Below are 57,671 nucleotides of genomic sequence, written 5' to 3' on the forward strand. Positions count from 1 at the left end.
GACCAGGAACCGCTTCCCCAGATCCAGGCCGGCCGCCCGCAGGTAGATGACCTCGTCCTTGACGTCCTGCCGGCCCAACGCCGCCCCCTTCGACCCGATGACCATCGGTGGACATCGGGTCGCCTGGAGAGACCAGGGAACGGGCGAATCTGACACACGTGCTCCCGGCAGCCGCCAGGGGCGGCTGCCATGGCACAAACCGTAGTCCCGGAACCGGCCTCCATCGCCAGCCTTGCTTCACGAGCTCACCGGCATCACAGAATCACCGGCTTACCAGGCGACCCGGCCCTATTTTTCCCTGCATCCGTGGAGGCCAGCGCAGCGGCCTGGCGACCCTTGCTCGGTAGCAGCGCCTACGGCTGCGACAGCCGGCAGCGGCAGCGGCAGGCGACAGCAGCTGCCTGAAGCCACGGCTCGAAGCGTGGAGGATTTCGGCCGGTCCGCCAACAGGATCCTCAGGCCTTGCCCGGCAGCAGCGCCAGCCACGGCGGCAACGGCCCTGGCGGCGGTCGGTGGAGGAGGCTCAGCGACCCTGTTTCCTGGTTCGCTCGACCTGGGCGACGAAGGCGGCTGTTGCACGCCGGTTCCGGAGCACGTGCAGCGTCGCGTCAACCGCCTGATCCGTGACTGCCTTCAGCAGGAGCGGTCGGCTCCGGTGCCGCCACGACCAGAGCCAGAGCCAGAAGTCGAGCCGCTCCCGGGAACGGCGCAGAGCTCGCCAGGCGCAGAGCCAGAAGGAGTAGTCAAGCAGGATGATGGTGTCTGCTCGGCGGAGGCGGACACCGAGGACATCGTAGGGGCCGAGGTCGCCATCCATGATCCACTGTTCGGCCCGGGCGAGCCCGGCCTGGACGGTGGCCCACTCCTCGGGTGAGGTCGCTTCAAGGCCCGGACCCCAGAAGTGCTTGTCCAGCTCGATGACGGGAAGTCCGGTGACCGTGCCGAGGGTGATTGCCAGGGTTGACTTCCCCGCGCCGCCACGGCCGAGGATGGCGACACGTTCCATGGTCGTCATGGTGGCAGAGCAGATCGGCCGCACCGGTCACGCGCCGGCCGACAGGCGATGGAGGCGGTGACGGGCTGCATGTTCGTCACCTTCGACCTCTGGCATGTCCCGAGGCGCCGGGCAGCTCAGGCGGCGGCCCGCATGGCGCTCGACCGTCCACGGCTGCGGCAGGCGTCCGGCCTGACCTTCAGCAGGCTGCTGGGTACCGGCGGCGGCCGCCGTTTCACCCCTCTCGACGCCGACCCGTCCCGGTGGGCTCTGCTGGCCGTGTGGGACACACCCGCGGCGGCGCGGGCGTTCGAGCGTTCGAGCACGATCCGCGCCTGGGCGCGGCTGGCCGACGAGCGCTGGCGGGTCGACCTGCGTCCGCTGCACTCCCGAGGGCTGTGGTCAGGGCAGGCACCGTTCGGGCCACATCCCGGCGCCGGCTCGGGTCGCCCACCGGTACACGACCGCCACGACGCACCGGTGGCCGCGCCGGCAGGCGACGCACCAGCGGGCGACACGCCGGCGCGTGACACGCCTGTGGTGGCCCTCACCCGGGCCCGGCTCGCGCCGCGGCGGGCCGCGCTCTTCTGGCGCGCCGTACCGCCGGTGGCGGCGGAACTCCGCGACGCCGACGGGCTGCTGTTCACCGCCGGTATCGGCGAGGCCCCGATCGGCTACCAGGGCACCTTCAGCGTGTGGCGGGACAGCGCCGCCCTGCGCGCCTTCGCCTACCAGGGGCGGGCCCACGCGGCGGTCGTCCAACGAACTCCCCGGGAGCGCTGGTACGCGGAGGAGCTGTTCGCCCGTTTTGCCGTGCTCGGCTCACACGGGACGGTCCGGGGCACGGACCCCTGCGCAGACCGCCCCTGCGCAGACCACCTCGGGGCGACGGCACGACTGCCGACGGCACATGTGACCGATGACGCGACGGAGCGCGGCGGGGAGCACACAGACGAGCATGGGGCGGATGCTCCGCGCACACCCGACGCCGCTGATGGCGGGTCGCAATAGCACTGTTCGCCAGACCGGTCCCCGCCGACGGGCAACGAGTGTCCGCGGCGCGTTATCGTCGGATGGCCCGGTGCGACAGGAGGCGAGGCTCGTGACCGACGTCCGGATCGTGCGGTGGTCACCGGCTCGGATGCGGGCTCGGCTTGACGACGTGATCGGCGTCTACAAGGCGGCTTTTCTCGACGAGCACGAGGACGACCCGGTGCGGGCCGCGCGGGACCGCGCGACCCACGCCCGACGCCACTTCGACCGCGGTGACCTGCGCGCCGTCGTCGCGCTCACGCCGGACGACCAGGTCGTCGGCATGACCTACGGGCTGCCCGGCAAGGTCGGCCAGTGGTGGCACGACGTGGTCGCCGCAGCACTCCCGCCCGACGACGCCGTCCGTTGGCTCGCGGACTGCATGGAGGTGGTCGAGCTCCACGTGCTGCCCGGCTACCAGGGTCGCCGGATCGGCCGTGACCTGCTACAGGAGCTGCTGCGCGACGTCCCGCAGCGCACGGCGGCGCTGTCCGCGCTCGAACTGCCCGGCAGTCGCGCCCGCCGCCTGTACGCCAGCGAGGGCTTCGTGCCCTTGCTGTCGCACTTCCGCTTTCCCGGCAGCTACACCGAGTACGCCGTGCTCGGTAAGGATCTGTCCGGGCCGGCTGTCCGTACCTCGTCCGCGCAGACCACAACCGGGCAACCGGCCCAGGTGCCTTGAGCCGGTCGGCACCAACCGGCTCCGACCCGCACCGTCCCGGCCCACAGCACACCGGCCCCAGGCTTCGTCGTGGGGTGGTGTGGCGTTCCCGCGTCTCCCGCCCAGCCTGGCCGGGCGGCAGCACCGCGCTGCCCTGGCTGGCGGCAGCGGCGACCATCGGGCTCCAGATCTGCTATCCCCTGATGTCAGGGGATCAACGCGCAACCGTCACCGTGCTCTCCGTGTTGGCCTTCTGCACCGCGTCGGTAGGCGCCGCCGCAGCCGCGCACGGCCTCGGCCGGGCGGCAGCAGCGGCGTCCGTGGCGAGCGCGACCGGCCTGATCGCCGAGTCGGTCGGTGTCCACACCGGCTGGCCGTTCGGGGACTACACCTACGGCGGAGCGCTCGGCCCGAAGCTGCTCGCAGTCCCGGTCGTGGTCCCGCTCGCGTGGACGATGATGGGCCTGCCGGCACTGGCCCTCGGCCACCGTTGCGCCGCCCGCCTGCGTGCCGGAGCAGGCGCCGGCACGCGATGGGCCGTGACGGCGCTGGTCGGCGGCGCCACCCTCACCGCCTGGGACTTCTTCCTCGACCCTCAGATGGTGGCCGAAGGCTACTGGTCGTGGTCGTCCGGTGGTCCCGCGATCAACGGCATCCCGGTGAGCAACGCCGCCGGATGGATGCTGGTGGGAACCGTCCTCACCGGCGCACTCGCCGCGCTGCCCGACCGCGCGACCGCCAGCCGCACAGCCGCCGGTGGCACAGGCACCGGTGGCACAGGCACCGACCGGTTGCCTATGACGCTGCTGGGCTGGACCTACCTCTCCTCGGTGCTGGCCAACCTGGCCTTCTTCGGGCGTCCCGGGGTCGCCCTGGTCGGCGGGGTGGCGATGGGCGTCCTCCTCGGGCTCGGCGTGCTGCCAGGCCGCCGTGGCGCCGCCCATGGCGGGAACCTGGCACGCTCCGATGCGTGAGCACAGGCCGGACCAGGAGACGACAGGCAGAGCACCACATCACGCCTTCCCCACCACGGGCGGTGGCCCGGGCTGTGGCACGTTCCGGCGCCGTCGGCGCGCTGGTCGTCGCAGCCCACACGGCGGTGAACGCGTGGCTGCTGCGCGACCCGGCGGCCAGTGTCCCCGTCCGGGAGCGCGTCAGCGTGGTGCTGCCGGTGCGGGACGAGGCCGACCGGGTGCACACCTGTCTGACGGCCCTGCTCGCCTCCCGGGACGTCTCCGACCTCGAGGTGCTCGTCTACGACGACCAGTCGTCCGACGGGACGGACACGATCGTGCGCAAGCTGGCCGCCGAGGACCCACGCCTGCGGGTCCTGACCGGGCCCGAACCGGGACCCGGCTGGCTGGGAAAGCCGCACGCCTGCGCCCGAGCCGCCCGCGAGGCCACCGGCACCGTGATCGTCTTCGTCGACGCGGACGTCACGGTGGCACCGCACGGGGTGGCCCGCGCCGTCGGCCTCCTGCGCGGCACCGGACTCGACCTCGTCTCGCCCTACCCCCGCCAGCTCGCCGTCTCGGTGCCCGAACGGCTCGTCCAGCCGCTCCTGCAGTGGTCGTGGCTGGCGCTGCTGCCACTGCGCGCCGCGGAACGCTCCGCGCGGCCGTCGCTGACCGCGGCCAACGGCCAGTTCCTGTGCGTGGACGCGGCGGCCTACACCCGGGCCGGCGGGCATGCGGCCGTGCGTGGCGCGGTCCTCGACGACCTGGCACTGCTGCGTGCGGTCAAACGCTCCGGCGGGCGGGGGGTGGTGGCCGACGGCACCGATCTCGCGACCACCTGGATGTACGACGGCTGGGCGCCGCTGCGTGACGGCTACGCCAAATCGCTGTGGGCGGCGGGCGGGAGCCCCGCCGCCAGTCTGGGGCAGCTGGCCGGCCTGGGCTGGCTGTTCGTCGTTCCGGCCGTGGCCGCCCTGCGCGGCTCCCGGCTCGGTCTGGCCGGCTATCTGGCCGGGGTGGCGGGCCGGGTCGTCGCGGCCCGGCGCACCGGCAGCCGCAGCTGGCCGGACGCACTGGCCCACCCGGTGTCCGTGGGTCTGCTGGGCCAGCTCACCGCGCTGTCGTGGTGGCGGCGCTGGCGGGGCACCGCCCGCTGGAAGGGACGCCTCCTCGACGGGCCCGTCCACCGGACGTCCGCTGGACGGACCTTCGACCGACCTTGAGGCGGTGAGGTTCGCACTCCACGAACGCGGGCGGAGCTCCGAGGACCCGTGTGCCTGCCAGCCCGGTTTGACGAGTCGCAAGAGTGAACGGTTTTGGTCGTGCCAACGGCCAAAACCGTTCACTCTTACTGGTCGCCAGGCGAATCCATGCCCCCTCTTGAGGCGAATTGTCGGCGCTGCGCGGCGGCGCGGAATCCGCGATGCGTGGCCGGGTGGGTGGAGTTCGGATTCCGTCGGACAGAGCGACCAGAACAGAGGGGACGGGGCCCGCGCATAGGGTCGACCACGTGGCAACGGTGGTCGTGGTCGGAGCGGGTGTCGGCGGGCTCGCCGCAGCCGCCCGGCTGGCCGCCGCCGGCCACTGGGTCACCGTGTGCGAGGCCGCCGACCAGATCGGCGGCAAGCTCGGCTGGTACGAACGCGACGGCTACGGATTCGACACCGGCCCCTCCCTGCTGACCATGCCCGAGGTCTTCGAGGACCTGTTCGCCGCCACCGGCGGCCCGTTCGGCGACGTCCTCACCCTGCGCCGTCTGGACCCGATCGCCTCCTACCGTTTCGCCGACGGCACCGTGCTGGACGCACACGCCGACGAAGCCGCGTTCCTCGCCGCTCTGGACGAGCGTCTCTCCCCCGGGGCCGGCGACGAATGGCGCCGTCTGGACGATCGGGCCCGACGTGTCTGGGGGGTGTCGGAGCAGCCGTTCCTGCGCAGCCCGGTGTCCCTGCGGGCGCTGGCCTGGATGGCCGTGCGCAGGCCGGGCGCGCTGGCGACCGTCGCGCCCGCCTCCACGTTGCGCGGGCTCGGTCGCCGCCACCTCACCGACCCACGGCTGCGCATGATGCTGGAGCGCTACGCGACCTACACCGGATCGGATCCGCGGCGCGCTCCCGCGGCCCTGGTCACGGTGCCGCACGTCGAGCGCCGGTTCGGTGGCTGGTACATCCCGGGTGGGCTGCGTCTGCTCGGGCACGCGATCGCCGCGCGGGCGACCGAGCGAGGGGCGGTGATCCGCACCGGAACCCCGGTCGCGCGGATCTCGCTGACCCCCGGCGGGCGGGTGGACGGCGTCCGTCTCACCGACGGTGTCGTGCTGCCGGCCGACGTCGTCGTCTCCAATGTCGACGCGACGCGTCTCTACGACGGTGCGCCTCCGTCCGCGGAACATCCGGGGCGGCGGGGCACCCGACCGCTCGTCGAGCATCCGCCCAGCCGCCGACGGGTGCGCCGGCTCGCGCCCTCGTTGTCGGGCTTCGTCCTGCTGTTGGCGCTGCGGGGCCGGACGCCCGGGCTGGCCCATCACAACGTGCTGTTCCCCGCCGACTACGACGCCGAGTTCGACGCCGTCTTCGGTGGCAGGCTGCCGTGGGACCCCACCATCTACATAGCGTCACCGGACGACCCCGCCACCGCCCCTCCCGGTGACGAGGCCTGGTTCGTGCTGGTCAACGCCAGCCCCCACAGCGCCTCGGGTAGCTCGGGCAGCCCAGGCGGTGGGGCAGAGGTGCGCGCTGGCCTGGACTGGGACCGACCTGGCCTCGTCGACGCCTACGCCCGCCGGATCCTCGACGTTCTCGCCGCCCGCGGCCTCGATGTCCGCGCGCGGGTGCGCTGGTACCAGACGATCTCCCCGGCCGATCTGGCCCGCCGGACGGGTGCTCCGGGCGGCTCGATCTACGGTGTCTCCTCCAACGGACCTCGGTCGGCCTTCCTGCGGCCTCGCAACCAGTCCCCGGTTCCGGGGCTGTTCCTGGTCGGTGGCTCCGCCCACCCCGGCGGGGGCCTGCCACTCGTCACCCTCTCCGCGAAAATCGTCACCGATCTGGTCGGGCCGGCCTGACACACCCCGCTGGCAGGCCTCATCCGCCGGTCTCACCTGGCGCGGGTGCGCTCGGCCCCGGCACGTCCGGGGCAGCGGCTGTCAACGCCCCGTGCACCGACAGGAGGTACTGGACCAGCCCGACCGCGCACACCGTGAGAGTCGCGGCGGCGCCCGCCGATGCGGCCGCTCCCGCGTGCGCCGGCAGCAGCCCCGCCGCCGCCAGGCCGACAGCCGCGAGAATGATCCTGGTCGGACGCTCCCCGACCGTGACGACACCGATCTCGCCATGACCGGCCCCGGCCGCACGGGCGCGCAGATACTCGAGCATCAGGGCAGCGGCACCCGCCGCGGCCACCAGCTCGCCCGGCGCGCCGACCAGCCAGAACGCGACCAGGTAGCCGATGTCGCAGACCCGGTCCGTGGCCGAGTCGAGCAGATAGCCCCAGGCCGTCACCCTGCGCCGCAGGATGGCAACCGCACCGTCGAGGTTGTCCAGAAGCCCGCTGAGGATCACCACCACCGGGCAGACCAGCACCCAACGGGCCCCCGCCCATGCGGCGGGAATCACCGGCGCGGCGGCGACCACCGTCGCCGCCGTCACCGCTCCCGGCGCCACGCCCGCCGCGGCCAGTGGCCTGGCCAGGAGATATGTCAGCCCAAGCCAGAAACGGACCATCCCAGAGCCTGTCCGGGGGTCGTACCCACCGTGCAACGCGGCCCATTCGACCAGGTAGGTCTCTCGATCAGGAACTCGGGTACGCACGTCATCCATCGTGCCCGCGCCGTAGAGTTCCGTCGTGGTATCCGACCAGCCGACCGGTGTCGTCGAGTCCATTGAGGATTTGGACCCGGATCACGCTTTCAGCGCCCATCGCGACCAGGTGGTCCTCGCCGTGCGAATCACCCAGGTGTTCAACACTCTCGATCTCGGTCTGGTTACCGCCGTGGTCGACGCGGCGAACCACGCCGGATTCGCTCTCGTGCGGGAGCAGACGTTCCGCGACGAATGGCTACTCTGCGTTTTTGACGCCTACGAGGACCAGGACTGAGCCGAATCGACACCCGGAGCTCGGTACCGCCGCGCTGGCAGACCCGGCCGGCGCGCCCACTTCGCCCGCTCCGGGCGCGCCGGACCGGGCCGAGGCTCGGCCGGATCGGGCCGAGGCTCGGCCGGATCGGGCTGGCAGCGGATGGGGTCGGCGGCGGATCGGGCGGAGCCAGGCCGGGTGGCTGGCGCGCCTGACCGCCGACGCCCCTGGGCGGCCGGCGGCCGGCCGCTCCGTCGTTGCGCTGTCGGCCGGTTTCAGCCGTTGAGCGCCCGGTAGATCTCCCGCGTCGCACCGGAGCGGTTCAGCGTGATGAAGTGAAGCCCCGGTGCTCCGCCGGCCAGCAACCGTTCGGAGAGCTCGGTGGCCACCTCGATCCCGATGGCGCGAACAGCGGCCGGATCATCGGCCACAGCCTGCAGCCGGGCAGCAAGATCGGCCGGAAATTCAGCCCCGGACAGCTGCGCCATACGCACGATCTGCGCAACGTTGGTCACCGGCATGACACCGGGAATAATCGGTGCGTCACAACCCAGCCGACGAACGCGCTCGACCAGCCGGAAATAGTCGTCGGCACCGAAGAAGAACTGGGTGATCGCGAAGTCCGCGCCGGCGTCCAGTTTCTGGACCAGAAAACGCGCGTCCGTCTCCAGGTCAGGAGACCGGGGATGTTTGTCCGGGAAGGCCGCGACGCCGACGCAGAAGTCCCCCAGTGAACGGACCAGCCGGACGAGATCCTCGGCATACGCGACACCGTCGGGATGACGCACCCACTCCGCCTGAGGATCACCCGGAGGATCACCGCGCAGCGCCAGAACGTTACGTACACCGGCACCGGCGTAGCCCCCGATGACCTGCCGCAGCTCGGCCACGGAGTGGTTCACCGCGGTGAGGTGGCCGATCGGCGTCAGGTTGGTCTCGGTGGCGATCCGCTCGGTGACCCGAATGGTTCCGTCCCGCGTCGAACCACCGGCGCCGTAGGTGACGGAGACGAAGCTCGGCTGCAGCGCCTCGACCTCACGCAGGGCCGTCCACAGCTGCCGCTCGCCCTCGGCCGTCTTCGGCGGAAAGAACTCGAAGGAGAACGACGTCCGCCCCGAGGCCAGACACTCCGCCACCGTCCTGGCCGTCGTCCTCGCCGCGTTCCCGACTGCTGTCATGCGTGGAACCCCGTCATGGGATACGAGCGTAGTCCCGCAGTGACGCAGACCCGGACCGGGTCCGCCCCACCGGAGGCCATCGTTGGCGAGGCCCTGTCGTCAGTTATGGCCTTCCACAGTCATGGCCTCCCCTGGAGAGGCGAGACGGGTCATGTTGCACCGCGCGAGTCACGTTGTGTGGCTGTCGCGGGGCGCGGGCGGGTGGCAGCGCGGGTTCGGTGGGCGGGTGGCCGGGGGGGCTCGTGTGGTTCTTCTGGCGCCTGGCGACTGCAGGATGACCACCCGGCGCCGGGCCGTCAAGGCGGCCTGGGTGATGAGGGAACTCGTTGTGGCCTCACCTCTCCGGCACGGCCTGGCGGGCTGGTTCACGGCCTAACATCACCGATGCGGTCGAACGCTCGTTCGACCACGGGGGACGTGTGAGCCGGCGGAGGGCAGACCCATGACCACCACCATCAACCACCCGGCCCGTCTCCCCCTCGCCGAGGCCGACGGGAACATCTCCGCCGAGCACACGGCGTTCGAACACCACCTCCACCAGGAACTCGAAGGCCTACGCGCCGCCGCAGCCGCCCGCGCCGCAGCCGACGCGGACCTCCTGCGCCGTCACGCCCGCCTCGCCGCCCTCCAACCCCCCGACGGCTACGACACCACCGGACTGTTCGACACCGTCGTCGCCGGCAAGGTCGCCGGGGTGCTACGGGTCTCCACCACGATCGCGGCCCGCACCCTCGGGTTCGCCGCCCGGGTGACCCACCGCCTACCCGCCGCCCTCGACGCGCTCGCGGCCGGAATCCTGGACCTGCCCCGGCTACACGCGTTGGACCGTGCGACCGGCCCACTCGACGACGACCTCGCCGCCCAGGTCGTCGACCATGTCCTGGCCCAGGGCCCACGCGCCCATCAGATCCAGTTCACCGCCGCCTGCCGCCGAGCCGTCGTGGCCCTCGACCCCGACGGCGCCGCCACCCGATCGGCACGCCAGACCCGGCGCCGCCGGGTCTGGCTGACCCCGAAAGGCGACGGCATGGCCCAACTCGGAGCGTTCCTCCCCGCCCCCGACGCACTCGCCTGCCGCCAGCGGATCGAACAGATCACCGACCAGACCCAGGCCCGGCGGGACCCCAACGACACCCGCAGCCGCGACGAGATCCGCGCCGACACCCTCACCAACCTCATCCTCAACCCCCACCACACCACCGCCGGCCCGGCCGGCGTAGAGGTACAGGTCATCGTCCCGATTGCCACCCTGCTCGACCTCGACACAACCCCCGGCGAGCTTCCCGGCTACGGGCCGCCACCCGCCGACATCGCCCGCGAGATCGCCTACCGGCCCGGATCAACCTGGCGGCGGATACTCGTCGACCCCGAAGGCCACCTCGTCGAACTCGGTGCCCGGCGTTACCCCAGCCCCGCCCAGCACCGCCACATCCAGACCCGGAACCGGCACTGCGTGTTCCCGCACTGCACCCGCCCCGCCCGACGCTGCGACACCGACCACACCCACCCCTACACCCACGGCGGCAAGACAGTCGTCACCAACCTGGGACCGATGTGCCGACGGCACCACCGGGTCCGCCACCACACCCGCTGGCGCGTCACCCAGCCCCGCCCCGGAGTATTCAGCTGGACCAGCCCCACCGGCCGCCACTACGAGGTCCGCCCCCACTCCTACCGCGACGGCGAGAACACCACCCACGGCCACGGCACCACCAGCGGGCACGAGCCGTGGTGAGCAAAATGATCGGCCGCCGAGATATCGGCCCACGAGCAGTGGGCTCAGATGCGGACTGGCCCTTGCTCAGAGGCACGCTTGATCCAGATCTTGCCGGCGACACTGCGCGCGAACACCCGCCGCCGCGCCGCGGGCACGTTGGGCAGCTCGACCGACGCCAGCTGCGGGTTGCCGGTCTCCACCTCCACCTCGTAGTCGCCGTCGGGAAGGACGAGGATCACCATGCCCTCGTCGCTCACCGCGGACAGGTTGTCCGGAGGCGCATCGAAGTGCAGGTTGACGTCACCGGTGCGGCTACGGGCATTGATCCGGCCACCGGTGAGCTCACGACCGGTGATCCCGCCGCTCTCGGTGACCAGAAGCAGGTCGCCGGCCGAACCCCAGAGCGTGATCTCTCCGGATCTGACCTCCGCCCGGCCCTTCGTCCCTCTCGGCAGCTTCAGCCGGACGACCGCGTCGCTGGAGGTACCGTCCAGGCGCAGCACGTCGCCCGCGCGGGTCAGCACCGGCCGGGTCCGACCCGGCCGGCGGCGCGCGAGGATCTCGACCCGGACGTTCGAACGGTCGTACTCACCGATCTCCACTCGGCCGGCGGCGAGCCGGGCCTCGACGGCCGCCACCCCGTCGACCGTGCTCTCCAGCCGCTCCGGCGGCATGCGCAGCAGGACGAACGCGCTGCCGGCGACCAGGAGCAGCATGATGCCGAGCGCAACGACCACCAGATCGGACACGACACCTCCGGGCGTGGGAGCCGCGAACCACGAACCCGGACAGACAGCCCGCAGTTCACAGATCACAGATCGGGACGGTCGAACGCTACCGGTTTCCCAGCCGGTCGGACCGTGCCGGACGGCCCGGCGGGTGGTGAGATGCGCGGCTCCCCCGGCGTCGCCATGGCCTGGCGGCAGATCAGCAGGTCGGCGGACCGGCACGGGTCGAAACGACGATTCCCCGCCACGGTCGTCTCAGGGCAGGCTCCGCCCGGAACCCACCGAGGTGGTCCCGGCCGCACCGCCGTCCGTCCTGGTGAAACGCTGGACCTGCGGCAGAGGCGCGGCGGAGAGGACGTCCCATGCGAACAGTGACCGGACCGGCGGAGCACGTCGTGATCGTCGGGGCGGGGTTGGGTGGGCTGTCGGCCGCGCTGCGGCTGACCGGTGCCGGCAGGCGGGTGACCGTGCTCGAGCGGGAGGACTTCCCTGGCGGTCGCGCGGGGTCGTTGCGGCTGGGCGGCTACCGCTTCGACACCGGTCCGACCGTGCTGACCATGCCGGAGCTGATCGCCGACGCGTTCGGCTCCGTGGGCGAGGACCTGGACAAGTGGCTGACCCTGCGCCGGCTCGACCCGATGTACCGGGCACGGTTCGCCGACGGCTCCGTCCTGGACGTCCGGGCCGACCCGGCGGACACCGAACAGGGGGTGCGGGACCTGTGCGGACCCGCGGAGGCCGCGGGCTTCCGCCGCTTCACCGACTTCGCCACCCGGATGTTCCGGGCCGAGATGCGGGACTTCATCGACGCCCAGGTCGACTCGCCGCTGGCACTGCTGCGCCCGTCCCTGGCCCGGGTCGCCGCGCTCGGTGGCTTCCGGCGCCTCGACACCGTGGTCGGGCGGTACCTGCGCGACCCGCGGACCCGACGGCTGTTCACCTTCCAGGCGATGTACGCCGGTCTCGATCCGCACCGGGCGCTGGCGCTTTACGCGGTGATCTCCTACATGGACTCGGTGGCCGGGGTCTACCACGTCGACGGCGGCCCCCATGCCGTTGCCACGGCCATGGCGGACGCGGCGGCGCGGCACGGGGCGGTCTTCCGTTACGGGTCCGAGGTGAGCCGGGTCGAGGTGCGTGGCGGGCGGGCGGTGGCCGTGCACACGGCCGACGGTGAGCGGGTGCCGGCGGACGTGGTGATCCTCAATCCCGATCTGCCGGTCGCCTACCGTGATCTGCTTCCCCCGTCGGTCGCGCCGGCCCGGCTGGGCCGGCTGCGCTTCTCGCCGTCCTGCTTCCTGCTGCTCGCCGGCGCCCGGGTCGCCCATCCCGAGGCGACTCATCACACGATCCACTTCGGGCAGGCCTGGCGGCGCACCTTCGAGGAGATCATCAGTCGGGGCGAGCTGATGAGCGACCCGTCGTTCCTGGTGAGCACGCCGTCGGTGACCGAGCCCGCGGCGGCACCGGCCGGCGCGCACAGCTACTACGTCCTGTTCCCCACCCCGAACCTCACCGCGCCGCTGGACTGGTCCGTCCTCGGTCCGCGCTATCGCGACGAGGTCGTCGCCGTCCTCGAACGCGCCGGCTACGCCGACTTCGGCTCGGCGGTCGAGGTGGAGCAGATCACCACCCCGGCGGACTGGCGCAGCCGCGGCATGGCCGCGGGAGCTCCGTTCGCCGCGGCGCACACGTTCTCCCAGACGGGGCCGTTCCGGCCCGGCAACCTGGCACCCGGCCTCGACAACGTGATCTTCACCGGAAGCGGCACCCGGCCCGGGGTGGGGGTGCCCATGGTGTTGATTTCAGGCCGACTTGCGGCGGAGCGGGTCCTCGGCCGTGATCGCGGTTACCGCACCCGAGCGCTGGTCGACATTCCGTGATTCCACCGTGTGTTCACCAGGATTGCCCGCCGCCATCAGATGACGGAGTTCCTGAAGAGCGCCTTAGAAGAGGCTTCCGACCACACTGTCCCGAGTCCTCGGGCCCTCGATTCCGTCCGTTGTCTGGGAGGATGGACTCATGAACGAGTGGACGACCGATCCCGGCGTGGCGGCATCCGACGTCGAGGCCCGGACGCCCGCCGATCCGCCGGCCCATGACGTGGCCACCGACGCCGCGCTGCTGGAACGAGCGCTCTTCGAGGTCAAGAAGGTCATCGTCGGTCAGGACCACATGGTCGAGCGCATGCTGGTCGCGCTGCTCGCCCGCGGGCACTGCCTGCTGGAGGGTGTGCCCGGCGTCGCGAAGACGCTGGCAGTGCAGACGCTGGCAACGGTCGTCGGTGGCTCCTTCGTGCGGATCCAGTTCACCAGCGATCTGGTCCCCTCCGACATCATCGGCACGCGGATCTTCCGCGGCAGCCGGGAGACGTTCGATATAGAGCTCGGCCCGGTGTTCGCCAACTTCGTTCTCGCGGACGAAATCAACCGTGCACCGGCCAAGGTCCAGTCGGCGTTGTTGGAGGTCATGTCGGAACGGCAGGTATCCCTGGGCGGGGTCACCCATCCGCTGCCGCTGCCCTTCCTCGTTCTCGCTACACAGAACCCGATCGAGTCCGAAGGCGTGTATCCGCTGCCGGAGGCGCAGCGTGACCGTTTCCTCATGAAGGTGACGGTTCCCTATCCGAACGCGGCCGAGGAGCTGGAGATCGTCCGGCGGATGGGGGTGCGTCCACCCACCGCGGAGACCGTCCTCGACCCGGACGCGCTCGTCCGCCTGCAGAACCGAGCGGACGACGTGTTCGTCCACCACGCGATCACCGAGTACGCCGTCCGCCTGGTGCTCGCCACCCGTTCGCCGGCCGAGGTCAACCTGCCCGAGCTCGGCGGGCACCTGGCCTACGGTGCCTCACCACGCGCGTCACTCGGGCTCGTCTCCGCCGCGCGGGCGCTGGCGCTGCTGCGCGGGCGTGACTACGTCGTCCCCGACGACGTAGCGGCGGTGGCCCTCGACGTGCTGCCGCACCGCCTGGTGCTCTCCTACGAGGCTCTTGCCGAAGGACTCACCGCCGAGGAGATCGCCCGGCGCATCCTCGGCGCGCTGCCGCCTCCCCAGATCGCCCCCCGCCAGCAGAACGCGGCCGAGCACGGCCTGCACAACGGGCACCGCTCACCGCCGCCGACCCATTCCGGGCGCTGGCAAACCGATCCGCGGACCGGCTTCCCCGAGTACTTCGACGGCGGGCCGGCGCGGTGAGACGGTCCGATCGGCCCGGCGCGACCACGCCGCGGGTGATCTCCCAGCCACCGGCGACCTCACCGTCGGTGGAGCGGACGCTGCGCGGCCTCGAACTCGCCGTCAACCGCCGCCTGGACGGCATGCTCCTCGGCGACCACCTCGGGCTCCTGCCGGGTCAGGGGACCGAGAAGGCCGAAAGCCGCGAGTACCACGTCGGCGACGACGTCCGGCGGATGGACTGGGCCGTGACCGCGCGGACGACGGTCCCGCATGTACACGACCTGGTCGCCGACCGGGAGCTGGAGACCTGGGCGCTGGTGGATCTCACCGCCAGCCAGGAGTTCGGCACCACCTCGATCCGCAAGCGGGAGCTGGCGATCGCGGCCACGGCCGCGATCGGCTTCCTCACCGCCCGCACCGGCAACCGGATGGGCGCCCTCGCCCTGACCCCGACCGGGCCGCAGCTGATTCCAGCCCGGCCGGGCCGCCAGGGGCTGCGGACCCTGCTGCGGGCGCTCCTGTCCGTTCCCGAGGCGGCTCACGACCGTCCCGTGCGGCGGCCTGACCATTCCGCGGCCACCGACCTCGCCGCCGCGGTCGCCGCGATGGACCGGCCGCGCCGCCGCCGTGGCCTCGCCGTGGTCATAAGCGACTTCCTCCCCACCGACCTGGGCTGGGAGCGGCCGATGCGGGCACTCGCGGCACGCCATCAGCTGCTCGCCGTGGAGGTCCTCGATCCCGCCGAGCTGGCCCTGCCGGCCGTCGGGCTGCTCTCCGTCGTGGACGCGGAGACCGGCGCGGTGCTGGAGGTGCCCACCTCGTCACGGCGGGTCCGCGAGCGCTACAGCCGGGCCGCGGCCGAGCACCGTGCCCAGGTTGCGCTGGCGCTGCGCAGGGTGGGCGCCGGGCACCTGGTGCTGCGCACGGACTCGGACTGGCTGGTCGACATCGTCCGGTACGTGTCGGCGTCGCGGGTGACCCGTGGCGCGGCCCGGCGGCCACCGGTGGGTGCGGGCGCGTGAGCTTCCTCGCGGGCCACTGGCTGTGGCTCTTCGTCGCGGTGGCCGCGCTGGCGGCGGCGTACATCGTGGTGTCGATGCGCCGGCGGGTCTACGCGGCGCGGCTGTCCTCGACGGCGCTGCTGTCCAGCGTGCTGCCGCGGCGGCCGCAGTGGTGGCGCCGCCATGTGCCGGCGGCACTGCTGCTGCTCACCCTGGCCGGGCTGGTGATCTCGCTGGCGCGGCCGGCGCGGGCCGAGCGGGTTCCCCGCGAGCGCGCCACCATCATCCTGGCGATCGACGTGTCGAACTCGATGGCGGCCACCGACATCCAGCCGACCCGCCTCGAGGCCGCGAAGCAGGGCGCCCAGGCGTTCGTCGACCAGCTGCCACCCCGCATCAACCTCGGACTGGTCTCGTTCGCCGGGTCGGCGGCCGTTCTGGTCCCGGCCTCCACCGACCGGGAGTCGGTCCGGTCCGGCATCCGCGGCCTGCAGCTCGGCCCCGCGACCGCGGTCGGTGAGGGCATCTTCGCCTCACTGCAGGCGATCACCACCGCCGGCGAGCGGATGTCGGACGAGGGCCAGCCACCACCGCCCGCCGCGATCGTCCTGCTCTCCGACGGCGAGACGACCCGCGGCCGGCCGAACACCCAGGCCGCCACCGCCGCGCGGGACGCCGAGGTTCCGGTCGACACCATCGCCTACGGCACCTCGGACGGAACCCTCGACGTCGGCGGGCAGCAGATTCCCGTCCCCGTGAACGAGGACGCGCTGCGCGAGCTGGCCGAGCAGACCGGCGGCTCCTACCACCGGGCGACCACCGGGGACGAGCTGCAGTCCGTCTACCGCGGCCTGGGCAGCTCCATCGGGTACCGCACCGAATACCGTGAGATAACGTCCTGGTTCATCGGGCTTTCCCTCGGTCTCGGTCTGGCCGCGGCGGCGCTCTCCCTGGCCTTCTCCTCACGGCTGCCCTGAACCTGCTGCTCAGGCGACTTCGACTACTCTGGCTGATGTGGGTGGTCTGCGCGGCGAACTGGACGCCGCCGGTGTCACTGATGAGCGGCTACGTGCCTCCTACCGCCGGGCGCGGGAACTCAACGCGGCGCACGGGCGCACCTATTACCTGGCCACTCTCCTGCTGCCGAAGTGGAAACGGCCGCATGTCCACGCCCTCTACGGCTTCGCACGGTATGCCGACGAGATCGTCGACGATCTCGACTCCACGCTGACCGACGAGGCGAAGGCCCAGTGGCTGCGGCGGTGGGGCGACACCTTGCTCGCCTCGCTGGCTTCCGGAGCTGAGGCTGACGCTGACGCGACGGTGCTGCCCGCCGTGCTGCACACGATTCGGCGGTTCGATCTGCCGGTCGGCTATTTCGAGACCTTCCTGGCCTCCATGGCCATGGATCTGACGATCACCAGCTACGCCACCTGGGATGACCTCATGGTCTACATCCACGGCTCGGCGGTGGTCATCGGTCTGCAGATGCTGCCCATTCTCGAGCCGGTGAACCCCGCGGCGGAACCCTATGCCCGCGATCTCGGTATCGCCTTCCAGCTCGCGAACTTCATCCGGGACATCGGTGAGGACCTGCGGCGCGGGCGCGTGTACCTGCCGCAGAGCTCGCTGGACCTGTTCGGGGTGACCTGGGATCACCTCGCCACGGGGGTGGCCGACGGCCCGGTGCGCCGCCTGCTGGCGTTCGAGATCGCCCGTGCGCGGGAGCTGTTTCGTTCCGCCCGCCCAGGCATCCGGCTGCTGCATCCGACGTCCCGGGACTGCGTGTCGACCGCGTTCCAGCTTTACAGCGGAATCCTGGACGAGGTCGAACGCGCCGACTACCAGATCCTCGACCGGCGGGTGTCAGTCGGGCTGGGCCGGCGCCTCAGTGTCGCGGCACCCGGTCTCGTCCGGGCCGCGTACTCCCGGCGCGACCGGGCAGCCGGTGAGAACCGGGCGCCCGACCAGCACAGGGCGCCCGGTCAGAGCAGGGCGCGTCCGCCCAGGTAGGGCCGCAGCACCTCCGGTACGCGAACCTGCTGGTCGGCGGTCTGGAAGTTCTCCAGAATGGCGGCCAGCAGCCGGGGTGTCGCCACCGCGGTGTTGTTCAGCGTGTGCGCGAAGTGGATGTTCCCACCGGAATCGCGGTAACGGAGGTTCGCCCGCCGGGCCTGCCAGTCATGCAGCGTCGAACAGCTGTGGGTCTCCCGGAAACGGTCGAGCGTGGGAAACCAGGTGTTGATGTCGTTCATGCGGAACTTGCCCAGGCCCATGTCCCCGGTCGCGCATTCGACCACCTCGTAGTGCAGGCCGAGATCGGTCAGGATGCGCTCCGCGGTGGCGAGGAGCTCGGCGTGCCAGCGGGCGGACTCGGCCGGGTCGTTCACGCACAGGACGAACTGCTCGACCTTCTCGAACTGGTGGACCCGCAGCAGCCCGCGGACGTCGCGGCTGGCGCTGCCGATCTCCCGGCGGAAGCAGGGCGAGATACCGGCGTACCGGATCGGCAGCTGGCCTGCGTCGAGGATCTCCCCGGAATGCAGCCCGACCAGGGCGACCTCGGCGGTGCCGGCGAGAAACGCGTCGTCGGCGGGAATCTCGTAGATCTCGTCCCGGCCCTTGGGGAACATGCCGGTGCCGACGAGCGGTGCCTCCTTGACCAGCGCGGGCACCGCGACCGGGGTGAAGTCCCGCTCGCGCAGCAGGTCCAGCGCATAGGAGTGCACCGCCCGCTCCAGCATGACCATGTCACCGACCAGCGCGTACGCCCGCTCGCCGGCGACCCTGCGGGCGCGGGCGAACTCGGCCCAGCCCCGCTTCTCCGCGAGCTCGGTGTGATCGAGCGGCGGGAAGTCGAACTCGGGGCGCGTCCCGACGGTGCGGATGACCACGTTCGCGGACTCGTCCGGCCCGACCGGCGCGCCCTCCCAGGGAATGCCCGGCGCGAGCAGCATCAGCTCGGACAGCCGGGCGCTCGTCTGGGCCAGCCGCTCGCGCAGGTCCTGCAGCTGCCGGTCGAACTCGACGTGCTCCACGCGCAGCTCGGCGCGACGGGCCTCGTCCGCCTTGGCGAACTGCTTGGCGAAGGACTTGCGGCGCGCCTGTGCCTCGTCGACCTCGAACTGCAGCTTGCGGTTCTCCTGGTCGAGCGCAAGCAGCTCGTCCACGTCGAGATCGACACCCTTGAGCCGTACGGCGTCCTTAACGGCGTCGGGATTGTCCCGGATGAAGCGCTTGTCGAGCATGAATTCGTGTCAGCCTTCGCGTCGGGTCTTCAGCCAAGACGCTATCAGCCGCACCCGAGGGGCCCTCTTCCTTCAGGCGCCATGTCCACCTCCACGGCGCGGCCCGGCCGGGCCCCCGCACAGCGCCGTACCCGCAGCACACCGACGCCCGCGGCCCCACGCCCGCATCTCGCACGACACGTCACGCGACACCGCGACCGAATCCTGCGCACCGGATTCCGCCACGATCCCGGCGAGTACCCTGTGTGACGAAAGTGGCCAGGTCAGATCCTCGAAGGCCGCGTCCTGCCAGGCCTCGCCGCGGCCGAGATCGACGGCACGCGTCCGGCCCACTGGTCGCCCGCCTTCTCACAGGTCGTCCACAGGCCACCTGGACAGACTCGTCCGCGACGGGAACGTGGACGGCACAGCGACCGCCTGAGGACCATCCGGTGGTCACGGGACAACAGAAGCGGGAGGCCGGCGACGGTGTCGAGCACGAGGGAACGGCGGCAGCGGGAGCTCGCCGCCGCGCGGGCGGCGCGCCAGGCACAGCGGCGGCGTGAGGCCCACCTGCGGCAGCGCAAGCGCGTCACCGTCATCGCGGCGGTGGTCGTGGTCGCGATCGTGGGGTCGGTGATCGCGAGCGTTCTGCTCAGTGGTGGCTCCGACGACAACAACGAGATCACCTCGACCTCACCCTCGGCCACCCAGACGGCCACCACCCCGACCACCTCGGCACTGCCAGCCGGCCAGACCAGCAAGGTCGGCGACTGCGTCTACACGTCGAGCGGCGAGGCGCCCTCGCGCCAGGTCTCGCTGCCCACCGCCGCCGCGACGGTGAACAAGAACCCGGCCACGATGGTCATCACCACCGACCAGGGCACGATCACCGCCGCGCTGGACGCCGACAAGGCTCCGTGCACCGTCAACGCGCTGCGCTCCCTCGCCGAGGCGGGCTTCTACACCGACACCGCCTGCCACCGCCAGACCGGCGGCGCCGACGCCGGCATCAGCGTCCTGCAGTGCGGCGACCCCACCGCCACCGGCACCGGCGGCCCCGGCTTCGGATACGCCAACGAGAACACCGAGGGCGTGAACTACAACCGCGGCGTGCTGGCGATGGCGCACAGCAGCCAGCCGGACAGCAACGGCAGCCAGTTCTTCATCAACTACGCCGATCCCTCCGCGGACGGCGCGTCGGCGCTGGCCGGTGGCTACACCGTCTTCGGCCACATCACCGAGGGCCTCGACGTGCTGGACAAGCTGACCTCCCCGGGGGTCGAGGGCGGCGGCTCGGACGGTACCCCGGCGAGCAAGGCCCAGATCAAGTCCATCGAGATCAACCAGGAGCAGTAAACCCGCCCAGCACCGGTCCAGCACCACATCGGTCCAGCACCGTCCACCGCCCACCGCGAGGCCGGCGGCATCTCCGGCCAGATCCGCGGTGGGCGGTGTGGTCGCGGTGGGTGGTGTGGGGTCAACCCGCCCAGCGGCGGACGGTGTCGATCCGCGCCTGTAGCTGCGCGGCGCTGGCCTGCGCGCTCGGGGGGCCGCCGCAGGACCTGCGCAGCTCCGCGTGGATCATCCCGTGGGGCTTGCCGGTCCGGTGGTAGTGCGCGGCCACCAGCTTGTTGAGCTCCTTGCGCAGCTCCCCGATCCGCTCGTGGACCGGGCGGTCGGCCGCCTCTGGCTCCCCCGCCACCTCGCCCTGCCGGGCCGCCGGGACCACCGGCTCGGTGGACGCCGCGGCAGCCGCGGAGGCCTTCGCCGCGGCGGCCCGCTGCGCGGCCTCACGCTGCCGCAGCAGGGTGGCGACCTGGTCGGGCTCGAGCAGCCCGGGCAGGCCGAGGAAGTCCTCCTCCTCCGGCGATCCGGCCTGCGCCGTGGTCCCGAACTCACCACCGTCGAAGATCACCCTGTCCAGCTGGGCGGACGATCCGAGCGCGGTGAACGGACTGTCCGGCTTGTCCGGCGTGTCCCGGCGACGGTTCGCCTCCCGCAGGGCGTCGTCGTCGAAGGCGTCCGGCTCGCGCATCGGCTTGTCCAGCGCGTGGTCACGCTGGACCTCCATCTCACCGGCCAGCGCGAGCAGCGCGGGCACACTCGGCAGGAAGACCGACGCCGTCTCCGAGCGGCCGCGGCCGCGGACGAACCGACCGACCGCCTGCGCGAAGTACAGCGGTGTCGAGGCCGAGGTGGCATACACGCCGACCGCCAGCCGGGGGACGTCGACGCCCTCACTGACCATCCGGACGGCGACCATCCAGCGGTCCGTCGACTCCCGGAAGGTGGCGATCTTCGAGCTCGCGGTGGGGTCGTCGGAGAGGACCACGACCGGCGACGTCCCGGTGATCCCCCGCAGCAGGCCGGCGTAGGCGCGGGCGGTGGTGTGGTCGGTCGCGATGACCAGGCCGCCGGCGTCCGGCATGCCGCCCCGGCGTACCTGGGAGAGCCGGGTGTCGGCCGCCGCGAGGACCGCCGGCATCCAGTTGCCCTGCGGGTCGAGCGCGGTCCGCCACGCCGCGGCCGTCTGCTCGCTGTTCAGCGGCTCACCGAGCCGCGCGCTCAGCTCGGCACCCGCGCTCGTCCGCCACGACATCTCGCCGGAATAGGCCAGGAAGAGCACAGGACGGACCACACCATCGCGCAGCGCGTCCGCATAGCCGTAGCTGGAGTCCGCGACGCTGCGGGTGACGCCCTCCGCGTCCGGCAGGTAGGTGACGAAGGGAATCGGGCTGACATCCGACCGGAACGGTGTTCCGGTGAGTGCCAGCCGACGGGCGGCCGGCGTGAAGGCCTCACGCACCGCCTCACCCCAGGAAAGCGAGTCCCCCGCGTGGTGGATCTCGTCGAGGATCACCAGGGTGCGCCGGGCCGCCGTACGCATCCGGTGCAGCGCCGGATGCGCGGCGACCTGGGCGTAGGTGACGGCCACACCCGTGTAGTCGGACGCGGTCGCACCGGCGGAGTTGCGGAACGTCGGGTCCAGATCGATGCCGACGGCCGAGGCCGCACCGGCCCACTGCCGCTTCAGGTGGTCCGTCGGGGCCACCACCGTCACCGCCCGGACCTCGCCGGCGGCCAGCAGCTCGGCGGCGATCTCCAGGGCGAAGGTCGTCTTGCCCGCACCCGGCGTCGCCACCGCCAGGAAGTCCCGCCCGCCCGAGGCGGTGCGCGAGCGGTAGATCTCCAGGGCGGCGCGTTGCCACTCCCGCAGCGGCCGGGCCTGCACGCGCGAGCGTGGGCCACGGGGGCTCGGGGGCAGAGGACCAGCTCTCACACACCAGACTCTATGGTGACGCACCGGCGAGACGATGACGCCGCGTGCCGTCACGGAGCGCGGTCGCCCGTTCGATGATTTGCCTGTTTCTTGTCACCGAAGGACCACACGAGGGGTATCACCGCCTTTGCTAACACACGGTTAAGCTCCTGAAGTCAACTGCTTGACTCGGAGGTCCCGATGGAGCGCCCGGCAGGAACGTCGGCGGGTCACACCTCGCCAAGGAGCATGCGACCAAACGACCCCAGGCCGGCCCCCGCCGGCCCGGCCCGTACTCCGAACGTTCGGCTTCGCACCAGCCGAGAGGAACGCGGCTGGTCTCAGGAACGCCTGGCGAGCGAGATCCGACGCTTCTCCGTCATCCACGAGGGCCGCGAGGCCGGCGTCACCGGAAATATGATCTGCAAGTGGGAGAAGGGCGACAAAAAGCCCAGCCTTCGCTACCAGCGGTTGTTGCGCGCGCTGTTCGAGCGCTCCTCGGCTGAACTCGGCTTCGTCGACGACGACCCCAGCACCGGCCTGGCCGGCCGGCTCCCCGCCGCCACGGACAAGCTTTCCCACGGCATCGGCCCGGCCGGAACCGTTCTCATCCAGGCCGAGGCCGGGGCCGAACCAGCCGGTGACATTCCCGTCGAGCGCCGTGGGTTCCTGCGGCTTTTCGCCGCCGCGGGTGGCGTCGCCGTCGTCCCGCTGGGCACGGCCGGGCCCGACAACGCGCCGTGGGAGCGGCTGTCCGCGGCGCTGCGCCGGCGCACCACCGTCACCCCGGAGCTGACGGACGAGCTGAGCCGATGCACGGCGGGCCTGTACAGCCTGGAGGAGCGCGTACCCGCCCGGGCCCTGTTCCCCAGGGTCACCGGTCATCTGGGGACGCTCACGCAGCTGTTGGAGTCCAGCGGCCGATCGTCGGCACGCCGCGACCTCGCGGCGACCGCGGGCGAGACCGCGGCGCTGGCCGGCTGGCTCGCGTTCGACATGAACGACGTCCCGGCCGCCCTGGCGTACTACCGGGTCGCGATCGAGGCGGCGCGGGAGGCCGACGACAGCGCGCTGTGGGCCTGCGTACTGGGTTACGAGAGCTACCACAGCGCCGGGGTCGGTCGTCACGACCAGGCCTGCGCGCTGCTGGCGGAGGCGCAGCGCCGCGCCGCGGGCGCGAGCACCATCATGACCCGGGCGTGGCTGGCCGGGCGGGAGGCCGAGGAACAGGCCGCCCGCGGCGAGGGGCGGGCGGCACTGGCCGCGTTGGACCGCGCGCAGGAGGCCTTCGACCGCGCCGACGACGGCGACCGGGTCTGGACCCAGTTCTTCGACCGTGGCCGGCTTGACGGCATCAAGGTCACGACCTACACGAGGCTGCGCAGGCCAGCCGCCGCCCACGCCGCGGCGACGGAGGCGCTGCGTGCCACGTCTCCGCACAGCGGCACCAAGAAGCGCTCCTTGTTACTCGGCGATGTCGCCGAGGTGCACATTCAGCGGCGGGAGATCGACGCCGCGACCCAGTACGCCGCCGAGTCGCTGGCCATCGTCGCGGCAACCGACTTCTCACTGGGGCTCACCAGGATCCGGCGGGTCCGGGAGCATCTGCGGCCCTGGCAGAACACCCAGGCAGTGCGGGATCTCGACGAGCAGCTTCGCGCGCTCGTGTAAGGCCGGAGCCTCAGCTCCGGATCGACGGGGCGGTCTCCGCCGTGATCCAGTCGAGATAGTCCGTGTGACCCGACACGATAGGGGTCGCAATGATCTCGGGCGTCTCGTATGGGTGCGCGGCGGTGATCTCCGCGATCAGGTCGGCCAGCCGTTCACTCGTTGTTTTGGCGAGGCAGAGCCATTCCTCCGACTGCTCGATCTCGCCGTTCCACCGGTAAGTGCTCCGAATCGGCCCGACCACCTGGAAACAGGCAACAAGGCGCCGCTCGACGAGCGCCCTGCCGATACGGTCCGCTGCGTCTGGTGAGTCGATGCTCGTGATGACCTGAAGGAATCCCACGCGTACTCCCACCCATAACCGATGGCGATGCGAGATACTCTACATCGGACCACCGTCGACGCCGGCGTTTTTTCACCGATGACCACGGGTGATTCTTTCGGTACACGACCCGATCGGGCCGGGGAATGTTGAAAAGCGACTTCCGGGACCATAGCGACACGGAGCGCATAAGTCTCCCGGATCCCGGCCCCCGGCGTCACACGATCGTCTGGCAGGCCCGGTAACAGTCGTAGACACCGCCAACGCTGCGTACCGCCGCCAGCACCCGATCGAGCTGTTCGGGGCCGGTGACCTCAATCGTGAAGCGGGCATGCGCGACCCGGTCCTCCGAAGTCGAGGTCGACGCCGCACGCACCGACGCGGAGGTGTCGGAGAGAACTTCGGTTATATCCGCCAGCAGGCCGTAACGATCGAAGGCCTCAACCGCGATTTCGGTGGGGAAGGTCTGACTCTCCGCAGCGGCCCATCCCGCCACGGTCACCTGCTCGCGTGATGACGCCGAGGAGGCGACGTTCGCGCATTCCCGACGATGCAGCGAGACAGCACTGCTGTGCGTCGTGAAGCCGACAACCTTGTCTCCGGGGAGCGGAAGACAACATCGCGCGAGACGCACCGGCACATCCGTGCCCTCGATCTCGGCGAAGCCCGCCCAGTTCTGCGTTCCGCGGCGGGCGGCGCCCCGTGCCGCGACCTCCCCGGCGGTCTCGCGGCCCGCGAGACCGCCGGCGTCGCCCGAGCGCTCGCCCTGCTTTCCCGGCACGGCACGCCGCACCCGCCGGGCGCCACGTGAGCCCGCGTCATGCGAGGCCGCGGCAGGAGCGGTGGACTCGGACGGAGCGGTGGACTCGGACGGAGCGGTGGGCGCGGTGGTGCCGCCGAGGGCGACTGCCGCCGTCGGGACAGCCTGCCCTGCCGCCGGTGCGGTCTGCCCTGCCGATGCGGCCTTCCCTGCCGCCGGTGCGGTCTGCGGAACGCCTGCGTCCACGGGCCGGGCATCCGGGGTGGCGTCGGCCGGGCTCCCGGCACCGTGGGCGGTCCCGGCGGCCTGGCCAGGCCGCTCGACCGGCCCGGGTGTGATCCTCCCGGGTGTGATCGTCCCGGTCGCGCCATCACGCCGGGCGGGGTCGCCCGAGTGCCCGAACGGCCAGGTCCGGCCGCTCGCGATGCCGTGTGGCGACCGCCCGTGGGCATCCCGGCGCTGCCGGGCCAGGCGTTTGCGGATCCGGACTCGGGCCCGGGAGGTCCGCACGAAGTCAAGCCAGTCCTCGCTCGGCCCCGCTCCCGGCAGGTTCGAGGTGAGGATCTCGACGACGTCGCCGTTGCGCAGCCGGGTGTGCAGCGGGACCAGCCGGCCGTTCACCCTGGCGCCGATGGCGCGGTGCCCCACATCGGTGTGCACCGCGTAGGCCACGTCGACCGGTGAGGAGCGCGCGGGCAGCGCGATCATCTTGCCCTTCGGCGTGAAGGTCAGCACCTCGTCGGAGTTCAGGTCCGAGGACAGCGATTCCAGGAACTCCCCCGGGTCGACCGTGTCGACCTGCCAGTCCAGCAGGCTGTGCAGCCAGGACAGGCCTTCGAGGCGGGCGCCGTCGGCGCCCGGCCCGACCGGCTTCGCCACGATGCCGGTCTCGGCCAGCCGATGCATGGACGGAGTGCGGATCTGGATGTCGACGGTGCGCCCGGAGTCGTCCGTCACGGACGTGTGCAGGCTCTGGTACATGTTGAACTTGGGGGTCGCGACGAAGTCGCGCAGCCGCCCCGGCACCGGGCGCCACACACCGTGGATGACACCGAGCGCGGCGTAGCAGTCCGTGACGTCGTCCACGAGGACGAGCACGCGGACGATGTCGGTGTAGTCCCGCGGCGCGCGGCCACGCTCCTGGGCCCGCTTGAAGATCGAGAAGATGTGGCTGATCCGGACCGAGACCGCACCGTCGACCCGCGACTCGGCGAGCGCCGTCCGTAGCTGGTCCACCAGCCCGGAGACCGTGCCGCTGGCCCGCTCCGCGGCGGTGAAGTCGTCCACCAGGCCGGAGATCCGGCGGTGCTCCTCGGGGTTGAGGACGGCGAACGCCCGGTCCTCCAGCTCGCGTTTGATCACGCTTACTCCGAGGCGGTGCGCCAGCGGCGCCAGGACCTCCAGCGTGACCCGCGAGATCTTCTCCTGCTTGGCCGGCGACATGAACCCCAGCGTGCGCATGTTGTGCAGCCGGTCGGCGATCTTGATGACGAGGACCCGGTAGTCGCGGGCGAGCGCGACGATCAGTTTGCGCAGGGTCTCCGCCTCCGCGGCCTCCCCGAAACGCATCTTGTCCAGCTTGGTCACACCGTCGACCAGGTTGGCGACCTCACCGCTGAACTCCGCTGTGACCGCGGTGAGCGAGTAGCCGGTGTCCTCGACGGTGTCGTGCAGCAGTGCCGCGATGATGGTCGTGGTGTCGACACCCAGCTCGGCGAGGACCTCCGCGACCGCGAGCGGATGGCTGATGTACGGGTCGCCGCTTCGCCTGGTCTGGCCGGCGTGCAGGCGCTCCGCCACCGAGTAGGCGCGGATCACCGCGGCGATGTCGGCCTTCGGGTGGAAGTCCCGGTGTGCCTCGACGAGATCACGCAGCTCGGGGGGCACCTGCGGGGTTCGCGGCGCGGCCATCCGGCGGGCCAGGTGCGCCAGTCGGAGGCTGGCCTGGCGGGCCGCGATGACTGTCCGCGAGTCACCGTCGTCGCCGTCCGCTCGGGACAGCGCGGGCGAGAAGCCGCCCGCCGGCAGACCCGCTCCCGCGGCCTCAGCATTCACGGCGTGCCCCCTCGCGCTCGCAGTCAGCTCTGTACGTCCGAGGTGACCCGGAAACAGTCGTACACGCCGTCGGTGGACCTGACGGCGTCGAGAATGTGGCCGAGATGCTTGGCGTCACCCATCTCGAAGGTGAAACGGCTGACCGCCACCTGCTCTCGGGTCGTGGTGACCGACGCGGAGAGGATGTTGACGTGGTGATCGGACAACACCCGGGTCACATCCGACAGCAGCCTGGTCCGGTCGAGGGCCTCGACCTGGATCACCACCAGGAACACCGAGCCGGATGACGGCGCCCACTCCACCGCGACGGTCCGGTCGTGCGGGCCGCCGCGCAGGCTGACGAGGTTGACGCAGTCGGTGCGGTGCACCGAGACGCCCTTGCCCCGGGTCACGAAGCCGGCGATCTCGTCGCCCGGCATCGGGGTGCAGCACCGCGCGAGCTTCACCCAGACGTCCGCCGCACCCGTGACGATCACACCCGGATCGCCGCCGGAACGGCGCAGCGCCCGGATCGGCAGCTCGGTCTCGGCCGCGTCCTCCTCCGCGCTCTCCGGGCCGCCCAGGCTCTGCAGCAGCCGGTTCACCACCGCCTGCGCGCTGACGTTGTTCTCGCCGACCGCCGCGTACAGAGCCGCGACGTCGGCGTAACGCATGTCCTTCGCCAGCGTCAGCAGCGCGTCGCCGGCCATCAGCCGGGCCAGCGGCAGGCCATGGCGGCGCATCGCCCGGCCGATCGCGTCCCGGCCGGCGACGATCGCGTCCTCGCGGCGCTCCCGCGCGTGCCACTGGCGGATCTTCGTCCTGGCCCGGGTGGAGCGCACGAACATCAGCCAGTCCTCGCTGGGCCCGGCGGAATGTGCGCGGGAGGTGAAGACCTCCACCACGTCGCCGTTCTCCAGCTCGGTGTCCAGGGCGGCCAGCCGGCCGTTGACCCGGGCGCCGACGCACTGGTTGCCGATGTCGGTGTGCACCGCGTAGGCGAAGTCGATCGGCGTCGAACCGAGCGGCAGCGGGATGACGTCGCTCTTCGGCGTGAAGACGAAGACCTCGTCGGCGGCGGCGTCGAAGCGCAGGCTGTCGAGGAACTCCCCCGGATCCGCGGTCTCACGCTGCCAGTCCAGGATCTGGCGCAGCCAGTTGTGCAGGTTCGGATCCGTCCCGCCGGCACCCCCGGCGGCCTTGGCTCCCCCGCGCCGGCCGGAGCCGCCGGAGCCGGAGCCCGAGCCGCCGGAGCGGGAGCCGGTGCCGTCCTCCTTGTACTTCCAGTGCGCCGCGATGCCGTATTCGGCCCGGTTATGCATGGAATGGGTGCGAATCTGCAGTTCGACCGGCTTGCCCTCGGGCCCGATGACCGTCGTGTGCAACGACTGGTACATGTTGTACTTGGGCATCGCGATGTAGTCCTTGAACCGGCCCGGAATGGGCTTCCAGTTCGCGTGGACCGTGCCCAGCGCGGCATAGCAGTCCCGGACCGAGTCGACCAGGACCCGGATGCCGACCAGGTCGTAGATGTCCTCGAACGACCGGCCGCGCACGACCATCTTCTGGTAGATCGAGTAGTAGTGCTTGGGCCGGCCGGTCACCACGGCCTTGATCCGCGCCTCGGCGAGCTGCGTCTGGACCTGCGTGGACGTCTCGGTGAGGTAGACGTCCCGGCTGGGCGCGCGGTCCGCGACGAGCCGGACGATCTCGTCGTAGCGCTTCGGGTACAGCGCGGCGAAGGCCAGGTCCTCCAGCTCCCACTTGAGGGAGTTCATCCCGAGGCGGTGGGCCAGTGGCGCGTAGATCTCCAGGGTTTCGCGGGCCTTGCGCTCCTGCTTGTGCTCGGGCAGGAAGCGCAGCGTGCGCATGTTGTGCAGGCGGTCCGCGAGCTTCACCACCAGAGCGCGCGGGTCGCGGGCCATCGCGACCACCATGCGACGGATGGTCTCGGTCTGCGCCGCCTCGCCGACCTTGACCCGGTTGAGCTTGCTGACCGCGTCGACGATCTGCAGCACCTGCGGGCCGAACTCGGCCTCGATCGTCTCGGGCGGGAGGTCCGTCTCCTCCAGGGTGTCGTGCAGCAGCGCGGCGCACAGGGTCGGGATGTCCATCCCGAGGTCGGCCAGGATGCTCGCGACCGCGATCGGATGGGTGATGTACGGGTGCCCGGAGAAGCGGACCTGGCCGGCGTGCGCCGCGTCGGCAACCTCGAAGGCATGCTGCACCGGCGCGATGTCAGCCCGCGGATGGTTCGCGACGAGCCCGCGCAGCACCGGGTCCAACGATGACGGCGGGGTGGCCCGATGAGTGCCGAGGCGCGAGAAGCGCCCCCGCACCCGACGGGGCAGTGGCGGTGACTCGTGGCCCAGCCGTGGCACCACCGGGGAACCGCTCTCCGCGTCGTCCTCACCGCCCGCCGTCGCGGACACCATCGACACCGCGGACGACGCGGGCGCGGCCTGGGACCCGCCGGCCGCGGCCTGGGTCACCTCACCGTGGCCGGCCTCGCCGCGTGCGGCGGACCCCTCCGTGCTCAGGGCAGGCGGCACCGGCCGCGTCTCCCCGACGGATGACGCGGCCGCCGGCACAGCTCCGGTGGTCACCGGCGGCGCCTCGGGCACGGGCCGCTCCTGCGTTGCGCTTCGGCCATGGCACGGATGTGCGAAAGGCTCCTGACATCGAGGTTAACGCTGCTGGTCCGCGCGGCCTTCCGCAACCCCGGGCAGACCCCGCGGCGGCCACACGCAGGTGGCCGTGGCGCGCCCCACCCCTCGAACACCTGCCACCCAACGGAACGTGGTGACGCCGGACCGGCTCGGCCGATCAGAGAGTCATGATCGAGGTGACCGGCAGCGCACCCGTCCGGTCACGCCCGGCCAGGAAACTCAGCTCCATCAGGACCGCGAGGCCGACCACGTCCGCGCCGCATCCACGCAGCAGGTTGTGCGCGGCGGCGGCGGTTCCACCGGTGGCGAGCACGTCATCGACGAGCAGGACCCGCTCCCCCGCGGCCACCGCGTCCTGGTGGATCTCCAGGGTGGCGGTGCCGTACTCCAGGTCGTAGGTCTCGCGGCGGGTCGCCCCCGGCAGCTTGCCCGCCTTGCGCACCGGGACGAGGCCCGCGCCGATCCGGTCGGCGACCGGTGCCGCCAGCAGGAATCCGCGCGCCTCGATCCCCGCGATCGTGGTGACCGACAGGTCTCGCGCGAGGTCCGCAAGGGCACCGATGACCACCCCGAACGCCGCCGGGGTGGACAGCAGCGGGGTGATGTCCTTGAAGACGACTCCGGGCTTGGGGAAATCCTGGACATCGCGGACGTGGGCGGCGAGCACCTCCGCTGCCGCACCCAGAGCCGGCCCGCTTTCGACGCTCGTCATCGTGGTGACCTCTCCGCTTCAGAAATTCGTCGTCGCCCGATCGGGCGACCGTGTCCACGCCGATGCCGTGCCGGTTTATCCGTTTTGCGTCTTACGCGTCTTACATCTACTTCATGATACTTCGCACAGTTCGCCCGGCTTCGCACCGGCCTCGCCCTGCCTTACGCGCGACGGACCTGCGTCCCCCTAGCGCGAACGCTTCTTACCACCGGAACGCCGGGGCTGGGTCGGCTTCGACCGCGGGCCACGCCGTTGCGCGGACGGAACACCGACATGTCCAGCCGCGGCGGCCGCCGAGGCGGTGCGCATCCCACTGGCGACGCCCACGGCGTCACCGGGCTCGTGCACGTCCGGCCCGTCCACGTCGGCGTCCGCACCGGCCGGGTCCGCGCCCTGACGGGACCGCACCGACCGGCTGGTCTGCCCGGTCTCGGCGGCGCGGGCCGACCTGGCCCGGCTCGCCCGGGCCCGCCCCACCCTGGCGTCCAGCGCACGCACCTCCGACTCGTTGCGCTTGAGGTCCACGAGCAGCGGGGTCGCGAAGAACAGCGAGGAGTAGGTACCGGAGGCGATACCGACGAACTGGGCGAGCGCGAGGTCCTTCAGCGTGCCGGCACCCAGCAGCCCGGCGCCGACGAACAACAGCGACGCCACCGGGATGAGCGCGATCAGTGATGTGTTGAGCGACCGGACCAGCGTCTCGTTGAGCGCGTCGTTGGTGGCCTCCGCATAGGTCCGCCGCGACGACGTCGCCATTCCGGCGGTGTTCTCCCGTACCCGGTCGAAGACCACGACCGTGTCGTACAGCGAGAAACCGAGAATGGTCAGCACAGCAATGATCGTGGACGGGGTGACCTCGAAGCCGACCAGGGAGTAGATACCCATGGTGACGACGAGGTCGTGGATGAGCGCCGCCATCGCCGCCACGGCCATCTTCCACTCGAACCGCACCGACAGGTAGATCATCACCAGAACGAGAAAGACGATCAGACCCTTGATCGCCTTGTTCGTGATGGTGGATCCCCAGGACGACCCGACGGTCGAGACCGCGATGTTCTCATCCGGGTTCGCGACGTTGAAACGCTTCGCGAGGGCGTCCTCCACCCGCGCGGTCTCCTCGTCGGACAGCGTGGGTGTCTGGACCCGGAACTGCTTGGACGTCTCGAGCTGCTGGACGACGCTGTCGGAGGCATCGACCCCGCTGTCGCTGAGGACATCCTTGACCTGCTCGACGGTGCCGCCGTTCGCCGGGAACTGGAAGACGGCCCCGCCCTTGAACTCGATACCCAGCGTGAACCCGCGGACAATCATGCTCAGCACACAGATCGTGAGCAGCACCCCGGACACGACGTACCAGACACGCCGGCGGCCGACGAAGTCGACGTGGAACTCGCTGCGGTAGAGACGCCCCAGCATCGACATGTCAGTGCTCCCGCCTCTGCCCGGCCGTGCGCCGGCCCGTTCCCTGCCGCGCCGGCCCCGGCTTCGTGAGCCGGGGAGCCTGGTTCGGCGGGCCTGACCCGCCGTCATCCGCCTGGTCGCCGTCGCCGTCGCCGTCCCCGTCGACGGAGCCGGGATCCACGTCGTCACCGGCACCCGCACCGGCGGCGGCCGCGGCCGGACGGCCCGGCCCCGCAGGGCGCTTGGCCAGCCGCGGTCCCCGCGACTGCGCCGATCCGCCCACCGACCGCACCGTCAGCCCGGAGTACCGGCTGGTGCTGAACAGGGGCCGGCGGACCAGCGCCGTGACGAGCGGGCGGGTGAAGATGAACATGATCAGCACGTCGACCAGGGTCGACAGGCCGAGAGTGAACGCGAACCCGCGCACGGACCCGACCGACAGGATGTACAGCACCGCCGCGGCGAGGAAGGACACCGTGTCAGCGGAGAGCATGGTCCGCCGGGCCGCCGGCCAGGCGCGGTCGACGGACGTCCGCACGCTCCGGCCGGCGCGGACCTCGTCCTTGATCCGTTCGAAGTAGACGACGAACGAGTCGGCCGTCACACCGATCGAGACGATGAGACCGGCGATACCGGCCAGCGTCAGGGTGAAGCCGATCGCGTCCCCGAGCAGCGTGACCGCGGCATAGTTCAGCGCGGCGCTCACCGCGAGCGAGGTGATCACGACGACGCCGAGCGCACGGTAGTAGAGGAACGAGTAGATCACCACGAGGCCGAGACCGATGGCACCGGCCAGCAGACCGCCGTGCAGCGACTCACGCCCGAGCGTCGGGGACACCGACTCGGCCTGCGAACGCTCGAAGGCCAGCGGCAGCGCGCCGAACCGCAGGACGTCGGCGAGGTCCTGCGCCTCGGACTGGGAGAAGTCCCCCGAGATCTGCGCCGAGCCCGAGATGCGCTCGTTGGTCTGCGGCGCGGACTGGACCACGCCGTCGAGCACGATCGCGACCTGGCTGCCGACCGTCTTCTCGGTGAGCGCGGTGAACTTCTTCTGGCCGTTGCCGGTGAAGTCGACGTTGACGACCCACTGGCCGGTGGTCACGCTCGTCGTGCCGCCACCGCTGAGCAGGCCGGCCGAGGCCGATTTCACGTCCGTCCCGACCAGGGCCGCCGGCATGAGCAGGTACTTGGTCGTGCCGTCCCGGTCGCAGGCGGCGGTCCAGTCCTCGGGGCGGTCCAGGCTCACCGCGGAACCGCGGACCCCGCTGGCCGTGCAGGTGAGGTTGGCGAACTTCTCCTGGACATCGGCGGGCGGTGTCGTCGCGTCCGTGCTGGTGCCGCTCGCGGCCTGGTCGGCGGACGGCGACGCGGACGCGGCGGGTGCCGCGGGCGTCGTGGCGGCAGCGCTCGGCTGGCCCGTCGCGGCCGCCGCAGGTGAGCTCGTCGCCGCCGCGGCCGCGAGCGTGCTCGCCGCCGCCGGGCTGGTCGTGTTGGTGGCCGCCGCGAGCTGGATGCGTGCCCCGCCCGCGCCCGCCGGTGCGGTGTACGCCGCCGGCTGGAGCGTGAGGCCGGACCCGCTGTCAGCTCCGGGGAGACCGAGCGCAGCCGGCTTCTGGGTGGCCGGCGCGCTCGTCGCGGCCGGCGCCGGCGAGCCGGTGGCCGGAGCCGCCGCCCCGCTCGGGCTCGCGGTCGCACCAGTGGAAGGGGTGGCGGACGGCGCCGTCGTCGCGGACGGGCTGCCGGTCGCCGACGGGGTCGGCGTAGCCGGGGACTGCGCGGCAGCCGACCCGGCAACCTGACGGAACCGCAGTTCCGCCGTCTGGCCCACCAGCGCCACGACGTCGTTGCGGCCGCGGCCGGGCACGGAGATCTCGATGGTGTCGCCGGTGCGGCGCACCTCGGCCTCGGCGACACCGAGGCCGTCGACGCGACTGCGGATGACGTCGACGGCCTTGTTCAGCGACGAGTCGTCGATCGAGCCACCGGTCACCGACCGTGGCGTGAGGATGACACTCGTCCCGCCCTGGAGGTCAAGGCCGAGCTTGGGCGTCCAGGTGCCGGTAACCGCCATGAGGCCAAAGAGGATGGCGAGCAGAGCACCAAGTGCTCCGAGCCGGGCGCCGACGGAGATGCCTCCCGACGCTCGTGCCGAGCGACGTGCCAATGCCAGGTCCTTCCTCACACACCGTCACCGCTCTCGGCGGCGCCCAACGATTCCGAACGAGTGTCACCGAGGGTACGTTCCAACAGCCCTGACGTAACACCACCCGCAGCCGACAGGCACGTGACGGTCCCGGCAGCAAACACCACGGCAGCCCCACGACACCCACGATCCCGGGGTTCCGGATGCGGGAACCCCGGGGTACGGCCTCGGGTCAGAGCTCCTTGCGCGGCCCGCCGGGCCGGCCAGCCGCCCCGTCCGCACCGCCGGCGCGGTCGCCGTCACCGGCACCGTCCGTGCCGTCACTTTCCGTAGTGGAACCGGATGGCTTCGCGTCATGGTCCGCCGCCCCGGCCTCGTCGGCGTCATGCGTCTTGGCCAGCGGGTTCGCGGAGGCGGTCGCGTCGTCGCCGTGCTCCCCGTGCTCACCGTCAGCGGCATCGGAGTCCGGCGTGCTGATCACCCGTGCCACGGCGTTGCGACTGAACCTGCAAACGACATCCGGCGCGATCTCGAGCAGGATGTCGGCGCCGTCCTGCTCCACGACCGTGGCGTACAGGCCGGCGGTGGTCACGACGAGCGTGCCGGGAACGATCTGCGCGAGCTGCTGCTGCTGTGCCTTCGCGCGGCGCCGCTGGGTGGAGAAGAAGTAGACGATCAGCAGGACGATCAGCAGCGGGAAGATCAGTCCGCTGATGGAGCTGCCGCCGTCGTTGTCCGCCGCGGTCGTCATGGTCGCGAGTACCTGCACGTCCTACCCTCCTGAGTGTCGCGGCTGATCGTACGTAGGTGCGCCGCGCGCACTGCGGGCAGGCCGCTGGTGCGATTCCCGGCGAAGCCGGACATCTCGTGTGGCAGTCCGTTCAGGCCTGCGGCGAGTCGTCGCCGGAGAGCGCCATGGATGCCTGTGACCTGCCAAGACCGTCAGCGAGCGGTTCCAGCCCGAGATGGGTGAACGCCGCCGGTGTGGCGACCCGGCCCCGTGCCGTACGCACCAGCAGCCCGGCTCGCAGGAGAAACGGCTCGGACACGTCCTCGACGGTCTCCGCCTCCTCACCCACCGACACCGCGAGCGTGCCGAGGCCGACCGGACCCCCGCCGAAACGGCGCACGAGCGCGTCCAGCACCGCCCGGTCGAGCCGGTCCAGGCCAAGCCCGTCGACGTCGTAGATCCGCAGCGCCGCCTGGGCGACCTCCCGGGAGACGACACCGTCGGCCCGGACCTCGGCGTAGTCGCGGACCCGGCGCAGCAGCCGGTTGGCGATGCGGGGCGTGCCACGGGAACGGCCGGCGACCTCAGCCGCGCCGTCGTCGGTCAGCCTGACGCCCAGCAGCCGGGCCGACCGGGCGAGGACCAGGGCCAGCTCGTCGGCCCCGTAGAAGTCCATGTGCGCGGTGAAGCCGAACCGGTCCCGCAGCGGCCCGGTGAGCAGGCCCGACCGGGTCGTGGCGCCGACCAGGGTGAACGGGGCGAGGTCCAGCGGGATCGCCGTCGCGCCCGGGCCCTTGCCGAGGACGACGTCGACCCGGAAATCCTCCATCGCCGCGTAGAGGAGCTCCTCCGCCGGTCGGGCGATGCGATGGATCTCGTCGAGGAACAGCACCTCACCCGGTGTCAGCGCGGTGAGGATCGCGACCAGGTCACCGGCCCGCTCGATCGCCGGCCCGCTGGTCATCCGCAGCGGGACTCCCAGCTCCTCGGCGATGATCATCGCGAGGCTCGTCTTGCCCAGCCCCGGCGGGCCCGAGAGCAGCACATGGTCCGGTGGCCGCCCGCGGCCCTGGGCACCCTCCAGCATGATGGAGAGCTGCTCACGCACCTTCCGCTGACCGACGAACTCGCTCAGCGTCCGCGGGCGCAGACCCGCCTCGAACGCCCTCTCCTCGGGCGTCGCCGCGGCGGAGACCAGGCCGCCGTCGTCCGCCGTCATGACACCCCCCGGACACCCCACGCCGCTGCCCGCGCCCGGACCGGTGCCCTCATCGCGGCCGCAGTATCGCGAGGCTCGCACGCAGCAGCGCTGCCGGGTCCACCGCGGCGCCCGCGTCACCCATGACGCCCGCGCCACCTGCGTCACCTGCGTCCGCGCCCGCCGCGGCGCCCGCAGCGAGGACGGCATCCTGGGCCTCCCGCGCCGAGTAGCCGAGCCCGACCAGAGCGTCGCGAACCTGCTCGGCGGGGCCACCAAGCCGAAGCTCGGCGACGGCGGCGGCGGCTGCCGCCGCGCCGCGTGGCGCCGGAACCGGCGCGCCGGGCGGACCGATCTTGTCCCGCAGGTCGAGGACGATGCGCTGGGCGCCCTTGCGGCCGATCCCGGGAACCTTGGTGAGCGCGGCCAGGTCCTCCGCCGCGACCGCCCGCCGCACCGCGTCCGGACTGTGCACGCCCAGCACGGCCTGGGCGAGCCTGGGCCCCACCCCGGCGGCACCCTGCAGGATCTCGAAGACGTCCCGCTCGTCGGCATCGGCGAAGCCGTAGAGCGTCAGCTCGGTCTCCCGGACGACCAGGGTCGTCGACAGCTTCGCGCGCTCACCGACCCGCAGCCCGGCCAGCGTCGCGGGCGTGCACCACACGAGGATCCCGACACCACCGACGTCCACCACCGCGGAGGTGGGCGAGAGCGCCTCGACGGTTCCGCTGATCGACGCGATCACGACGCCGGTCCCGTCGGCGAGGTCGGAGTCGTCGCCGTCATGCCCGACTGCCCCGCGGGTCCGCCACCCGGGCGCGAGGGTCCGCGGCACGCATGCGGGCCAGCGCCGGGCCACGCCACAGATGACACAGCGCGAGCGCCAGCGCGTCCGCGGCATCGGCCGGCTTCGGCGCCTCCGCCAGATCAAGAAGCCTGGTCACCATGAACCCCACCTGTGCCTTGTCGGCCCGCCCGCTGCCGGTCACCGCGGCCTTGACCTCGCTGGGCGTGTACAGACCGATCGGCAGCCCACGGCGGGCTGCCGCCACGATCGCGACGGCGCCGGCCTGGGCCGTACCCATCACCGTGCGCACGTTCGCCTGGCTGAACACCTTCTCCACGGCCACCGCGTCCGGGCGCAGCCGGTCCAGCCACTCCTCCACGCCTTCGGAGACGGCCCGCAGCCGCTGCGCCACCTCGTCGGACGCCGGCGTACGCACCACGCCGACGTCGACCAGGCTGGCCCGTCGGCCCGGGCCACCGTCGACCACACCAATGCCACAGCGGGTCAGCCCAGGATCGACCCCGAGAACACGCAACGAGCCCTCCCGGCCACGTCCACGAACATCCGTTCGATCCTAGTGGCCGGGGCAACCCGGGACATCCGCGACACGCCGCGACCGGCTCAGCTCGACACGAGCTCCATGACGTCGTCCGAGATGTCCGCGTTGAACCAGACGTTCTGGACGTCGTCGAGGTCCTCCAGCGCTTCGACCAGCTTGAGGACCTTCCGGGCCGGCTCCTCGTCGAGCGACACGCTCACCGAGGGCAGCCAGGAGATGTCCGCCGAGGCGACCGCGAGGTCGGCATCACCCGCCGCCACCCGGACCGCGTGCAGGTCCGTAGCCTCGGAGACAACCTCGAACGCCTCGCCGACGTCGTTGACCTCCTCCGCGCCCGCATCGAGCACAGCCAGCAGGACGTCGTCCTCGGTGAGCTCGGCCGTCTTGTCGATCAGCACGACGCCCTTGCGGTTGAACAGGTATGACACCGAGCCCGGGTCGGCCGGTGTGCCACCGTTGCGGGTGATCGCCACCCGGACGTCGGACGCGGCCCGGTTGCGGTTGTCGGTGAGGCACTCGACGAGCACGGCGACCCCGTTCGGCCCGTAGGCCTCGTAGGTGACCGACTCGTAGTTCGCCCCGCCGGCGAGCTCACCGGATCCGCGCTTGATCGCCCGGTCGATGTTGTCGTTCGGCACAGACTGTGACTTCGCCTTGGCGATGGCATCGGCGAGCGTCGGGTTGCCCGCCGGATCCCCACCGCCCGTCTTCGCCGCCACCTCGACGGTCTTGACCAGCTTGGCGAACAGCTTCCCGCGGCGGGCGTCGACGACCGCCTTCTTGTGCTTGGTGGTCGCCCACTTGGAGTGACCGCTCATGTCCTGCCCCTCTTGAGCCCGAGCTCGGATCGCACGATCTGGACGAACAGCCGGTGCACCCGGATGTCCCCCGTCAGTTCAGGGTGGAACGACGTGGCCAGCAGACACCCCTGCCGGACGGCGACCGGGCGGTCGCCCACCCGGGCCAGCACATCCACACCGTCCCCTGCCTTTTCTACCCAGGGCGCCCGGATGAAGACAGCATGCACCTGCGGCCCGTCGACGCCGGCAACCGTCAGGTCCGTCTCGAAGGACTCCACCTGACGACCGAAGGCGTTGCGCCGCACGACCACATCAAGACCACCGATCAGTGGCTGATCCGGCCGACCATCGATCACGTCCCGGGCAAGCAGGATCATGCCAGCGCACGAACCGAAGACCGGCAGGCCCCCGGCCACGGCGGCCCGCAGCGGCTCGAGCAGCTCGAACACCCGCAGTAGCCGCCCGATCGTAGTGGACTCGCCACCGGGCAGGACCAGCCCGTCGAGCGACTCCAGCTCGGCGGCCCGGCGGACCTCGCAGGCCTCGGCACCAGCCCCGGCGAGAGCGCGCGCGTGCTCCCGCACGTCGCCCTGCAACGCCAGGACACCGATCCGCGGGAGGCTCACCAGCCGCGGTCGGCGAAGCGCGCCTGCGGCGGGAGCTCACCGACGTTGATGCCGACCATCGCCTCACCCAGACCACGCGACACCTTGGCCAGCACTCCGGGGTCGTTGTACATCGTCGTGGCCTCGACGATCGCCCGTGCGCGCCGGGCCGGGTCACCGGACTTGAAGATGCCCGAACCGACGAAGACGCCGTCCGCACCGAGCTGCATCATCAGCGCTGCGTCCGCCGGGGTGGCGATCCCACCGGCGGTGAACAGCACGACCGGCAGGTGCCCGAGCCGGGCGACCTCGGTGACCAGCTCCACCGGAGCCCGCAGCTCCTTCGCCGCGGCGTAGAGCTCCTCCGGGGGCAGCGCCGACAACCGCGCGATCTCCGCCCGGATGGTGCGCATGTGCACCACCGCGTTGGAGACCTCGCCGGTGCCCGCCTCACCCTTCGAGCGGATCATCGCGGCGCCCTCCGAGATCCGCCGCAGCGCCTCCCCCAGGTTCGTGGCACCGCAGACGAAGGGAACCGTGAAAGCCCACTTGTCGATGTGGTGGTGCGGGTCGGCCGGGGTCAGCACCTCGGACTCGTCCACGTAGTCGACGCCCAGCGACTGGATGATCTGCGCCTCGACGAAGTGCCCGATCCGGGCCTTGGCCATCACCGGGATGGAGACCGCCTCGATGATCCCGGCGATCATGTCGGGATCGCTCATCCGTGCGACGCCGCCCTGCGCACGGATGTCGGCCGGCACCCGCTCCAGCGCCATCACCGCGACGGCGCCCGCGTCCTCGGCGATCCGGGCCTGCTCGGGGGTGACGACGTCCATGATGACGCCGCCCTTGAGCATCTCCGCCATGCCGCGCTTGACCCTGGCGGTGCCGGCGTGCCTCTCCCCGCCACCCGGCGTGCCGGGGCCGGTCGGCGAGGTGCCCGCGGCTGGGGCGGTGGTGGTCGGGCCGTCGGACATCATGTGGTGTCTCTTTCGAATAGTGCGGACACGGGTTCTCCGGACGACGCCCGCGACGATGCCGACCGGCAGGTGACCGCCGGATGGATCCGGCGCCCTGATCCGGCGACGACCGACCACGGCCGGTGCCCCCGAGGAACCCTCGGCTACGGGCGGACCACCGATGACGTCAGGACCGCGCACAGCGGTGCGGGACCGGACGAACGGATCGGCCGGCCGAGCACCGGGCCGCGCAGGGAGCTGACTCTCCGGCGGTCGTTCCGGGCTGGACGGACCCGCACATGGCGGGCCCGCACGTAATGGCTGCGAAACCATCGTACGGCCGGACAGTGCCGGTCCTACCCGGTCGCCGGCATCGGCGGGATCGACAGCGGCGGTGGCGGTCGCCACATCGCCCACCAGATCGGATCTCGGGGACAAATCGTTCTTCGACGGACTTCGGAGTATCCTGCCCTGCTGCGACGAGGAGCACCCGGGAGAAACATGACAAACCCCTACGGCCCGCCGCCCCCAGGGCCATGGCCCGGGCCAGGCCCCGCACCCCGGGGCCCCGGGGCTCCCGGTGGATTCGGCGCTCCCCCCGGCGGACCGCCCGGCTGGCCGCCACCGGCGGCACCGGCGGCACCGGCGCCCACGGGTGGCGCCCCACAGCCCGGCGCCAACTGGCCCGTGGGCAGCACCCCACAGCCCGGCCCCGGCTGGCCCGCGCATGCCGGCCCACCGCCGGGCAGCGGCTGGCCGCAGCCCCCGGTCGGCTACCCGAACGCCGGCTGGCCCGGCGCCGGAGCACCCGGGCCGCGCTGCCGAGTCTGCGGCGCCGCGCCGGCCGCGCAGACGACGATCCGCGAGCACCAGGGATTCTTCGTCCTGATGCGGTTCCGATCCGAACCCGGCCCCTTCTGCCGGGACTGCGGAACCTCCAGGCTGCGCGCGATGAGCGCGCGGACCCTGTGGCAGGGCTGGTGGGGAATCGCCTCCATGCTGATCACGCCGGTGGTCCTGGTGTTGAACCTCGGCGCGAACCTGAAGATCAAGAAACTTCCTCCCCCGGGCCCCGCCTACGGCCCGCGGCCGCGACCGGAGCCGCCGTTGACCCGGCGGCCGGCCGCACTCGGGGTGCTGGTCCCGCTCGCGGCCCTGGTCCTGGTGGTCGGGGTGATCGTCGGGAGCCAGCCGGGTGCCACCCGCGTCAGCACGGGAGACTGCGTCCGCCGGGACGGTGACGGCGTAGCGGTCGTCGGATGTGACTCACCAGACGCCCAGTTCCTCGTCCTGAGCCGCGTGTCCGGCGACTCGGATGCGCTGTGCGAGCTGATGGCGCGCTCCACGGCGACGTACACCGAGACCGGCGGCGGCTCGGACTTCGTCCTGTGCCTGGCCCCTGCTCCGGGGGCGGATTCGGGCTCCGACCAGCAGGATCAGCCCGGTCGCGGCCGAGACGGCACCGGCGGCGGGACGGACATCCGGGACGCCTGACACCGCCCGGGGCGCGGTAGCGGGCACGGGCACGGACACGGCCGCACGGGCACGGCCGCGCGGGGCGGCTGGTCAGGTGCCGAATACCGCGGCTCCGCCCTCCGGGTGGGGCGGGCCGTCCCCGCGCACAGGCAGCGCGTCGTCGATCTCGAAGTAGGCCGGCAACGGCCGCCGCCCCGCCAGGTGCAGCACCCGCACGATGCGCCGCCCGGCGAGCGATCGGACGTCCCCCACCGCGTCGTTGTGGAACTGGCGGGCCAGCACCACCCTGGCCGCCGCCGCGTCCAGTGCCGCGACGGCCTCAGGCGTCTCCCGCCCCACCGCAACGACGGCGGAGGAGCGCAGCGCGCGGCTCAGCGCGTTCTCGGCATCCTCGGCAGCCGAATCCAGGCCGGCACCGGCGGACGGAGCCGCATCGGCGGGCTGCGGAGCCGTGTCTGAGGACCGGGCCGCCGCCGAGGGCCGAGCGGCGTCGGCGAGCAGAGCGGTGTGGCCGGCTCGGGCACTCTCGGCGGCGGTGGCGAGTTCGGACAGCTCGTACCGCCGCGCGAGGGTCTGCGCGGCCTCGGCCCGTGCGAGAAGCTGCACGACCAGGCCGGACCTGGCCGCGTCGACCCGGCTCGCCAGGCGGTCGAGCCGGCTCGCGAGCCAGGTCAGATAGGTCGCGGCCGCGACAACAAGCACAACCACGGCCACGACGACCGTCATCGGGGGCCCCGGGGGATACCCCGGCCCCGGCCTTCGGACCGGGGAGGGATCCGGCTTCCCGCGGAGCGGGGCAGGGGTCGGTGGTTCGCTGTCAGGCGGACCACCGTTCGGGAACGCGACGTCACAGCTGGATGAGCCAACCTCAACACCGCGAACCCCTGTTCGTGTAGTTGGAATCCCCCACGTTCACTTCACCAGAGGGGAGGACGTCAACTCGCGCAGCGTAGTCAACTCCGATGGATGAACTCTCCCCGGGATCGACCACACGAAGGACACCGCGACGGATCATCTCCGCTCCGCATCCAGCCTGGTCGGAGGCGCCAGCAGTCGAGTCCCCCTGCATGCGGCGAGCCACGATGCGCACCGGGGGTCGACCACGAGCGTTGCGGTCAGCTCTCGTCCGCCGCCGCGACCGACACCGGCCGGTCCCCGGAGACCATCTCGTAGACGCTCACGATGCGTTGCGTCACAACCCGCCAGTCGTAGCTCATGACCACCGAACGACCGCGTTCGACCAGCCGCGCTCGTTCCGTGGGATCGCGGAGCAGATCGGCGAGCCCCGCCGCCAGCTCCGCCGGCTCACCCACGCCGAACAGCCGCCCGGCACGCCCGTCGTCCAGCACTCGCCGGAAGGCGTCGATATCGCTGGCCATGACCGGTGTTCCCGCCGCCATCGCCTCCAGCAGCACGATCCCGAAACTCTCCTGCCCCGTGTTGGGCGCGCAGTACACGCTCCCGGAGGCGAAGACCGCGGGCTTGTCGGCCTCGGGCACCAGGCCGATCAGGTCAACCCGATCGACCAGCGACCGGTCGATCCGCGCGCGGACGGCGGCCGTGTCCCCCGGGCCCGCCACCAGCAGCCGGGCGTCGGGGACCCGCTCGACCAGCATCGGGAAGGCCGCCATCAGCACGTCGAGGCCCTTGCGGGGCTCGTCGATGCGCCCGAGGAAGACCACGGTCGGAGCACCCGCACCCGCACCCGTCGTGCTGTCGCCGCTGCCGTCGTACCCGGGCAGCGGTCGGGCGCCCTCGAAGGCGCGTACCGCGACGCCGTTGGGGATGAGGATGGCACCGGTGCCCAGATGCTCCACCAGCGTGCGACGCGCCGCCTCGGACACCGCGATCCGGGCCCGCAGCTTCTCGAACGACGGCTGCAGCGCGACCTGGGCCGCGGTCAGCATGCGGGACCTGGGGTTCGACGTGTGGAACGTCGCGACCAGGGGGCCGTCCGCGAGCATGCAGGCCAGCAGGCTGATGCTGGGCGCCGTCGGCTCGTGCGCGTGCAGCACGTCGAAGTCGTGCTCGCGCAGCCACCGGCGCACCCGCGCGGCCGACACCGGTCCCATGAGCAGGCGTGCGACCGAGCCGTTGTAGGGCACCGGCACCGCGCGCCCGGCGTCAACGGCGTAGGGCGGCAGGGCGGACTCGTCGTCCACCGGCGTGATCACCGAGACCTCGTGGCCGGCCTCCAGCAGCGACTCGGCCAGGTCACGCACGTGTGCCTGGACCCCGCCGGGGACGTCCCACGTGTACGGACAGGCGAGTCCGATCTTCACAGCCGACCCTTCCTCACCGCACGGGTTCGCGCCAGATCCGCTGGAGCATGTGCCAGTCGGCCGGGTGGGCGGCGATCCCCGCGGCGAACTCGTCCGCCAGCACCTGGGTCATGGTCTGGACGTCGGTGTGCTCGACCTCGGGATGGATCCGCGCGCTCCAGCCGTCGTCATCGAACCAGAGCGTCACCGGCAGCAGGGCCGCGCCCGTGCGCAGCGCGAGGGCGGCCGGGCCGGGCGGCATCGTCGCGGGGGCCCCGAAGAAGGTGACTTCCACGCCGGCCTCGGAGAGGTCACGGTCGGCCAGCAGGCAGAGGGCCCCACCGGCGCGCAGCCGCTCGGTGAGCAGTTCCGCCGGCGGCTGCTCACCGCCGGTCAGCGGGACGACCTCCATGCCGAGCGCGGCACGGAAACGGACAAAACGATCGAAGAGCGGCTCCGGGCGCAGTCGCTCGGCGACGGTGGTGAACGGGACCCCCGTCGCGACCAGCCAGGCGCCGGCCTGCTCCCAGTTCCCCATGTGCGGCAGGGCCAGGATCATGCCCCGGCCGGTCGCATGGGCGCCGCGCAGCCTCGCCTCGTCCAGCACCCGCATCCGGCCGACGATCGAGTCCGTCGGCATGTCCTGGAGGCGGAAGACCTCCATCCAGTACCGGGCGTAGGAGCGCAGCGCCGAGCGCGTCAACGCGTCCAGATCAGTGCCGGCGGGAACGACCCGGGCCAGGTTGGCCCGCAGCCGGGTGGTCCCCCGCCCGCCGCGGCGCCACGCGAGGTCCGCGGCCCGCCGGAACAGCCAGGCCGCCAGCGCCCCGGGCAGCAACCGGACCAGCCGCCACCCCAGCACGTAGGCGAGCAGCGTCACCCGGCCAGCGAGCGTCATCGGCAGCCCGCTCCCGCGACTGGTTCCAGGCCCGCTCCCACGCCCGCCTCCGAGCCCGCTCCCACCTCAGCGGCCCGGCGCGACCTGCGGGACCGGCGGCACGCCCCGCGGCCCGCCGCCGGAACCAGCCACGCCGGCCCCGCCAGCCCCGCCAGCCAGGTCAGGCGCACCGGTCTGGCTCACCACCGAAGAGGCCACCGAAGGACCCGCCCCGGTCTGGTCGGCCTCCGTGGCCTCCCCGGCGGCGTTCGACTCGCCGGCCGGCGGCACGAGGGTCGGCCGGCCGGAGCGGACGAACTGCCGATACACGTGGACCACACGCTGGGCCACCGTGAGCACGGTCGCGCCCACCAGGAACCACAGCGCGACCGGCAGCAGGTACGGCACGCCGAGGCCGTACAGGCCCGCGGCGACGAGCAGGATCAGCAGCCGCTCGCCTCGCTCGGCGAAGCCGACGTTGCAGGTGAAGCCGAGGCTCTCGGCCCGGGCCTTCACATAGGAGGTCACCGAGCCGGCGACCAGGCACAGCAGCGCCGCGCCGGCGAGCGGCAGCGAGTCACCGTCGCCCGCGTACCAGATCACCAGCGAGCCGAAGATCGCGCCGTCGCCCACCCGGTCCGAGGTCGAGTCCAGGAAGGCACCCCACTTCGAGGAGATCCCGCGAGCACGGGCGATCACACCGTCGACCAGGTCGGAGAAGACGAACAGGGTGATGACGAGGGTGCCGACGAAGAAGTGCCCGAGAGTGAAGAACCCCAGCGCGCCGCCGGCGACGCCGATCGTTCCGATGACCGTGACCAGGTCGGGCGACACCGACGACCGCGCGGCCCACTGGCTCAACGGATCGAGCACCTTCTGGATCTGGGGTCGCGCATTGCTAGCGAGCATGTCCGTCCCGTCGTCTGTCGTGTACCGCCCGGGTTGGGCGGTCTCACAGTACCGCCGTCACGATCCGCTCATTTCTCATCACGATCCGGCCTGGATTTGTTGTCCCCGTCACATCGGGGGACTCTTCGGGGTACGCGTCAGCGTCATGGCCAACCTCCTCGGCCCGGGGTCCCGGCAGTGACCGCCGGGCCCTCCCGGCGCTGGCCGCGAGGCGGACCACACCGGCCTCGAACGAGGCCGGTGTGCACTCGGCCCGCCGAGCCCCGATGGGAGGCGGTATGACAACAGCGGCACACGACGTGCGGAACGTCGTTCTCGTCGGCCACACCGGCGCGGGCAAGACGACTCTGCGGCAGCACCTGTTCCAGGTGGCGGCGAGCCTTGGCAGCCACGTCGATGTCACGGCGGACACCGCGGCCGGCGAGGGCCGTCCGTCCTCGCCTGGATCCAACCGGGCGACTGGATCCAACCGGGCGACTGGAGCGAACGGAGCAACTGGAGCGAACGGAGCCTGGCCCGGGGTGGGTGCCGCCGGAGGCGGCGCGGGCACGGCCTCCGGCGGGGAAACCGCCCAACGCAGCGTCTCGCTGGTTCTCGGCTCGCTGCGGCATCGCGGCGTGACCGTGAACCTGCTGGACACCCCGGGCTATCCGGACTTCGTCGGCGAGCTTCGGGCCGGGCTACGGGCCGCGGACGCGGCACTGTTCGTGATCAACGCGATCGAGGGGATCGACGGCTCCACCAGAATGCTCTGGGACGAATGCGCGGCCGTGGGCATGCCCCGCGCCATCGCCATCACCCGTCTGGACCATCCCCGCGCGGACTTCGATGCCATGGTGATGGCCTGCCAGGAGGCGTTCGGGGCCGGGGTCCTCCCCGTCTACCTGCTGGAGGGAACCAACATCCCCGACCCGGACTACCCGGCGACCGCGGCCACCGCTCGGACCGACGGCGCTGGCGGCGCCGGGGCGGCGCGGCGAACACCGCCCCGCCGGCTGATCGGCCTGGTGACCGGACGGCTGATCGACTACACGGCCGACGGCCGCCACGAGCACGAACACCCGGTCGAGCTCACCGGAGCCGCGGCCGACGCACGGGGCGCGCTGCTTGAGGGGGTCATCGCCGAGAGCGAGGACGAGGCGTTGCTCGACCGGTATGTCGACGGCGCCGAACTCGATCCGAAGATCCTGCTGGACGATCTGGAGACGGCGGTGGCCCGCGGCTCCCTCTATCCGGTGCTGCCGCTCATGATCCCACCCGGTCCCGAGCGGGGGGCGCACGACTTCCAGCCCGGTCTGGGGACGGCGGAGCTCCTCGACCTGTTCACCTACGCGTTCCCCGCCCCGAGCGAGCACCCGCTGCCCAGGCTCACCCGCCCGGACGGATCCCCCTGCCCACCCGCACATGCCGACCCGTCCGGGCCGCTCGTCGCCGAGATCGTGCGTACCACCACCGACCCGTACATCGGCCGGATGTCGATGGTCCGGGTGTTCTCCGGCACGCTGCGCCCCGACGCGTCGGTGCATGTGTCCGGGCACGGACGGGCCGCCGCGGGCCACCCCGACCACGAGGACCGCGAGCGGATCGGCGCCCTCTCCCAACCGATCGGGCTGTCCCTGCACTCGGTCGACGAGTGCGCCGCGGGTGGCCTCTGCGTGATCACCCGGCTGGCCACCGCGGAGACCGGGGACACCCTCTCCGACCCGGCGGACCCGCGGTACCTCCCGGCGTGGACCATGCCCGAGCCGCTGCTACCCATGGCTGTGCAGGCACAGGCTCGATCCGACGAGAGCAAGCTCTCCGCTGCGCTCGGGCGCCTGGGCGCCGAAGACCCCACGCTGACCGTGCGCCATGACCCCGACACGGGCCAGCTCGTCCTGTGGTGCATGGGTGAGGCCCACGGTGACCTGGTGCTGGAACACCTGCACGACCGCTTCGGCGTCACGTTGGAGAAGGTGCCGCTGCGCCTGCCGCTGCGCGAGACCGTCCGTGCCAGCGCCGAGGGCGTCGGCCGGCTGGTCAAGCAGTCCGGCGGACACGGCCAGTACGCGATCTGCCGGATCGTCGTGGAACCGCTGCCCGCCGGGAGCGGCATCGAGTTCGTCGACGAGGTCGTCGGCGGCGCCGTACCCCGCCAGTTCGTGCCGTCGGTCGAGAAAGGTGTGCGCGCCCAGCTGGAACGCGGGCTGGTCGCCGGATTCCCCGCCGTTGATCTGCGGGTGCGGCTCGTCGACGGAAAAGCACACAGTGTCGACTCATCGGACCTGGCGTTCCAGGCGGCCGGCGGGCTGGCCGTGCGCGAGGCCGCCAACGCCGCCGGCGTGGTGCTGCTCGAACCCGTGCTGGAAATCGACGTCGACGTTCCCGACGAACACGTCGGCGCGGTGATGAACGACATCGCGACCCGCCGCGGCCGAGTCGTGGGGGTGACGTCCCAGGAAGGCGCAGGCGCCGGCGGAGAAGGACTCGAACGCGGTTCAGGACGCACCATGATTCACGCCGAGGTGCCGGCGCTGGAAATGACCCGCTACGCGATCGACCTGCGCTCCGTCAGCCATGGGACCGGTGTGTTCACCCGCCGGCCCCATGGCTACGAGCGGCTTCCGGACCAGCTCGCGGCGAAGGTGACCGGGCTGGCCTGAGCCTCGTCGCGGTGGCGCATGTGAGGCCCGTGCGCGGGCCTCACACCTGCTCTGTGCGGCTCCAGGCCGCGGCGAGCAGCTCCCGGGTCTGGCCGAGGAGCGCCGGCAGGACCCGGGTCGCCCCGACCACGGGCATGAAGTTCGTGTCGCCGCCCCACCGCGGCACCACGTGCTGGTGCACATGCGCGGCGATACCCGCGCCGGCCACCGTGCCGAGGTTCATTCCGGTGTTGAAGCCGTGTGCGCCGCTGGCCACCCGCAATGCGCGCAGCGCGTGCTGCACGAAGAGCGCCATCTCCACCGTCTCGTCGTAACTCATCTCCGCGTAGTCCGCGACGTGACGATAGGGAACCACCATCAGATGGCCCGCATTGTAGGGGTAGAGGTTGAGGACGGCGTAGACCGTTTTTCCGCGGGCGACGACGAGCCCTTCTTCGTCCGTCATCGCGACGATGGCACAGAACGGGCACTGGTCGCCGGGCGACCGCCCCTCCCCTTTTATGTACGCCATGCGATGCGGTGTGTAGAGGCGCTGGAAGGCGTCCGGATGACCGACACCCGCCTGCTCGTCCAGTGGCCCGCCGCCCGGAGCGGTGGCCGCGGTCATCGGGAGTGGCCTGCCGGGCGCGCGACCTCGAGCCGCCGCCGGCCCGCCGCTCGGACGTGAGCCAACCTCACCACGCTTGCCGCCTCCCGCACGCCCCGGGACCAGCCCCACCGACGACCGGCCATGGATTCCTCCGCTGCTTCCGTCCGGGACCACGGTACCCATCCACGAGCCGCCGCCGGTTGGCGCTTGGCAGGCCGTCTCCGCACCTGGCCGGGCGCGGTAGCCAGCCGGGAGGCTTCCCCCGAAGGCACGTCCGGGACAGATCCGGCCGTCGGTTCAGGACCGGCCGAAGGTCCGTACCGCTGCGCCGAAAGTCCGCACCACCACCAAAGTGCCACCACCGCGCAGCACGAGGCATCTGATTTTCTGGGCGTCGAACCGGCCCGACGACCTTCGTCACGGAGACCTCGAGACGACTGCGGGATCACCGAATCGGACGTCTCGGTACCCCTCAGGGGTACCGGTCGACCCCCTGGAAGGGCGCAGGTCACAGCCCAACAGCGCAGATGGGAGGGCGGCCGACCGTAGGGAGCGGAGAGTGCTGCCGCCATCGGGCGACGCAGCGGTGACACTGAGATGATGACGCGGAGATGCCGCGCGGTGTGTGGGCGTACGTGGTTTCGAACCACGGACCTCTGCCGTGTGAAGGCAGCGCTCTACCCCTGAGCTATACGCCCGCGCGATCCAACAAGCTACCTGACAGAACGGAACCGGTGCACCGGACCGGCCGGCACCGCCTCCAAACTACCCCAAAGCCTCTCAGACCAGCAGCTCCGGCCGGACGTGTTGCGCCCTCACCGAGCCTGGGCTCAGCTTACACGGACACGACCGAGGGACGGACAGGGGGTGGCCAACGGACGGATGCGGGCATGTCTGCCCTCCGGCTGATCCTCGGGACACGCCGGGTTGGCCGGGACTCGCCGTGGTTGAGACGGGTCCGGACAGGGAAGGCTATGAGTGGCACGGCCTCGGCAGAACGGCCATTGTGCTCGGGGGAACCCTCAGTCGAACGCGGAACACGATCACCGAGCGACACCTTCGGCTCGGCGATCACCACCGCGACCGACCGGGTCTTCTCAGGGGACTTCGGTCGGTCTTCCCGGGCAGGGCAACTCGCCCGAACCGCCGTAACGGATGTTGTCCTGGCATAACCTTGTTTCAAACGGGACTCAGAGAGGGAACTATCTCGTTACACGGGTGCTCGCCCGCACCACGCACCATGAGAGGCCGCCCGATGACTATTCGTCACGATTCGATCACCGCAGAACTCGCCCTTCGGCTCGTCGTTCCCGGTGGCGCTCCGGTTCCGGTCGCCGCCACGGTCCGATACGAGCCGGCCGACCCGTACGCGGTCAGTATCGGCTTCCGCACCGGGGCCGATGAGGTCGTGGAATGGACCTTCGCTCGGCAGCTCCTCAGTGACGGCGTCCGCCGGCCAGCCGGCGATGGCGACGTACAGGTCTGGCCCGCCGCCCAGTCGGGTGGGCGGATCGTGTGCCTGTCGTTGTCGAGTCCGTCCGGTCACGCGCTCTTCGAGATGCCACGTGCCGAGGTGCTGGCGTTCCTCCGCCGAACGTATGCGGCCGTGCCGCTCGGTGGAGAGAGCGATGTCATCGATCTGGACGCCGAGCTCGCCCTCCTGATCTGGGGCGGCCCCGAACGGTGACGCAACCGGGGTCGGCGTCGTGTCCGACCCCGGGCAGGCCGGTGCGGGCACATCCGGCACACAATGTCAGCTCCCGTCGACATGAGCGCCTGGTGGGGACTCTCCCCCACCAGGCGCTTCGCTATGTCGGCGGGTCCGCGGGTCCGTGTAGATCCGGGGTCCGTGTAGATCCGTGGGAGATCTCCGGCGCGGAGATCCTCAGCCTGTCGCCGAGACACGCCCGGACGTGCCGTACCCGGATCCGCGGGAGACGTCCGTCGGTCCGACACGCCCGCGCCAGCTCGTGGCGGTCGAGGCCGTGGCGGAGGCCAACGACAGCAGGTTGGCGGCCTTGAGCTCCGTCTCACGCCATTCCGCTTCCGCGTCGCTGCCCCAGGTGATTCCGGCGCCGGTACCGAACCAGATCCGCTCGTCGGCGAGCCAGAAGGTCCGGATGGCCACCGACAGCCAGCCACGCCGGGTGTCGGCGTCGACCCACCCGATGCCGCCGCAGTAGTGACCGCGCGCGACCGGCTCCAGCCGGTTGATGATCCGCAACGCGCTCGATTTCGGCGCCCCGGAGACAGATCCCGGCGGACAGGTCGCGGCGAGCAGCTCGGCCCAGCCGACCTGGGGAGCAAGTGTCGCCTGCACAGTCGAGACGAGATGGACGAGGCCCGGGTGCTGCTCGACCCTGCACAGCGCCGGCACCGTGACGCTTCCCGGTCGCGCCACCCGCCCCAGGTCGTTCCGGACCAGATCGACGATCATCACGTTCTCGGCGACGTCCTTGTCCCGAAGGTCGGCGGCGGTCCGGCCGGTGCCCTTGATGGGGCCGGAACGGACCACGTCACCGTCTCGGGAGAGGAACAGCTCGGGAGAGGCACCGACGATGCGCAGATCCGCCTCGGGCGCATCGAGCACCACCGAGTAGGGCGCGGGGTTGCCCGCGGCCAGAACGGCCGCGAGGGCGGCGAGATCCGATCCCGCCGGGCCCGGGGCGATCGGTGCCGACAGAAGGCGGCACAGGTTCACCTGGTAGACCTCGCCGGCGGCGATCTCCGCGCGGATCGCACCGACCCCCGCGATGTAGGCCGCGGCGTCCATGCTCGTGGCCCACGAGTCATGTGCCGGGCCCTGCCAGGGCGCGGCGGCCGCCACCGCGGCCGCCGGGGCCTGACGCACCTCGCGAAAGCGGACGCAACGGCAGCCGCCCTCGAAGTCGACGACCACTCCCCAGAAGCCGCCGCCGTCCAGCACACGCAGGTCGTCCGAGACGTCCATCACGCCGGTGGCGAGCAGTCCTCCCGCCAGGAGATAGGACTCCCGGCCCCGGACCGCCCCTGGGACGGTCACTCCAGCCGCCCGTGACCGCATTGCGCGCCGCTCCCTGAAAGTCGTCCCCCCGTCGTGATGCCCCTGTTCGCGTACTTCATTCCGCTGACCGTATCGCCGCGGTCGACGTGGCCGCGCCTGCCCCGTCACCATTCAGCGCTTACCGGCCGGCCAGCCGGCCGCGCTCCGGCCTCTGCCCACCGGCCGGCGCCCTCCGGCCTGCCGGAGAGGAGGCGCCCGCACCACGAGGGTGGGCCGCCATCGTGGCTGGCCGACACCTGAGCGTGACGGTCGACCGCCCCAGCCAGCGCCGGCGCCGCTTCCAACGCCAAAAGTGACTGTCAGCCCAACTCACCACCAACGATCGGGCGACATTCGAGCGACATCCCGGCACGGCGGCGTTCACATTCGACGACCGCCCCGATCGTCCGCTAGAGTGCTACCTACACCGCCAAGCGGGAAGCCGATCCGATCGGCGAACCGGGTCCCCCAGGGGGGATCAAGCGGAACATGCGGACGTGGCTCAGTGGTAGAGCATCACCTTGCCAAGGTGAGGGTCGCGGGTTCGAATCCCGTCGTCCGCTCGGAAGCGGTGTGGTCAGAGATTGCAGCCATCACGGCCTTTCGCGGCGGAGTGGCCGAGTGGTTTAGGCAAGGGCCTGCAAAGCCCTGTACGCGGGTTCGATTCCCGCCTCCGCCTCTGATCCAAATTGCGGGCGATTAGCTCAGTGGGAGAGCGCTACCTTGACACGGTAGAGGTCACTGGTTCAATCCCAGTATCGCCCACCACTCCGGATGCGCTGCGGCGCAACGGAAACGGCCACCCCGGCGGGGTGGCCGTTCTGCTGTTCGGGATCACTTCCGCTGTTCGGGATCACCCGTGGGAACTGGGTGGGAACGAACATCCTCCGTCGCGGTCGGGAACTTGCACCTACGAGCGGCCGTCGTCCGGCGGGCTGCCGGTCAGGTAGGCGGCGAGCCCGTCGGCGACACCCTCTGCCGCCCGCTGACGCCAGGCTGGATCCTTGATCCGCGCGGCGTCGCCGGGATTGCGCATGTTGCCGCACTCCAGGAAGACCTTCGGCACCCGGGAGAGGTTCAGCCCTCCGAGATCCGAGCGGATGGCGATGCCGTCAGAACCCAGGTAGTCGGACCGGGGCTGCCCGGTGGCCGCGCCGAATGACGCCCGAAGCAGGTCCGCCAGCTGGCCCGAGCTGTCCAGGATCGCGTTGTTCGACCCGTCGGGGCTGGCCGCGGGCGCGATGACGTGGAATCCGCTGCCCTCCGCCGGGCCCCCGTCCGCATGGATCGACACCACGGCGTCCGCGCCGGCCTCGTTGCCGATGCGGGCCCGCTCGTCGACGCAGGGCCCGACACCGTCGTCCTCGTTGCGGGTGAGGATCACCGTGGCACCCAGGGCGCGCAGGAGGTCCGCCGCTCGGATCGCGACGTCGAAGTCGAACGCGTGCTCCGCGTACCCGTCGTCGGTCGAAGCGCCGACGGTGTCGCACTCCTTCTGGAAACCACCGGCGTCGACACGCCGGTTGATGGCTGCCGGGTGGGCGCCGTTGCCACCGTTGTGACCCGGATCGAGTACCACGGTCCGCCCGAGCAGGGTCCGGGAATCCTGCGCGGAGGCGACCTCGACGCCGGGATGCCGGGCGCCGGGTGAGCTGGCGCCGTCGGGCCAGAACGCCAGTCCCGCCGAAGCGACGGCGATGAGCGCGAGCGCAGCGCCGGCGAGTACGGCAAAGGGTGACACCGCTCTGGGCGTGTTCCGGGGCCTGCTCCCGGGCCTGCTTCTGGGCAATGGACGCCCCCCGCTCCTGTCCGCCCCCCACAGGCCGACCAGCCCAGTGCCCAGCCTCACACCACGAAGCCACCGAAGGGCCGGACAATCTGAACTAGCCGTATAGAACCATATACGCGCTAGTCCTCAGCCCTCCCGTGTCAGACCCGACAGCTCGGCCGGGCGCGGGACGGAGTCGCAGGATGGAGTCGCGGGACGGAATCAGGGCGCGGTGACGAAATCGATCAGCTCCTCCACCGCACGCAGCAGGCCGGGCTCCAGGTCGGCGTACGAGTCGACCGCCGCGAGGATCCGCCGCCACATCTCGACGGGATCAGCGACGCCGAGCGCGGCGCAGACACCTTCCTTCCAGGGCCGCCCACGCGGAACCGTGGGCCAGGCCTGGATGCCGACCGAGGCAGGCTTCACGGCCTGCCAGATGTCGATGTACGGGTGCCCGGTGACGAGCACATGCTCGCCGGTGACGCCCGCCGCGATCCGGCTCTCCTTGGAGCCCGCGACCAGGTGGTCGACAAGCACCCCGAGCCGACGGCCCGGGCCGGGCTGAAAGCCACGAACGATCTCCGGGAGGTCGTCGACACCGTCCAGCGGCTCGACGACGACTCCCTCGATCCGCAGGTCGTCACCCCACACTCGTTCCACCAGCGCGGCGTCGTGCAGGCCTTCGACGTAGATCCGGCTGGCCCGGGCCACCCGGGCGGGCAGGCCTGGGACGGCGATCGAGCCCGAGGCGGTGCGCCCCGGTGGACGCGGCGCGGCCGACCGGGCTCGGATGAGTGTCACCGGCTCCCCGTCCAGCAGGAAGACACCCCCGTCCAGGGGGAAGGACCGCCTGCGGCCGTGCCGGTCCTCAAGGATGACGCCGCCGGCCTCGATACCGACCACGGCGCCGCAGAAACCCGATTCGGCGTCCTCCACGACCAGGTCTCGCTCGATCTCGACCGCCCGCGGCGGCCTGGGCGCCCTGGCGTCGACGCTGGACTGGGCCAGGACATCGGATCCGTAGTCGCGGCTGCGCACGCCCGCAACCTACAGTGGGACAGGGACGGGCATTCCCGACGACACGCCGCGGGTGTCCCGATCGAGCCATCAGCCGCCGGCCTGGGGCGGGCCGTTGGGCGTCCGCCCGCGAAGCCCGCCCGCGAGGTCCGGCCAAGCGGGTGCGGGATCGGGCCGGCCGGCCGGCCGAGGATCGGAGCGCAGCGATGGGCACGCGTTACGGCGACGGGGTGGCGCTTCTGGTCATCGACCTGCAGAACGATTTCGCCACGGTCGGCGGCAGCCTCTACGTCACCGGCGGCGAGGAGATCATCGCCGGGGTCAACCAGGAGATCGCCGCGGCGGCCGACGCGGGCAGTCCGGTCTTCTACAGCCAGGACTGGCATCCGCCGGCCACACCGCACTTCGTCACCGACGGGGGTGTCTGGCCGCCCCACTGCATACGTGACACGCCCGGGGCGGATTTCCATCCCGGCGTGGTGATCGCCGGTGAGGTCATCCGCAAGGGTGTCGACGGAGCGGACGGCTACTCGGCCTTCTCCGTCCGGGACCCGCGTTCGGGCGAGCGGTCCGCGACCGTGCTCGGTCAGCGGCTCGCCGCGGGAGCGGTGACGAGCGTCGTCGTGGTCGGCCTGGCGGGTGACTACTGCGTGCTGGAGACGGCCCTCGACGCCCGGGAACAGGGCCTGGAGGTCACTGTCCCGCTCGCGCTCACACGCTTCGTGGAACGCGTTTCGGGCGACCGCGAACGCGCGGTCGCCCGGATGATCGAGGCGGGGGTACGGGTACCGGCCTGACCTGCGCCGGCCAGTACCGCCCGCCGCGGCCCCGCGGCCTCACCCGCGGTCAGGCCGCACAGTCCCGGCACACCATGCGGCGAGCGTCATGCAGCTGGCTGCGGTGGTGGACCAGGTAGCAGCTGGTGCACGTGAACTCGTCCGCCTGCCGTGGCAGGACTCGGACGGTCAGTTCCTCCCCGGACAGATCGGCGCCCGGCAGGCCGAGCTCGGTCTCGAACGGATCAGCGTCGTCACCAAGGTCCGCCGCCGCGTCCGCCCGCCGGGCCTTCAGGGCCTCCAGGCTCTGCTCGGAATCCTCGAGATCGGCTGTTCGGGGGGTGTCGTAATCGGTGGCCACTGAGTTCTCCCAGAAAGGTTGTGCTCTTGTCGTGCGCAACCCACAACGCACGACCCCGGGGGTATGTGCCCGTCCGACCCACGGGAACACGATGTGGGCTTGACCACAGCAAGATGAGCAGGCGCTCATCGCCGCGCGGACGCCCGGCTAAGGACGCTTCGGGCTGATCACGATCTGTCCGGAAAAACGGCTCATCCAGTGCGCCGGAGCCAGGTGACCGGTGCGCCGTGTGCCCCGCGGCGCAGCGGTTCCAGCACATCGTCCCAGGCGGTGCCGAGCAGCCGATGCAGGCCCCGGGACAGGGACTCCCGCGCCTCGCCGCGTTCCAGCAGGGCGAGCAGCGCCGCCTCGCCCACCACGACGTCCCCGTTGGCGGCGATGGCGGCGCGGTGCAGCCCCAGCTCGGGAGTGAAGGAGTACCGTTCCGCGTCACAGCCCGGGGAGGGGCCCTCGACCGTCTCGAAGGTCACATGCCCCAGCCGGCGCAGAACGGTCGCCAACCGGCCCGCTGTCCCCGGGGCCGCGCGCCACTCCAGGCCGGCATACAGGAAGCCGGGCTGGCCCGGCTGCGCCGTCCAGGTCAGGGAGACCGGGGCGGTCAGCGCGCCGGACACGGCGAACTCCAGGTGCGGGCACAGTGCCGGCGGACACGCCAGCACGGCCAGCTTGCCCGGCACGACGTAGGACGACGTGCCGGATGACAGCTCACGAGCCGTCGATGACATTGCCACCACGCGGGACCTCCGTCGACGAGGAACGCCTTCCCCTGCGTCTCGTCACATGAGCCCCTCGAATACCAGTCGATCGTGCCATGACCAGCGGGCCAGGACTAGACCCGCCCCCTCCCCTGGTGCCAGTTGTGGCGTGCCCCACCCCAACAGAGTGACTGGTTCTACCGCCCGCCCGGACCAGTGAGCCTCTTCCGTCGTCGGCTCGGGCTTCGGCCTCCCTGACCGTGGGCCGTGAGGTGGAAAGGGCTCACCACGGACCAGCACGGACCAGCACGGGCCGGATCAGGCGATGGGGTCCTCGGCCGTGGTGGGGCCGGCCTGCCCGGCGGGGCCGTTGGCCGGGCCGCGGGTGGCCCGGTCGGCGCGGGCCTCGACGTCGAACAGCCCGCCGGGGCCGGCCAGGCCCCCCAGCGCGGAGGTCAGCTCGCTCGGCACGATCCACAGCTTGCTCGCCTGCCCCTGAGCCAGCCGCGGCAGCATCTGCAGGTACTGGTAGGCGAGGAGCTTCTGGTCCGGGTCGCCCTCGTGGATGGCACCGAAGACCGTCCCGATCGCCTTCGCCTCACCTTCAGCGGCCAGGATCTGTGCCTCACGGTGGCCTTCCGCTCGCAGGATCGCGGCCTGCTTCTCGCCCTCCGCGCGAAGGATCTCGCTGGCCTTCACACCCTCGGCGGTCAGGATCGCGGCCCGACGGTCCCGCTCGGCCCGCATCTGCTTCTCCATGGAGTCCTGGATGGAGCGCGGCGGGTCGATCGCCTTCAGCTCGACCCGGTTCACCCGGATGCCCCACCGGCCGGTCGCCTCGTCGAGGACGCCGCGCAGCTGCCCGTTGATCTGGTCCCGCGAGGTCAGCGTCGCCTCCAGGTTCATGCCGCCGATCACGTTGCGCAGCGTGGTGACCGTGAGCTGCTCGATCGCGCGGATGAAGTCGGCGATCTCGTACGTCGCCGCACGCGGGTCGGTGACCTGGAAGTAGATGACCGTGTCGATGCCCACGACCAGGTTGTCCTCGGTGATGACCGGCTGCGGCGGAAAGCTCACGACCTGCTCCCGCAGGTCGATGCGTTCCCGGATCCGATCCACGATCGGCACCACGATCGCCAGCCCCGGCGTCAGCGTGCGGTGGTAGCGGCCCAGCCGCTCCACCACCATCGCCCGCGCCTGCGGAACGATCCGCACGGACCGAACCAGGAAGATCAGAACTACCAGCGCCACCACAGCGGCCGCGATGACTCCGCCCATCTCGGCTCCTTTCCTTGGTCAAGGCCGAGGTCCCGATCCCCGGCACACGTCCGAGACGATGCAACGGCACGCCCGGAACGGCCTAGGCGGGAGTCACCGGCCCGCCTGCGCCCGGCCCGCCGGAAGCGGGCCCCCCGGAACCGGGCCCGCCGGAACCCGGGTCGGGCGGGTCGAGGCCGGGCAGGTCGAGGCCGGGCGGCAGGTTCGGCTCGCTGCGGCAGACGACGGCCCGGGCGCCCTCGATCCGCAGCACCAGCACGGTCGCGCCGACGTCCAGCACGTCCGTGTCCGGGAACGATCGCGCGGACCAGACCTCGCCCGCCAGCCGCACCCGTCCGTCCCGCCCGTCGACCCGTTCGAGGACCTCCGCTCGCGCACCGACCAGCGCCTCCGTTCCGGTCCGCAGCTCCGGCCCCTGCTGGAGGTGGCGCCGCGCGACCGGCCGCAGGCCGAGGGTGAGGCCGGTCGAGGCGACGGCGAAGACGACGAGCTGTGCGATCAGATTCCCGCCCAGGGCGGCGACGCCCGCGCTGAGCAGAGCGGCGACCGAGAACATGATCAATATCAGGTCGAGGGTGAACAGCTCCCCCACCAGCAGGGCACCGGCCACGACGACCCAGACGACCTCATCCGCCATGGG

At 71.7% G+C, this 57,671-nt stretch carries 49 protein-coding genes and 4 tRNA genes; 21 read left to right on the forward strand and 32 right to left on the reverse strand.

Translation table 11 applies throughout. The annotated features are described in order from the left end of the window. Nucleotides 1-523 precede the first annotated feature (523 nt). The gene (locus AWX74_RS11230; protein WP_091275687.1) at nucleotides 524-1,006 is read right to left on the reverse strand and encodes a P-loop NTPase family protein; all 483 of its coding nucleotides are present in this window, start codon (nucleotides 1,004-1,006) and stop codon (nucleotides 524-526) included. A 57-nt stretch (nucleotides 1,007-1,063) separates the two neighbouring features. Between AWX74_RS11230 and AWX74_RS11235 the strand changes: the two genes are divergently transcribed. The 5 genes from AWX74_RS11235 to AWX74_RS11255 all read left to right on the forward strand — a co-directional run bounded on the left by AWX74_RS11235 (nucleotide 1,064) and on the right by AWX74_RS11255 (nucleotide 6,707). Beyond that, nucleotides 1,064-2,005 (forward strand): spheroidene monooxygenase, encoded by a 942-nt coding sequence (locus tag AWX74_RS11235; RefSeq protein ID WP_091274768.1) that lies wholly within the window; start codon nucleotides 1,064-1,066, stop codon nucleotides 2,003-2,005. Between the two features lie 91 nt (nucleotides 2,006-2,096). Continuing rightward, entirely contained in the window at nucleotides 2,097-2,708 is a 612-nt protein-coding gene (locus AWX74_RS11240; protein ID WP_083473122.1) for a GNAT family N-acetyltransferase, read from the forward strand. A 74-nt stretch (nucleotides 2,709-2,782) separates the two neighbouring features. Then, the gene (locus tag AWX74_RS11245; RefSeq protein ID WP_091274772.1) at nucleotides 2,783-3,661 is read left to right on the forward strand and encodes a carotenoid biosynthesis protein; all 879 of its coding nucleotides are present in this window, start codon (nucleotides 2,783-2,785) and stop codon (nucleotides 3,659-3,661) included. A 74-nt stretch (nucleotides 3,662-3,735) separates the two neighbouring features. Further along, nucleotides 3,736-4,866: a glycosyltransferase family 2 protein gene (locus AWX74_RS11250; protein WP_091274775.1), complete on the forward strand. Its 1,131-nt coding sequence runs from the start codon at nucleotides 3,736-3,738 to the stop codon at nucleotides 4,864-4,866. 287 nt (nucleotides 4,867-5,153) lie between these two features. Next, nucleotides 5,154-6,707, forward strand: a complete 1,554-nt coding sequence (locus AWX74_RS11255) for a phytoene desaturase family protein (protein ID WP_091274779.1) — start codon at nucleotides 5,154-5,156, stop codon at nucleotides 6,705-6,707. 19 nt (nucleotides 6,708-6,726) lie between these two features. Here the strand turns inward: AWX74_RS11255 and AWX74_RS11260 are convergent, their stop codons facing one another. Continuing rightward, nucleotides 6,727-7,524, reverse strand: coding sequence for a CDP-alcohol phosphatidyltransferase family protein (locus AWX74_RS11260; RefSeq protein WP_091274781.1), 798 nt, complete (start codon nucleotides 7,522-7,524; stop codon nucleotides 6,727-6,729). Between AWX74_RS11260 and AWX74_RS11265 the strand changes: the two genes are divergently transcribed. Further along, nucleotides 7,487-7,738: a hypothetical protein gene (locus AWX74_RS11265; RefSeq protein ID WP_006540910.1), complete on the forward strand. Its 252-nt coding sequence runs from the start codon at nucleotides 7,487-7,489 to the stop codon at nucleotides 7,736-7,738. The genes AWX74_RS11260 and AWX74_RS11265 overlap by 38 nt on opposite strands. A gap of 254 nt (nucleotides 7,739-7,992) precedes the next feature. Here the strand turns inward: AWX74_RS11265 and metF are convergent, their stop codons facing one another. Then, on the reverse strand, nucleotides 7,993-8,895 hold the full coding sequence (gene metF / locus AWX74_RS11270) for a methylenetetrahydrofolate reductase [NAD(P)H] (RefSeq protein ID WP_091274785.1): 903 nt from the start codon (nucleotides 8,893-8,895) through the stop codon (nucleotides 7,993-7,995). A 442-nt stretch (nucleotides 8,896-9,337) separates the two neighbouring features. On the opposite strand from metF, the gene AWX74_RS11280 reads away from it, so the two are divergent. Next, complete coding sequence (locus AWX74_RS11280; RefSeq protein WP_091274791.1) at nucleotides 9,338-10,630, forward strand: DUF222 domain-containing protein; 1,293 nt, start codon at nucleotides 9,338-9,340, stop codon at nucleotides 10,628-10,630. A gap of 44 nt (nucleotides 10,631-10,674) precedes the next feature. On the opposite strand, the gene AWX74_RS11285 is transcribed toward AWX74_RS11280, so the two are convergent. Then, a complete protein-coding gene (locus AWX74_RS11285) occupies nucleotides 10,675-11,361 on the reverse strand; it encodes a DUF4097 family beta strand repeat-containing protein (RefSeq protein WP_083473120.1) in 687 nt (228 codons plus the stop codon). 341 nt (nucleotides 11,362-11,702) lie between these two features. Here AWX74_RS11285 and crtI point away from each other — a divergent pair, with 341 nt between their 5' ends. From crtI to AWX74_RS11310, 5 genes are all read left to right on the forward strand, one after another. Continuing rightward, nucleotides 11,703-13,223 (forward strand): phytoene desaturase family protein, encoded by a 1,521-nt coding sequence (gene crtI, locus AWX74_RS11290; protein WP_091274794.1) that lies wholly within the window; start codon nucleotides 11,703-11,705, stop codon nucleotides 13,221-13,223. A 139-nt stretch (nucleotides 13,224-13,362) separates the two neighbouring features. Then, nucleotides 13,363-14,538 carry an AAA family ATPase gene (locus AWX74_RS11295; protein ID WP_091274797.1) on the forward strand — a complete coding sequence of 392 codons (1,176 nt, stop codon included), beginning with the start codon at nucleotides 13,363-13,365 and terminating at the stop codon, nucleotides 14,536-14,538. Then, the gene (locus AWX74_RS11300) at nucleotides 14,535-15,542 is read left to right on the forward strand and encodes a DUF58 domain-containing protein (protein ID WP_397311399.1); all 1,008 of its coding nucleotides are present in this window, start codon (nucleotides 14,535-14,537) and stop codon (nucleotides 15,540-15,542) included. The genes AWX74_RS11295 and AWX74_RS11300 overlap by 4 nt, the downstream gene beginning before the upstream one ends. Beyond that, nucleotides 15,539-16,498 (forward strand): VWA domain-containing protein, encoded by a 960-nt coding sequence (locus tag AWX74_RS11305; protein ID WP_006540903.1) that lies wholly within the window; start codon nucleotides 15,539-15,541, stop codon nucleotides 16,496-16,498. The genes AWX74_RS11300 and AWX74_RS11305 overlap by 4 nt, the downstream gene beginning before the upstream one ends. A gap of 37 nt (nucleotides 16,499-16,535) precedes the next feature. Beyond that, complete coding sequence (locus AWX74_RS11310) at nucleotides 16,536-17,534, forward strand: phytoene/squalene synthase family protein (protein WP_091274799.1); 999 nt, start codon at nucleotides 16,536-16,538, stop codon at nucleotides 17,532-17,534. Here AWX74_RS11310 and serS read toward each other — a convergent pair. Next, entirely contained in the window at nucleotides 17,507-18,769 is a 1,263-nt protein-coding gene (gene serS, locus AWX74_RS11315) for a serine--tRNA ligase (protein WP_091274802.1), read from the reverse strand. The two genes, AWX74_RS11310 and serS, sit on opposite strands and share 28 nt — an antisense overlap. A gap of 468 nt (nucleotides 18,770-19,237) precedes the next feature. Here serS and AWX74_RS11325 point away from each other — a divergent pair, with 468 nt between their 5' ends. Next, complete coding sequence (locus tag AWX74_RS11325) at nucleotides 19,238-20,107, forward strand: peptidylprolyl isomerase (RefSeq protein WP_091274806.1); 870 nt, start codon at nucleotides 19,238-19,240, stop codon at nucleotides 20,105-20,107. 121 nt (nucleotides 20,108-20,228) lie between these two features. Here AWX74_RS11325 and AWX74_RS11330 read toward each other — a convergent pair whose 3' ends face one another. Beyond that, entirely contained in the window at nucleotides 20,229-22,031 is a 1,803-nt protein-coding gene (locus tag AWX74_RS11330) for a DEAD/DEAH box helicase (RefSeq protein WP_091274808.1), read from the reverse strand. Nucleotides 22,032-22,211: 180 nt separating this feature from the next. On the opposite strand from AWX74_RS11330, the gene AWX74_RS11335 reads away from it, so the two are divergent. Beyond that, entirely contained in the window at nucleotides 22,212-23,681 is a 1,470-nt protein-coding gene (locus AWX74_RS11335) for a helix-turn-helix domain-containing protein (protein WP_091274810.1), read from the forward strand. Nucleotides 23,682-23,691: 10 nt separating this feature from the next. Here AWX74_RS11335 and cutA read toward each other — a convergent pair whose 3' ends face one another. From cutA to pdxS, 13 genes are all read right to left on the reverse strand, one after another. After that, nucleotides 23,692-24,021, reverse strand: coding sequence for a divalent-cation tolerance protein CutA (gene cutA, locus AWX74_RS11340; protein WP_006540897.1), 330 nt, complete (start codon nucleotides 24,019-24,021; stop codon nucleotides 23,692-23,694). Between the two features lie 196 nt (nucleotides 24,022-24,217). Beyond that, complete coding sequence (locus AWX74_RS11345; protein WP_091274812.1) at nucleotides 24,218-26,815, reverse strand: RelA/SpoT family protein; 2,598 nt, start codon at nucleotides 26,813-26,815, stop codon at nucleotides 24,218-24,220. 23 nt (nucleotides 26,816-26,838) lie between these two features. Further along, a complete protein-coding gene (locus tag AWX74_RS11350) occupies nucleotides 26,839-29,418 on the reverse strand; it encodes a RelA/SpoT family protein (RefSeq protein ID WP_091274814.1) in 2,580 nt (859 codons plus the stop codon). 202 nt (nucleotides 29,419-29,620) lie between these two features. Further along, the gene (locus AWX74_RS11355; protein WP_006540894.1) at nucleotides 29,621-30,175 is read right to left on the reverse strand and encodes an adenine phosphoribosyltransferase; all 555 of its coding nucleotides are present in this window, start codon (nucleotides 30,173-30,175) and stop codon (nucleotides 29,621-29,623) included. A gap of 186 nt (nucleotides 30,176-30,361) precedes the next feature. Beyond that, nucleotides 30,362-31,597 (reverse strand): protein translocase subunit SecF, encoded by a 1,236-nt coding sequence (gene secF, locus AWX74_RS11360; RefSeq protein WP_091274816.1) that lies wholly within the window; start codon nucleotides 31,595-31,597, stop codon nucleotides 30,362-30,364. Between the two features lies 1 nt (nucleotide 31,598). Then, the gene (secD, locus tag AWX74_RS11365) at nucleotides 31,599-33,740 is read right to left on the reverse strand and encodes a protein translocase subunit SecD (RefSeq protein WP_091274819.1); all 2,142 of its coding nucleotides are present in this window, start codon (nucleotides 33,738-33,740) and stop codon (nucleotides 31,599-31,601) included. 211 nt (nucleotides 33,741-33,951) lie between these two features. After that, the gene (yajC, locus tag AWX74_RS11370) at nucleotides 33,952-34,488 is read right to left on the reverse strand and encodes a preprotein translocase subunit YajC (protein WP_091274822.1); all 537 of its coding nucleotides are present in this window, start codon (nucleotides 34,486-34,488) and stop codon (nucleotides 33,952-33,954) included. Nucleotides 34,489-34,600: 112 nt separating this feature from the next. Further along, nucleotides 34,601-35,668, reverse strand: a complete 1,068-nt coding sequence (ruvB, locus tag AWX74_RS11375; RefSeq protein ID WP_054566530.1) for a Holliday junction branch migration DNA helicase RuvB — start codon at nucleotides 35,666-35,668, stop codon at nucleotides 34,601-34,603. A gap of 49 nt (nucleotides 35,669-35,717) precedes the next feature. Next, on the reverse strand, nucleotides 35,718-36,392 hold the full coding sequence (gene ruvA / locus AWX74_RS11380; RefSeq protein WP_091275694.1) for a Holliday junction branch migration protein RuvA: 675 nt from the start codon (nucleotides 36,390-36,392) through the stop codon (nucleotides 35,718-35,720). A 37-nt stretch (nucleotides 36,393-36,429) separates the two neighbouring features. Beyond that, nucleotides 36,430-36,969 (reverse strand): crossover junction endodeoxyribonuclease RuvC, encoded by a 540-nt coding sequence (gene ruvC / locus AWX74_RS11385; RefSeq protein WP_054565787.1) that lies wholly within the window; start codon nucleotides 36,967-36,969, stop codon nucleotides 36,430-36,432. Nucleotides 36,970-37,055: 86 nt separating this feature from the next. Then, nucleotides 37,056-37,811 carry a YebC/PmpR family DNA-binding transcriptional regulator gene (locus tag AWX74_RS11390; protein ID WP_054565786.1) on the reverse strand — a complete coding sequence of 252 codons (756 nt, stop codon included), beginning with the start codon at nucleotides 37,809-37,811 and terminating at the stop codon, nucleotides 37,056-37,058. Next, the gene (gene pdxT / locus AWX74_RS11395) at nucleotides 37,808-38,419 is read right to left on the reverse strand and encodes a pyridoxal 5'-phosphate synthase glutaminase subunit PdxT (RefSeq protein WP_091274825.1); all 612 of its coding nucleotides are present in this window, start codon (nucleotides 38,417-38,419) and stop codon (nucleotides 37,808-37,810) included. Before pdxT ends, AWX74_RS11390 begins: the two co-directional genes overlap by 4 nt. After that, on the reverse strand, nucleotides 38,416-39,375 hold the full coding sequence (pdxS, locus tag AWX74_RS11400) for a pyridoxal 5'-phosphate synthase lyase subunit PdxS (RefSeq protein WP_076824226.1): 960 nt from the start codon (nucleotides 39,373-39,375) through the stop codon (nucleotides 38,416-38,418). Before pdxS ends, pdxT begins: the two co-directional genes overlap by 4 nt. A 669-nt stretch (nucleotides 39,376-40,044) precedes the next feature. Between pdxS and AWX74_RS11415 the strand changes: the two genes are divergently transcribed. Then, on the forward strand, nucleotides 40,045-40,851 hold the full coding sequence (locus AWX74_RS11415) for an LppU/SCO3897 family protein (RefSeq protein WP_091274831.1): 807 nt from the start codon (nucleotides 40,045-40,047) through the stop codon (nucleotides 40,849-40,851). 72 nt (nucleotides 40,852-40,923) lie between these two features. On the opposite strand, the gene AWX74_RS11420 is transcribed toward AWX74_RS11415, so the two are convergent. The 4 genes from AWX74_RS11420 to pgsA form a co-directional block, all read right to left on the reverse strand. Next, complete coding sequence (locus tag AWX74_RS11420) at nucleotides 40,924-41,559, reverse strand: hypothetical protein (protein ID WP_091274834.1); 636 nt, start codon at nucleotides 41,557-41,559, stop codon at nucleotides 40,924-40,926. Between the two features lie 389 nt (nucleotides 41,560-41,948). Further along, a complete protein-coding gene (locus AWX74_RS11425; RefSeq protein ID WP_091274837.1) occupies nucleotides 41,949-43,115 on the reverse strand; it encodes a glycosyltransferase family 4 protein in 1,167 nt (388 codons plus the stop codon). A gap of 13 nt (nucleotides 43,116-43,128) precedes the next feature. After that, nucleotides 43,129-43,992 (reverse strand): phosphatidylinositol mannoside acyltransferase, encoded by an 864-nt coding sequence (locus tag AWX74_RS11430; protein ID WP_091274840.1) that lies wholly within the window; start codon nucleotides 43,990-43,992, stop codon nucleotides 43,129-43,131. Between the two features lie 66 nt (nucleotides 43,993-44,058). Then, on the reverse strand, nucleotides 44,059-44,880 hold the full coding sequence (gene pgsA, locus AWX74_RS11435; RefSeq protein ID WP_091274843.1) for a phosphatidylinositol phosphate synthase: 822 nt from the start codon (nucleotides 44,878-44,880) through the stop codon (nucleotides 44,059-44,061). 278 nt (nucleotides 44,881-45,158) lie between these two features. On the opposite strand from pgsA, the gene AWX74_RS11440 reads away from it, so the two are divergent. Next, the gene (locus AWX74_RS11440; RefSeq protein ID WP_091274847.1) at nucleotides 45,159-47,522 is read left to right on the forward strand and encodes an elongation factor G-like protein EF-G2; all 2,364 of its coding nucleotides are present in this window, start codon (nucleotides 45,159-45,161) and stop codon (nucleotides 47,520-47,522) included. A gap of 40 nt (nucleotides 47,523-47,562) precedes the next feature. On the opposite strand, the gene AWX74_RS11445 is transcribed toward AWX74_RS11440, so the two are convergent. After that, nucleotides 47,563-48,129: an HIT family protein gene (locus AWX74_RS11445; RefSeq protein WP_091274851.1), complete on the reverse strand. Its 567-nt coding sequence runs from the start codon at nucleotides 48,127-48,129 to the stop codon at nucleotides 47,563-47,565. Between the two features lie 608 nt (nucleotides 48,130-48,737). Further along, nucleotides 48,738-48,809 (reverse strand) — tRNA-Val (locus tag AWX74_RS11450). A 557-nt stretch (nucleotides 48,810-49,366) separates the two neighbouring features. Here AWX74_RS11450 and AWX74_RS11455 point away from each other — a divergent pair. After that, a complete protein-coding gene (locus AWX74_RS11455; protein WP_006544472.1) occupies nucleotides 49,367-49,798 on the forward strand; it encodes an SsgA family sporulation/cell division regulator in 432 nt (143 codons plus the stop codon). Between the two features lie 198 nt (nucleotides 49,799-49,996). Here the strand turns inward: AWX74_RS11455 and AWX74_RS11460 are convergent, their stop codons facing one another. Continuing rightward, on the reverse strand, nucleotides 49,997-51,154 hold the full coding sequence (locus AWX74_RS11460; protein WP_091274855.1) for a chorismate-binding protein: 1,158 nt from the start codon (nucleotides 51,152-51,154) through the stop codon (nucleotides 49,997-49,999). Between the two features lie 470 nt (nucleotides 51,155-51,624). Between AWX74_RS11460 and AWX74_RS11465 the strand changes: the two genes are divergently transcribed. The 3 genes from AWX74_RS11465 to AWX74_RS11475 all read left to right on the forward strand — a co-directional run bounded on the left by AWX74_RS11465 (nucleotide 51,625) and on the right by AWX74_RS11475 (nucleotide 51,901). After that, nucleotides 51,625-51,696 (forward strand) — tRNA-Gly (locus AWX74_RS11465). 44 nt (nucleotides 51,697-51,740) lie between these two features. After that, nucleotides 51,741-51,812: transfer RNA gene (locus AWX74_RS11470), tRNA-Cys, on the forward strand. Between the two features lie 14 nt (nucleotides 51,813-51,826). Further along, nucleotides 51,827-51,901 (forward strand) — tRNA-Val (locus AWX74_RS11475). Nucleotides 51,902-52,043: 142 nt separating this feature from the next. Here AWX74_RS11475 and AWX74_RS11480 read toward each other — a convergent pair. Both AWX74_RS11480 and AWX74_RS11485 read right to left on the reverse strand, forming a co-directional pair. Then, the gene (locus AWX74_RS11480) at nucleotides 52,044-52,874 is read right to left on the reverse strand and encodes an N-acetylmuramoyl-L-alanine amidase (protein ID WP_165615566.1); all 831 of its coding nucleotides are present in this window, start codon (nucleotides 52,872-52,874) and stop codon (nucleotides 52,044-52,046) included. Between the two features lie 249 nt (nucleotides 52,875-53,123). Beyond that, complete coding sequence (locus tag AWX74_RS11485) at nucleotides 53,124-53,942, reverse strand: DUF3097 domain-containing protein (RefSeq protein WP_091274863.1); 819 nt, start codon at nucleotides 53,940-53,942, stop codon at nucleotides 53,124-53,126. A gap of 185 nt (nucleotides 53,943-54,127) precedes the next feature. On the opposite strand from AWX74_RS11485, the gene AWX74_RS11490 reads away from it, so the two are divergent. After that, nucleotides 54,128-54,718, forward strand: coding sequence for an isochorismatase family protein (locus tag AWX74_RS11490; protein WP_091274868.1), 591 nt, complete (start codon nucleotides 54,128-54,130; stop codon nucleotides 54,716-54,718). 49 nt (nucleotides 54,719-54,767) lie between these two features. Here the strand turns inward: AWX74_RS11490 and AWX74_RS11495 are convergent, their stop codons facing one another. The 4 genes from AWX74_RS11495 to AWX74_RS11510 all read right to left on the reverse strand — a co-directional run bounded on the left by AWX74_RS11495 (nucleotide 54,768) and on the right by AWX74_RS11510 (nucleotide 57,668). Continuing rightward, the gene (locus AWX74_RS11495; protein ID WP_006539043.1) at nucleotides 54,768-55,058 is read right to left on the reverse strand and encodes a DUF4193 domain-containing protein; all 291 of its coding nucleotides are present in this window, start codon (nucleotides 55,056-55,058) and stop codon (nucleotides 54,768-54,770) included. Between the two features lie 191 nt (nucleotides 55,059-55,249). Beyond that, nucleotides 55,250-55,783, reverse strand: coding sequence for a DUF3145 domain-containing protein (locus AWX74_RS11500; protein ID WP_054565774.1), 534 nt, complete (start codon nucleotides 55,781-55,783; stop codon nucleotides 55,250-55,252). 288 nt (nucleotides 55,784-56,071) lie between these two features. Further along, nucleotides 56,072-57,031: an SPFH domain-containing protein gene (locus AWX74_RS11505; protein ID WP_091274871.1), complete on the reverse strand. Its 960-nt coding sequence runs from the start codon at nucleotides 57,029-57,031 to the stop codon at nucleotides 56,072-56,074. Nucleotides 57,032-57,113: 82 nt separating this feature from the next. After that, nucleotides 57,114-57,668: an NfeD family protein gene (locus AWX74_RS11510; protein ID WP_091274875.1), complete on the reverse strand. Its 555-nt coding sequence runs from the start codon at nucleotides 57,666-57,668 to the stop codon at nucleotides 57,114-57,116. Nucleotides 57,669-57,671: the final 3 nt, after the last annotated feature.

The organism is Parafrankia irregularis (genome assembly GCF_001536285.1).
GTDB classification, from domain to species: Bacteria; Actinomycetota; Actinomycetes; order Frankiales; family Frankiaceae; genus Parafrankia; species Parafrankia irregularis.

Bases quoted from the DNA above. Each gene is read 5' to 3' on its own strand.
- AWX74_RS11230 (WP_091275687.1), bottom strand. From the start codon at position 1,006: ATGGAACGTGTCGCCATCCTCGGCCGTGGCGGCGCGGGGAAGTCAACC.
- AWX74_RS11235 (WP_091274768.1), top strand. From the start codon at position 1,064: ATGGAGGCGGTGACGGGCTGCATGTTCGTCACCTTCGACCTCTGGCAT.
- AWX74_RS11260 (WP_091274781.1), bottom strand. From the start codon at position 7,524: ATGGACTCGACGACACCGGTCGGCTGGTCGGATACCACGACGGAACTC.
- metF (WP_091274785.1), bottom strand. From the start codon at position 8,895: ATGACAGCAGTCGGGAACGCGGCGAGGACGACGGCCAGGACGGTGGCG.
- AWX74_RS11280 (WP_091274791.1), top strand. From the start codon at position 9,338: ATGACCACCACCATCAACCACCCGGCCCGTCTCCCCCTCGCCGAGGCC.
- crtI (WP_091274794.1), top strand. From the start codon at position 11,703: ATGCGAACAGTGACCGGACCGGCGGAGCACGTCGTGATCGTCGGGGCG.
- AWX74_RS11295 (WP_091274797.1), top strand. From the start codon at position 13,363: ATGAACGAGTGGACGACCGATCCCGGCGTGGCGGCATCCGACGTCGAG.
- serS (WP_091274802.1), bottom strand. From the start codon at position 18,769: ATGCTCGACAAGCGCTTCATCCGGGACAATCCCGACGCCGTTAAGGAC.
- AWX74_RS11335 (WP_091274810.1), top strand. From the start codon at position 22,212: ATGGAGCGCCCGGCAGGAACGTCGGCGGGTCACACCTCGCCAAGGAGC.
- AWX74_RS11355 (WP_006540894.1), bottom strand. From the start codon at position 30,175: ATGACGAGCGTCGAAAGCGGGCCGGCTCTGGGTGCGGCAGCGGAGGTG.
- secF (WP_091274816.1), bottom strand. From the start codon at position 31,597: ATGTCGATGCTGGGGCGTCTCTACCGCAGCGAGTTCCACGTCGACTTC.
- ruvB (WP_054566530.1), bottom strand. From the start codon at position 35,668: ATGACGGCGGACGACGGCGGCCTGGTCTCCGCCGCGGCGACGCCCGAG.
- AWX74_RS11390 (WP_054565786.1), bottom strand. From the start codon at position 37,811: ATGAGCGGTCACTCCAAGTGGGCGACCACCAAGCACAAGAAGGCGGTC.
- pdxS (WP_076824226.1), bottom strand. From the start codon at position 39,375: ATGTCCGACGGCCCGACCACCACCGCCCCAGCCGCGGGCACCTCGCCG.
- AWX74_RS11420 (WP_091274834.1), bottom strand. From the start codon at position 41,559: ATGACGGTCGTCGTGGCCGTGGTTGTGCTTGTTGTCGCGGCCGCGACC.
- AWX74_RS11430 (WP_091274840.1), bottom strand. From the start codon at position 43,992: ATGACGCTCGCTGGCCGGGTGACGCTGCTCGCCTACGTGCTGGGGTGG.
- pgsA (WP_091274843.1), bottom strand. From the start codon at position 44,880: ATGCTCGCTAGCAATGCGCGACCCCAGATCCAGAAGGTGCTCGATCCG.
- AWX74_RS11440 (WP_091274847.1), top strand. From the start codon at position 45,159: ATGACAACAGCGGCACACGACGTGCGGAACGTCGTTCTCGTCGGCCAC.
- AWX74_RS11445 (WP_091274851.1), bottom strand. From the start codon at position 48,129: ATGACCGCGGCCACCGCTCCGGGCGGCGGGCCACTGGACGAGCAGGCG.
- AWX74_RS11455 (WP_006544472.1), top strand. From the start codon at position 49,367: ATGACTATTCGTCACGATTCGATCACCGCAGAACTCGCCCTTCGGCTC.
- AWX74_RS11460 (WP_091274855.1), bottom strand. From the start codon at position 51,154: ATGCGGTCACGGGCGGCTGGAGTGACCGTCCCAGGGGCGGTCCGGGGC.
- AWX74_RS11490 (WP_091274868.1), top strand. From the start codon at position 54,128: ATGGGCACGCGTTACGGCGACGGGGTGGCGCTTCTGGTCATCGACCTG.
- AWX74_RS11500 (WP_054565774.1), bottom strand. From the start codon at position 55,783: ATGTCATCGACGGCTCGTGAGCTGTCATCCGGCACGTCGTCCTACGTC.
- AWX74_RS11505 (WP_091274871.1), bottom strand. From the start codon at position 57,031: ATGGGCGGAGTCATCGCGGCCGCTGTGGTGGCGCTGGTAGTTCTGATC.
- AWX74_RS11510 (WP_091274875.1), bottom strand. From the start codon at position 57,668: ATGGCGGATGAGGTCGTCTGGGTCGTCGTGGCCGGTGCCCTGCTGGTG.